This window comes from Parasediminibacterium paludis, from assembly GCF_042651445.1.
Classification (GTDB): domain Bacteria; phylum Bacteroidota; class Bacteroidia; order Chitinophagales; family Chitinophagaceae; genus Parasediminibacterium; species Parasediminibacterium paludis.
The window spans coordinates 461371-519041 of record NZ_JBHSDC010000029.1; the positions used below are offsets into that span (position 1 = coordinate 461371).

At 36.5% G+C, this 57671-nt stretch carries 53 protein-coding genes (1 of these 53 running past the window's edge); 33 read left to right on the plus strand and 20 right to left on the minus strand.

What is annotated here, in order from left to right:
* From ACFOW1_RS15855 to ACFOW1_RS15890, 8 genes are all read left to right on the plus strand, one after another.
* Positions 1-104, plus strand: partial view of a hypothetical protein gene (locus tag ACFOW1_RS15855; protein WP_379015629.1) — the 3' end only. Its footprint begins 1198 nt before the window's first position; only the last 104 of its 1302 coding nucleotides appear in the window; its start codon lies off the left edge, out of view; its stop codon occupies positions 102-104.
* 604 nt (positions 105-708) lie between these two features.
* The gene (locus ACFOW1_RS15860; RefSeq protein ID WP_379015631.1) at positions 709-1101 is read left to right on the plus strand and encodes a single-stranded DNA-binding protein; all 393 of its coding nucleotides are present in this window, start codon (positions 709-711) and stop codon (positions 1099-1101) included.
* 106 nt (positions 1102-1207) lie between these two features.
* Complete coding sequence (locus tag ACFOW1_RS15865; protein ID WP_379015632.1) at positions 1208-2275, plus strand: DUF932 domain-containing protein; 1068 nt, start codon at positions 1208-1210, stop codon at positions 2273-2275.
* 77 nt (positions 2276-2352) lie between these two features.
* On the plus strand, positions 2353-2841 hold the full coding sequence (locus ACFOW1_RS15870) for a DUF1281 family ferredoxin-like fold protein (protein WP_379015633.1): 489 nt from the start codon (positions 2353-2355) through the stop codon (positions 2839-2841).
* A 585-nt stretch (positions 2842-3426) separates the two neighbouring features.
* Positions 3427-4755, plus strand: coding sequence for a hypothetical protein (locus ACFOW1_RS15875; RefSeq protein WP_379015635.1), 1329 nt, complete (start codon positions 3427-3429; stop codon positions 4753-4755).
* Complete coding sequence (locus ACFOW1_RS15880; protein WP_379015636.1) at positions 4722-5387, plus strand: condensin complex protein MksE; 666 nt, start codon at positions 4722-4724, stop codon at positions 5385-5387. Before ACFOW1_RS15875 ends, ACFOW1_RS15880 begins: the two co-directional genes overlap by 34 nt.
* The gene (locus ACFOW1_RS15885; RefSeq protein ID WP_379015637.1) at positions 5371-8709 is read left to right on the plus strand and encodes a hypothetical protein; all 3339 of its coding nucleotides are present in this window, start codon (positions 5371-5373) and stop codon (positions 8707-8709) included. The genes ACFOW1_RS15880 and ACFOW1_RS15885 overlap by 17 nt, the downstream gene beginning before the upstream one ends.
* Complete coding sequence (locus ACFOW1_RS15890) at positions 8690-9538, plus strand: hypothetical protein (protein ID WP_379015638.1); 849 nt, start codon at positions 8690-8692, stop codon at positions 9536-9538. Before ACFOW1_RS15885 ends, ACFOW1_RS15890 begins: the two co-directional genes overlap by 20 nt.
* A gap of 47 nt (positions 9539-9585) precedes the next feature.
* Here the strand turns inward: ACFOW1_RS15890 and ACFOW1_RS15895 are convergent, their stop codons facing one another.
* The 8 genes from ACFOW1_RS15895 to ACFOW1_RS15930 form a co-directional block, all read right to left on the minus strand.
* Positions 9586-11340 (minus strand): UvrD-helicase domain-containing protein, encoded by a 1755-nt coding sequence (locus tag ACFOW1_RS15895; RefSeq protein ID WP_379015640.1) that lies wholly within the window; start codon positions 11338-11340, stop codon positions 9586-9588.
* Positions 11341-11344: 4 nt separating this feature from the next.
* Positions 11345-13474 (minus strand): ATP-dependent nuclease, encoded by a 2130-nt coding sequence (locus ACFOW1_RS15900; RefSeq protein ID WP_379015642.1) that lies wholly within the window; start codon positions 13472-13474, stop codon positions 11345-11347.
* Positions 13475-13882: 408 nt separating this feature from the next.
* Positions 13883-15223, minus strand: coding sequence for a tyrosine-type recombinase/integrase (locus tag ACFOW1_RS15905; protein WP_379015643.1), 1341 nt, complete (start codon positions 15221-15223; stop codon positions 13883-13885).
* 308 nt (positions 15224-15531) lie between these two features.
* Positions 15532-16407, minus strand: coding sequence for an ABC transporter six-transmembrane domain-containing protein (locus tag ACFOW1_RS15910; protein ID WP_379015645.1), 876 nt, complete (start codon positions 16405-16407; stop codon positions 15532-15534).
* 2 nt (positions 16408-16409) lie between these two features.
* The gene (locus ACFOW1_RS15915; RefSeq protein WP_379015646.1) at positions 16410-17855 is read right to left on the minus strand and encodes an SET domain-containing protein-lysine N-methyltransferase; all 1446 of its coding nucleotides are present in this window, start codon (positions 17853-17855) and stop codon (positions 16410-16412) included.
* 110 nt (positions 17856-17965) lie between these two features.
* Positions 17966-19072 (minus strand): ATP-grasp domain-containing protein, encoded by a 1107-nt coding sequence (locus ACFOW1_RS15920; protein ID WP_379015647.1) that lies wholly within the window; start codon positions 19070-19072, stop codon positions 17966-17968.
* Positions 19073-19087: 15 nt separating this feature from the next.
* Positions 19088-19579 (minus strand): SET domain-containing protein-lysine N-methyltransferase, encoded by a 492-nt coding sequence (locus ACFOW1_RS15925; protein WP_379015648.1) that lies wholly within the window; start codon positions 19577-19579, stop codon positions 19088-19090.
* A gap of 73 nt (positions 19580-19652) precedes the next feature.
* Positions 19653-20531, minus strand: a complete 879-nt coding sequence (locus ACFOW1_RS15930) for a MerR family transcriptional regulator (protein WP_379015649.1) — start codon at positions 20529-20531, stop codon at positions 19653-19655.
* Between the two features lie 489 nt (positions 20532-21020).
* Here ACFOW1_RS15930 and ACFOW1_RS15935 point away from each other — a divergent pair, with 489 nt between their 5' ends.
* Complete coding sequence (locus ACFOW1_RS15935; RefSeq protein ID WP_379015650.1) at positions 21021-21539, plus strand: nuclear transport factor 2 family protein; 519 nt, start codon at positions 21021-21023, stop codon at positions 21537-21539.
* A 53-nt stretch (positions 21540-21592) separates the two neighbouring features.
* Here the strand turns inward: ACFOW1_RS15935 and ACFOW1_RS15940 are convergent, their stop codons facing one another.
* A complete protein-coding gene (locus tag ACFOW1_RS15940) occupies positions 21593-22426 on the minus strand; it encodes a rhomboid family intramembrane serine protease (RefSeq protein ID WP_379015652.1) in 834 nt (277 codons plus the stop codon).
* Between the two features lie 103 nt (positions 22427-22529).
* On the opposite strand from ACFOW1_RS15940, the gene ACFOW1_RS15945 reads away from it, so the two are divergent.
* Together ACFOW1_RS15945 and ACFOW1_RS15950 are read left to right on the plus strand one after the other, a co-directional pair.
* Positions 22530-22982 carry a hypothetical protein gene (locus ACFOW1_RS15945; RefSeq protein ID WP_379015654.1) on the plus strand — a complete coding sequence of 151 codons (453 nt, stop codon included), beginning with the start codon at positions 22530-22532 and terminating at the stop codon, positions 22980-22982.
* A gap of 49 nt (positions 22983-23031) precedes the next feature.
* Positions 23032-23379 carry a cupin domain-containing protein gene (locus tag ACFOW1_RS15950; protein ID WP_379015655.1) on the plus strand — a complete coding sequence of 116 codons (348 nt, stop codon included), beginning with the start codon at positions 23032-23034 and terminating at the stop codon, positions 23377-23379.
* 89 nt (positions 23380-23468) lie between these two features.
* Here the strand turns inward: ACFOW1_RS15950 and ACFOW1_RS15955 are convergent, their stop codons facing one another.
* The 4 genes from ACFOW1_RS15955 to ACFOW1_RS15970 form a co-directional block, all read right to left on the minus strand.
* Positions 23469-25691, minus strand: a complete 2223-nt coding sequence (locus tag ACFOW1_RS15955) for a hypothetical protein (RefSeq protein WP_379015657.1) — start codon at positions 25689-25691, stop codon at positions 23469-23471.
* Positions 25692-25749: 58 nt separating this feature from the next.
* Positions 25750-26766 (minus strand): COX15/CtaA family protein, encoded by a 1017-nt coding sequence (locus ACFOW1_RS15960; RefSeq protein ID WP_379015659.1) that lies wholly within the window; start codon positions 26764-26766, stop codon positions 25750-25752.
* Positions 26767-26898: 132 nt separating this feature from the next.
* Positions 26899-27123: a DUF6814 family protein gene (locus tag ACFOW1_RS15965; RefSeq protein ID WP_379015660.1), complete on the minus strand. Its 225-nt coding sequence runs from the start codon at positions 27121-27123 to the stop codon at positions 26899-26901.
* A gap of 82 nt (positions 27124-27205) precedes the next feature.
* Positions 27206-28714, minus strand: a complete 1509-nt coding sequence (locus tag ACFOW1_RS15970; RefSeq protein ID WP_379015662.1) for an MFS transporter — start codon at positions 28712-28714, stop codon at positions 27206-27208.
* Between the two features lie 164 nt (positions 28715-28878).
* Here ACFOW1_RS15970 and acs point away from each other — a divergent pair, with 164 nt between their 5' ends.
* A complete protein-coding gene (gene acs / locus ACFOW1_RS15975) occupies positions 28879-30825 on the plus strand; it encodes an acetate--CoA ligase (protein WP_379015664.1) in 1947 nt (648 codons plus the stop codon).
* 63 nt (positions 30826-30888) lie between these two features.
* Here the strand turns inward: acs and ACFOW1_RS15980 are convergent, their stop codons facing one another.
* Positions 30889-31341, minus strand: a complete 453-nt coding sequence (locus ACFOW1_RS15980; RefSeq protein WP_379015665.1) for a nucleoside deaminase — start codon at positions 31339-31341, stop codon at positions 30889-30891.
* Positions 31342-31434: 93 nt separating this feature from the next.
* Here ACFOW1_RS15980 and ACFOW1_RS15985 point away from each other — a divergent pair, with 93 nt between their 5' ends.
* Both ACFOW1_RS15985 and ACFOW1_RS15990 read left to right on the plus strand, forming a co-directional pair.
* The gene (locus ACFOW1_RS15985) at positions 31435-32022 is read left to right on the plus strand and encodes a glutathione peroxidase (protein ID WP_379015666.1); all 588 of its coding nucleotides are present in this window, start codon (positions 31435-31437) and stop codon (positions 32020-32022) included.
* Positions 32023-32092: 70 nt separating this feature from the next.
* Positions 32093-32644, plus strand: a complete 552-nt coding sequence (locus tag ACFOW1_RS15990) for a hypothetical protein (RefSeq protein ID WP_379015667.1) — start codon at positions 32093-32095, stop codon at positions 32642-32644.
* Between the two features lie 5 nt (positions 32645-32649).
* Here ACFOW1_RS15990 and ACFOW1_RS15995 read toward each other — a convergent pair whose 3' ends face one another.
* From ACFOW1_RS15995 to hemH, 3 genes are all read right to left on the minus strand, one after another.
* Positions 32650-33798, minus strand: coding sequence for a methionine aminotransferase (locus tag ACFOW1_RS15995; RefSeq protein WP_379015668.1), 1149 nt, complete (start codon positions 33796-33798; stop codon positions 32650-32652).
* Between the two features lie 12 nt (positions 33799-33810).
* Entirely contained in the window at positions 33811-34362 is a 552-nt protein-coding gene (locus tag ACFOW1_RS16000; protein WP_379015669.1) for a CopD family protein, read from the minus strand.
* A gap of 100 nt (positions 34363-34462) precedes the next feature.
* Positions 34463-35506, minus strand: coding sequence for a ferrochelatase (gene hemH, locus ACFOW1_RS16005; RefSeq protein WP_379015670.1), 1044 nt, complete (start codon positions 35504-35506; stop codon positions 34463-34465).
* A gap of 284 nt (positions 35507-35790) precedes the next feature.
* Here hemH and hemA point away from each other — a divergent pair, with 284 nt between their 5' ends.
* The 10 genes from hemA to ACFOW1_RS16055 all read left to right on the plus strand — a co-directional run bounded on the left by hemA (position 35791) and on the right by ACFOW1_RS16055 (position 45878).
* Entirely contained in the window at positions 35791-37035 is a 1245-nt protein-coding gene (gene hemA, locus ACFOW1_RS16010) for a glutamyl-tRNA reductase (RefSeq protein WP_379015671.1), read from the plus strand.
* A gap of 7 nt (positions 37036-37042) precedes the next feature.
* A complete protein-coding gene (gene hemC / locus ACFOW1_RS16015) occupies positions 37043-38005 on the plus strand; it encodes a hydroxymethylbilane synthase (protein ID WP_379015673.1) in 963 nt (320 codons plus the stop codon).
* Positions 37995-38699 (plus strand): uroporphyrinogen-III synthase, encoded by a 705-nt coding sequence (locus tag ACFOW1_RS16020; RefSeq protein WP_379015675.1) that lies wholly within the window; start codon positions 37995-37997, stop codon positions 38697-38699. Before hemC ends, ACFOW1_RS16020 begins: the two co-directional genes overlap by 11 nt.
* A gap of 51 nt (positions 38700-38750) precedes the next feature.
* Complete coding sequence (hemE, locus tag ACFOW1_RS16025) at positions 38751-39776, plus strand: uroporphyrinogen decarboxylase (protein ID WP_379015676.1); 1026 nt, start codon at positions 38751-38753, stop codon at positions 39774-39776.
* 81 nt (positions 39777-39857) lie between these two features.
* On the plus strand, positions 39858-40862 hold the full coding sequence (hemF, locus tag ACFOW1_RS16030) for an oxygen-dependent coproporphyrinogen oxidase (RefSeq protein WP_449302625.1): 1005 nt from the start codon (positions 39858-39860) through the stop codon (positions 40860-40862).
* 217 nt (positions 40863-41079) lie between these two features.
* Positions 41080-42054, plus strand: coding sequence for a porphobilinogen synthase (hemB, locus tag ACFOW1_RS16035; RefSeq protein WP_379015678.1), 975 nt, complete (start codon positions 41080-41082; stop codon positions 42052-42054).
* A 177-nt stretch (positions 42055-42231) separates the two neighbouring features.
* Entirely contained in the window at positions 42232-43518 is a 1287-nt protein-coding gene (gene hemL / locus ACFOW1_RS16040; RefSeq protein WP_379015679.1) for a glutamate-1-semialdehyde 2,1-aminomutase, read from the plus strand.
* Between the two features lie 352 nt (positions 43519-43870).
* The gene (locus ACFOW1_RS16045; protein WP_379015681.1) at positions 43871-45085 is read left to right on the plus strand and encodes a glycoside hydrolase family 26 protein; all 1215 of its coding nucleotides are present in this window, start codon (positions 43871-43873) and stop codon (positions 45083-45085) included.
* Positions 45086-45156: 71 nt separating this feature from the next.
* Positions 45157-45618, plus strand: coding sequence for a GNAT family N-acetyltransferase (locus ACFOW1_RS16050; protein ID WP_379015682.1), 462 nt, complete (start codon positions 45157-45159; stop codon positions 45616-45618).
* Positions 45618-45878 (plus strand): hypothetical protein, encoded by a 261-nt coding sequence (locus ACFOW1_RS16055; protein WP_379015684.1) that lies wholly within the window; start codon positions 45618-45620, stop codon positions 45876-45878. Before ACFOW1_RS16050 ends, ACFOW1_RS16055 begins: the two co-directional genes overlap by 1 nt.
* 20 nt (positions 45879-45898) lie before the next feature.
* Here the strand turns inward: ACFOW1_RS16055 and ACFOW1_RS16060 are convergent, their stop codons facing one another.
* Positions 45899-46882, minus strand: coding sequence for a DUF1028 domain-containing protein (locus ACFOW1_RS16060; RefSeq protein ID WP_379015685.1), 984 nt, complete (start codon positions 46880-46882; stop codon positions 45899-45901).
* A 98-nt stretch (positions 46883-46980) separates the two neighbouring features.
* On the opposite strand from ACFOW1_RS16060, the gene ACFOW1_RS16065 reads away from it, so the two are divergent.
* The 9 genes from ACFOW1_RS16065 (at position 46981) to murI (ending at position 55811) form a co-directional block, all read left to right on the plus strand.
* Entirely contained in the window at positions 46981-47568 is a 588-nt protein-coding gene (locus ACFOW1_RS16065; protein WP_379015687.1) for a hypothetical protein, read from the plus strand.
* 5 nt (positions 47569-47573) lie between these two features.
* The gene (locus ACFOW1_RS16070; protein ID WP_379015688.1) at positions 47574-48269 is read left to right on the plus strand and encodes an aspartate/glutamate racemase family protein; all 696 of its coding nucleotides are present in this window, start codon (positions 47574-47576) and stop codon (positions 48267-48269) included.
* Between the two features lie 27 nt (positions 48270-48296).
* The gene (gene pdxH / locus ACFOW1_RS16075) at positions 48297-48941 is read left to right on the plus strand and encodes a pyridoxamine 5'-phosphate oxidase (protein WP_379015689.1); all 645 of its coding nucleotides are present in this window, start codon (positions 48297-48299) and stop codon (positions 48939-48941) included.
* Between the two features lie 47 nt (positions 48942-48988).
* A complete protein-coding gene (locus tag ACFOW1_RS16080; protein ID WP_379015690.1) occupies positions 48989-49849 on the plus strand; it encodes a DUF6089 family protein in 861 nt (286 codons plus the stop codon).
* Between the two features lie 114 nt (positions 49850-49963).
* On the plus strand, positions 49964-50728 hold the full coding sequence (locus tag ACFOW1_RS16085) for an isoprenyl transferase (protein WP_379015691.1): 765 nt from the start codon (positions 49964-49966) through the stop codon (positions 50726-50728).
* Positions 50729-50862: 134 nt separating this feature from the next.
* The gene (locus ACFOW1_RS16090; RefSeq protein WP_379015692.1) at positions 50863-53610 is read left to right on the plus strand and encodes a BamA/OMP85 family outer membrane protein; all 2748 of its coding nucleotides are present in this window, start codon (positions 50863-50865) and stop codon (positions 53608-53610) included.
* 36 nt (positions 53611-53646) lie between these two features.
* Positions 53647-54162 carry an OmpH family outer membrane protein gene (locus tag ACFOW1_RS16095; RefSeq protein ID WP_379015694.1) on the plus strand — a complete coding sequence of 172 codons (516 nt, stop codon included), beginning with the start codon at positions 53647-53649 and terminating at the stop codon, positions 54160-54162.
* A gap of 113 nt (positions 54163-54275) precedes the next feature.
* Positions 54276-54884 (plus strand): OmpH family outer membrane protein, encoded by a 609-nt coding sequence (locus tag ACFOW1_RS16100; RefSeq protein ID WP_379015696.1) that lies wholly within the window; start codon positions 54276-54278, stop codon positions 54882-54884.
* A gap of 99 nt (positions 54885-54983) precedes the next feature.
* Positions 54984-55811 carry a glutamate racemase gene (gene murI, locus ACFOW1_RS16105; protein ID WP_379015697.1) on the plus strand — a complete coding sequence of 276 codons (828 nt, stop codon included), beginning with the start codon at positions 54984-54986 and terminating at the stop codon, positions 55809-55811.
* Positions 55812-55869: 58 nt separating this feature from the next.
* Here the strand turns inward: murI and ACFOW1_RS16110 are convergent, their stop codons facing one another.
* Both ACFOW1_RS16110 and ACFOW1_RS16115 read right to left on the minus strand, forming a co-directional pair.
* Complete coding sequence (locus tag ACFOW1_RS16110) at positions 55870-56697, minus strand: GLPGLI family protein (protein WP_379015698.1); 828 nt, start codon at positions 56695-56697, stop codon at positions 55870-55872.
* Positions 56698-56802: 105 nt separating this feature from the next.
* A complete protein-coding gene (locus ACFOW1_RS16115) occupies positions 56803-57579 on the minus strand; it encodes a TatD family hydrolase (RefSeq protein ID WP_379015699.1) in 777 nt (258 codons plus the stop codon).
* Between the last annotated feature and the right edge of the window lie 92 nt (positions 57580-57671).

The window sequence follows — 57671 nt, forward strand, 5'->3', positions numbered from 1 at the left end:
GTGACAAAGCCCCTTGGTCGAGATGTAACCCTAATGAACAATTATGCAGTTATGCTCAATTTTTGAAAACATGGAAACTTATGGGTAAAGAACCTACTTTTTAATAACAATTATTAAAGTCTGTAAACTTTGAATCAAATGGTCGGCATCAGTGGTATACCAATTTAGATATAATTTTTACATATCGTTTTCTACTAGACAAATTGGGGGCTTACCCTTTGGGTCGGGCTATCCGTTGCAAGTCCTGCACAAAATCAATACACAAATCGTCACAGGGCTTTTTACTTTTATCCCTAAGCCATCACTGGAATAGCTTTTTTTTAACTTAGTAATATCTGTTTACTGGCGACCAGTAATACCAAATCTTGATGTCTTTAAGTGATTACTTGATAAATACAAAATAGACAACTTTTCATTTTACTCTTCTTCGCAAATTTCTTGACGGCATTTTGAAAAAGCAAGGTCTGCATCCCGAAGGCTTTCGGGACTGGCCACTGGTTTTGCAATAAAAAACCGCTTTGCTTGTTGCTTTTGCGGCATAAACCGTCCCGCAATACTGCGGGACTATTTATTCCACAGTCAACATTTTTTAGTTGCAAAAACCTTGCTTTTCCTAAATACCTTTTCAAGGCTGGGTTGCTACGAGGGTAATGAACGAGGTGCAAACCGAGGTTCATAAAACATTTAGTAACCATAAAAATTTAAGTCATGGAAATCATTGCAAGGGTAACAGCAGATGCAGAAGTAAAAACATTGCAAAGCGACAAACAGGTGGTCAATTTTAATGTCGCTATCAACGACAGTTACAAACCAAAAGGTAGTAGCGAGGCAACAAAAATTACCACTTATGTCCAGTGTGCATATTGGGTGAATGCCAACATTGCACAGTACCTAAAAAAGGGGACGCTCGTTGAGTTGCAGGGGCGTATCGGGGTGAACGCATGGAACAATGCACAGGGCGAACCGAAGGCAGCTATTACGTTCCATGTAAACAGTATCAAATTGCACGGCACACCGAAGTACACCAGCGACAGCACGGCAGTTGCAGTACCTATTGCAGCAAGTGAGCTTAAAGAACCACTGGACGATTTACCATTTTAGTGGTTCGGTTGCAACCCTATCCCCTTTTCAATTTTATCTATCATTTTTAATAACCAAACCGCAGAAGTACCACTTGCGGGATATAAAACAAGTTGGGTAAACGATTATGGCACATCAAATTAATTTCAACGAACAAACAGGCAAGCACAGTTTCTTTTCCGTACAGCAAAAAGCATGGCATGGATTGGGACAGGTTGTTGCGGATTACCCCACCAGTAAGGAAGCCTTACGTTTTGCAGGGTTAGATTACACGGTAGCAAAAAGAGCCTTGTTCACCTACGACAATGAGAACCAGGAAGCCAATGGCGATTTGGAAATCAAGATTGCAGAGGTTGCAGTACCTAATTATTTCGCAACAATCCGTACCGACACGGAACAGGTATTGGGCGTGGTGGGCAAGGATTATGAAGTGGTACAGAACATCGATGCGTTTACCTTCTTTGACAGTATCGTTGGTGGTGATGGCATCCAGTACGAAACAGCAGGGGCTTTGGGGAATGGTGAACGGATTTTCATCACAGCAAAACTGCCTTCTTATATCAAAGTTGGCAACGATGATTTGATAGAGCAGTACCTTTTTTTGACTACTTCACATGATGGTAGTGGCAGCATTACAGCAGCCTTTACACCCATCAGGATTGTTTGCAACAATACCTTGAATGCAGCCATGCACAACCGTTCCAACAGTATCAAGATTAGGCATACTGCCAATGCCAAGGAACGTTTGGAAACTGCCCACCGTTTGATGGGTATTACCAATAACCTAAGTGTTGAATTAGAAAGCATGTTCAACCAATGGGCAGGTATCCGCATCACCGATAGCGAAGTGATGAAGCTGGTACAAATGGCAATGGTGCCAAACAAGGAAGTATTGAAAAACTTGCAAGCTGGTAAGGATGATGAACTGTCCACCTGTTTCAAGAACATTTGCGATACCACTTTTGAATATGCCATGTCTAATCCTACGCAACAGCTTGAAACAACCAAGGGTACTTTGTTCGGGGCTTATAATGCGGTAACGGGCTATTTTCAGAATGTACGTTCCTATAAGAACGAAGAAGCAAAATTAAAGTCCTTGTTATTGGGTGGTACAGGGCAATTGCGTACACAAAAAGCCTTCGCCTTGTGTGCCGATTTTGCGAAGAATGGCAGTGATGGCTTGTTCCTGAATTAGAACTTTAAGGGTTGGGTTCGCCCAACCCTATTTTTACTTTTATCAATCATTATTTGACAATTTAAAACGTATCAATCATGGCAAACTGGTGTTATAATACCGTACAGTTCGAGGGTTGCAGCGGTGCAATCGAAAATATAAAATCCATATTTGAAATATTGATGGAACAACAGAAAAATAACGATGAGGGGCTAATGCCCGACTTTATAAAACTTACTGAAGGCTACATGTTTTCAGTTGATTGGTGTGAAGGGGATGGTTTTGCAATGGCATCATATGATACCAAATGGTCACCCAATTTTGAGGTGATGCAGGAAGTTGCTAAACATTTCAAGGTAAACTACACACATGCCTATAATGAATTGGGATGTGGTATCTATGGTGAAGCCTATTATAAAGATGGCGTATTAACCGACATCTTTCTGGAGCAAGATGATTTGGATTTGTACGATGTAAACCCAGAAGACGAGGATACATGGGTTTTCGAGGGACAAGTGTACCAAAGTGATTTTGACATATTGGAGATATTGTTGCAGAGAAGGAAGGACGGTTGTTTCTATCATTGATAGGTTAGAGTTTTATTAAGCGTTTAATTTGGGAAAAATTATACTCAAAGAACGAGCCGCCATCGGCTCGTTCTTTGAGGTTTTGAATGTGAGAAAGGCGTGAATGAATAGGCTTATCAAATGCACGTTATGGGGAACAAAAATGACAATCAATTTCAAAACTTTTCATACTTACCTTTCTTCTTTGAAACTAAGTGAAAACAGGCTCATGCGTGGAAGCATTAACGGTTAAACAATTGTATTTGTATGTTCGTTACAAAAAATCCAATTACTTCAAATGATAAAATTGAAAAAAGATATTGCTTCTATTTTAAAAAGTGGAAGTAGTGCATCAATTCAAGCAGTAAAGAATACTCTAAAGCTGGGCAGTATTAATTTCTTAGAATTCCAGTTGTATTTTTTGTCGCAATTTATTCGTAGAGCAAGGTGTAATATACTAATATGTTAAAATTTGTTATAATAAACTATTTAATTCTGTGTAGAGATTAAAGTGTTGTTTTACAATTTAAATATTTTTCTATAGTGGCTTTTGTTGACTTGCTCACTATTTACAAGTGACATTTACCTAAATTAGCATTAATATAATTGCAAAAAGAAATTCTCATATCACTTTCCAAAAATTATTCTGATATACTACCTCAGAATGAGGAATCATTATTACTACTTGTTTGTTTATTTAAAAAAATTGAAGATGGCTATTTAGACGAAGACTTCGAGCAAAAAGACCTTGATGATACTATTGAAGAAGTTGCAGAATTCCTTCAAAAAGGTACGGCTATTCAAAAGGAAACATTATTAAAAAAATTGAGTTCGCATTTTTGCCACACTCATGCTGTAGGAAATAAATATTTGATTCATTTGACGGTTTTTGCAAAAGAGATGTGCAGGTTATTAATTGACCAAGTTGAACCTGAACTTAAAAAATTTGAACTCTATTTTGCACTTCATAAGACATTGCCTTTAGATGAAGAAGACTTGTTGAATATTGATAATTTCAGCTATTGGTTTAAAAATAATTTTCTACCTGCACAGAAAACAATTTTAAGAAATACAGAATTGCTGCAAACTGCAATAGAAGGCAAAATTGTAGAATTAAGAAATCTTCTTAAACCAGAAGTTGAAAATCCAAACGAGTTAATTAATTCATTTACTAAAATTTTCAAAGAACTTGAAATACAGACGCTAGGACTTATAAACACTCTCGACTATAAGAACGAAACGCTTAATAAGATTAAAGCTTTGAAACAAGAGTTTTCTCAAGACGAAGAGACATTTACCGAGTTTGATAAAATGCAAAGAGAGATAGATTGGTTTTTTCAAAGTATTGATCGGAGAATCTATTCTATTAACGATAAAATTCAGCTTGCATCTAAACGATTAAAGAATCTATTTGATACATTAAAGCATAAACAACTTTTTAAAATAAAGATTGAAAAATTCCTGACTTTACTTCTTAAAACCAGTAGAAATGAAAAAGGAGAAATTCTACTTCATGATTCAATTGAGAAGAAACTTATTCCATTTATTCCAATGAAGTTTATAGCAATTCCGAAAATTGATTTTAAATATCTAAGCACCGCAGAGCCACAAAAACAAACCTATGACAAATCGCATGAACAAGAGGAGCGAAAAAAGGGGCTTGCTTTATTGAAAATTCAAGAATCAACCTCACAGTGGCTGGATAAAATTAATACAGAGATGGAATCTGGTAGTGAAATTAATTTTGAAGATTGGTTCGATAAAATACTTGAAAGTGAAAATAATCTTGAAGTTCCTATAAATGTTTGTTTTGGGTTGATTGAGCAACATAATAAAAAGGAGAATCAAGTTATAACTATTGATAAAGTTGGCATATTAAAAGTAAAAAACGAATTGTCCTTATGGAAAATGAAAATTCAAACTACATATTCTTAAACTCTGACAGAGCAAAAAAGCACTTCGCAGATGCTGATATTACGCTAAAGCAAGGTAAACATTTACAAGACTATGGGAATGACAGTCGCTTATTTTCATTTGTCGATGAATATTATGATAAAGGGCTGAAAGAATACTATCTGCAATTCTTTCAAATAAATTTAGTTAGGGATACAAACGATAATCAAAAATTTTATTACTTAGATTTTACAGATGATGGGAAAGGGAAACTTGGGCGGGAAAATAGAAGCAAAGAGTTAGAAGATGATAAAGTGATTTTTGCAATTCTTTTGCTTAATATTTTTAAAGATAAATTCTTTGAACATAAGGAAATAGAATGGAGTGAGCTTGAACAAATATTTAAAGAGAGCGAACATAAAGACCTTTGGCAAAAACTTCTTTTTGGAAAGGTTAAATTGAACTACACGCCTGTTGAAGAACAAAATGTAAAAGATAAAGTAAAAGGCATTTTGAGGGACTTTGAGAAATTAGGTTGGGTAGAAATAAAAAGTATTGATGAAGTAAAGTTTGAAATAATGCCAAGTATAGAACGAATAGCTAAATTGTATAGAGATGTTATCGGCAATATAGATTCACTCGAAGAGTATATAAACAATGGACAATTATCCTAAAATTTATTCTGTATCTACTGTTGGTGTAAGGCAGCATGAAAATGCTGATTATTTACTGCACCCTGTGAGAACTGACTTTACTGGTAATAATGGCTTAGGCAAGTCTATTATAGCTGATTTGTTACAGTTGATTTTTGTTCCATTAAGGGATGAATGGAAGCCAGGAACAGAAGGGCTTGATAAGGACAAGAGAAAAATTGAAAGTATTCCTTTAGAAAAGGACTGGATTCAACATGCGTACAGCTTCTTAAATATAGAGAAGTCAAAAGGAAAATATATTACAATTGGAGTTTTTATTCCGAATACTTCAAGGGTTCCTGTAAGACCCTTTATAATTCAGCAAGGGGATGATTTTGAAACAAAAGGTTCCCGATTAAAGTCATTTGAGCAAATCTTGGTTTCAAATGATTTCATAGCTGACACGGGGCATGTTCTTGACTTGAAAGGGTTAAAAAGAAACCTTTATGATAAGTATAAAATTCACCTGAAAGATTTTTTCAACAGGGATGAAGTGAACAATTACTTTGATTTGCTTTTCAAGAATCAGATTATACCAATTGATCTAACCAAGGAAATTAACTTAAAATCTTTTGCCAAAGTTCTACAATCATTTTCAAGGGCAAAGACCTTAGATATAAACAAATCTAAAAGTTTACAGGATTTTTTATTTGAAGATAATGAGGATATAAAAACCACTTTTGAAATCCAAAAAGAAACGCTGAATCAGCATATCCGAAACTTTCATAACGCCAATACAGAGATTACAACATTAAGGCAAAAACAAAGCAAACTTGAAAATTTAAAGCAAACATTTGCCACATACGAAGCAGCTAAACAAGATTATCTTTCAAAGAATGCCCATTTACTTCATAAAATATTTAATGAAAATCGAAAGGCTTATGAAGCAAATGAGCATAAAAAGAATAAGGCTTTTGAAGATTATACAAAGTCTAAAGCAGAGTATGAAAATCAATGTGTCGAATCCTATTCTAAAATAATTGAACAAAAAGGAATTTGTAACCAAATAAGAATTACACTGGAAGAGCAACAAGCTGATGCTGGAAAACACAATATTGAAAACCTAAGAAAAAATTCAAGACTTACAGCAAATCTTGTCGAACAATTAGAAACACTAAATTCTATTATTATTGAGTGCGTCTCAATTAATCAAGTTGAGTTAATCTTTGCAAAGGAAGAGAAGCTTAAACAGCAGAAAAGTAAGTTAGACAGACTTAAACAAATGCCCTCATTCAGCGAATTCAAAAACTCAAGATGGGCGGAAAATTATTCGTTAGCATATTCCCATTATAGTGATAGAAGTCAAATTATTGCCAGTTCATTAAAGACCCTAAAAAGAATTTTGGATTTATATGATGGCAATAACCCCGATTCTTTTTTTAATTGGGCTATTAAGCATAATAAAGAATTGTCACTAGAGCAAGAAACGGTTGTGATGAGTTTTAAAGAAATTTACATCAAAAAAGTTTCATCAAATGAAGGAAAGAAGTTTACGCTAAAACCAGAAATATTACTAGATTCTTTTGACAAAGAGGTAAATGGTATTTGGGTAAATCTTGGTGAACTTTCAGAGTATTTCCCTTTAGTTTCAAAGCAGATTTTTAACGATAAGGATAGGCTTAGGCAAGCTATTGAAAAAGATAAGGAAAACACTATCGAAGAAATTAGGTTGTTAGAAAGAGAGCAAGATGCAATTCAAGAGCTTAATCAAGGGTTAATTAATATTGGCTATAATCAAGAGTATTGCGAAATTTATCATAATGCAAAAGTGCTTGAAGAATGGGAATACGATAAACTATTTTCTGAGGATAATCTAAATTTTATAATTGAACATTTTGAATCCTTTGCAAAGGTAGATTCGATAAAGGAAGAATTAAAATCACTTGATGAAAAGATTTATAAAATCATTGGCGATGTTACACTTTTAGATGTAGAGCTGAAATACAATAATGAAGTGTTGACTGAAATATTTACCAAAGTCAACGACCTTAAAGCAGAGATTACTAAGCCAATTGAAGTTCAAGAATTCAATATTAAACACTTAGAGCTACAAGAACTTATTCGTAAAAGAGATGAAAATAAAAAAGAAATAGCAACAATTGAAAAAGTAAGAGGGTACACAAAAGGGGAAAGAAATAATCAGAAAAACACTTTTGATTTGTGTAGTCAAAATACACAATTACTAAGAACTGCAAAATCTAACTCAGAGCATTTATTCAATGAAGCGAAAAAAAATCTTGAAGAAAGAACTGAGTTGAAATTTGACAACTTACTTGCACTTGGGCATGTTACGGAAGAGCTTGTTGATAATCTTAGGAATGAGCATGAAAGAATACAAAGTCTTTACCAAACAGAATACATCGCAGTAGCTGGTAATTTTGAAGATTCGAAGCCAGATAATAAAAACCCTGAAATCTATAAAATTGATGGGGTTCCATATTTCAGTTTTCAGTCCTTAGTTAATTTGTTATGCGGAAAGATTGGCTTAGAAAATTTGACTACTAAACTTGCAGAATTAAACGATAACCTTAAGAGTTTGGGAGAACTTCAACTTAAAATATTAATTGAAGTTTTTAGTCTTGTAGAAAAGCAATATAGGGAGCATGAAGACACAATCAGGAGATTGAATTTCTTTTTTGAAAAAAATAAAATAAGCGATTCGTTTCGTTTCAATGTTGAGTTTAACTCAAGGAAGGATATTAATATAGACTGGATTGAAAAGATGAAGGATAAGGCAAGAGTTCAGAAATTAGGACCAGATTTATTTACACTAAATGAAGATATTCCTTCTGAAGAAAATACCCCTATTCAATTGATAAGCAAAATTGCCAATACATTTTATAACTCCATTAACGCCGATCCTTATCAACTTCTCAATCCTAAGTTTTATTTTACTTTAAAAGTTGAAATGAAAGATGAAGATGGAAAGTCAAATTCAGGGAGTGGAGGTCAAGCATACACAGCTTTAGCACTTCTCTGCATAGGTAGATTATCAATTGTGCAAAAGCAGCAAGACAAACACTTGGGCGTGAAATTCATTATCATAGAGGAGTTGTCAAATATTGACGATACCAATTTTAATATTTTCCCAGAAATAGCTAAGCGATTTGGTTATCAATTAATGACAATGACACCCAAACCTTTTGGTTCATATACTGATGAAGAATGGTATCTGCACATGTTGATAAAGGGTAAACAGGATAAATTCAGAAATTATACCCCGATGAGTTTTTTTAAAACTAAATCAAAGAATATAGAACTTGAAAAATACTTAATAAAACAAGATGAATTGGAAGGCTCATAAACAATTAAATCAACTTTTTAATGAGGGTGAGACTTCAAGTGAAATCCTTGAAATTTCTTTGGTGCAGCGATGGCAGGAGATGGATTTTCTGGAACGAATAAATAAAAAAAAGGTTTCTAAAACAAACCTCTATGATTCAGTTTATACAAAAGAACTTTTACAGCAATTCAATTCTTTTGAGAACTTATTAATAATAAACAACCTTACTGAAACGAACTTTAAAGAAGAAGAGCTTTCAGCTCTTCTTAGAATTCAAAATGACAAAGAGGAAATTTTAATTACTGGAAAAAGCCAGAAAGAAATTGCAACGCTCTACTTTCATAGTGCAAAGTATTTAACTAGAGGGACGATTCTGTATAATGCCATCCTTAAAGTTTTAGATGTTAGTGAATTGCCAGTTGACGAACACGACCAGCAATTTCTTTGGGTATTGCATTGTAAAACCAAAAGTCCAAAAGCAATTATATTTTGTGAAAATGATAACCAAATAAGAAAGCCAAGACTTAATGAAGTGGAACTTTGGTATGCAGGAGGAAGAAACACAGCCAAACTTAAATTCGTTGTTGAACCAACAATTCCATTTTACTATTTGTGTGACTGGGACAATCGAGGAATCGAAATTTACCAAGACATCAAGAAAAATATTTTTCCTAATATTCAAATTTTAATTCCGCAAGATCCTATAAAGCTTTACAATATTGAATCAAAATGGAAAACAAAAATTGATTACTCACTTTTTTCCAATGAAGCTAAACAACTTTTAGAAAAACTGATTCCTGAAAAGTGGATTGAAGAAGAGAGTATTAATCATAATATGTTGCTTAGATAAAAGAGTTATATCTAATAGCTTTCTAAAACTTAGGTAAGTTGAAATTTCTAATCATAAGTATATCTAACATTTGCCAAAAGGCTTGTTGTTCCTAATGCAGCTCCTCTTCTTGTTGTCCTTCCCTTTTCTGCTATTAAATACAGATTACGTTTTGCCCTTGAGCAGATAACATACAGTAATTTTTTTCCAGCCTTAATTAAATCATCCTCTTTCCAATGGGGTATATAATTTGTTAGTAATCCAAAAGCTATTACTGTTTGAAATTCTTCTCCTTTTATTCCATGACAGGTATTAACAACAACCCCTGAATTATGATTAAATAGTCGCTTAAAACTTTTGGTGTCTTTTGCATAATCGAAATCACTGTTTTCCATTTTTGCTCTTGTGCCATCAAAAAAATTAGTCCACTGTACCAGCAAGTGTTCATTGCTTTCAATAGATATACCAAGCAGTGTTGTCATTTGCAAAAATCTTTCTTCCAGATAGTTCAAGCCATTCTCATTAATTGAAGAAGTCGAATTAATTGCCTTTAAAAGTTTTTTTGCTTTCTTTTCAGTTTGCTCAAATACTGCTACTCCCAATGCTTCCAATTCATTGAGAAGTTCATGTGCCCATCTATTTCTTAAAAAATACATCTTTGGAGATGGTTCAGTTAAAAATAATTTAGATGCCTTTACCCATACATTTTCTTGTGCCTTAATTAATGGAGATAACCCTATTGCATCAAAGTTTATATTAGGTAATCGATTTTTTAATTTACGACCCATTGGTATTACAAGCCACCACTGCGGAGCAAGTACACATATCTCATGTTCAGGTATTCCCTGAGCAATACTATTCTCAATAATGGTTGCGATATTTTCAACTAAATTATCTTTATTCACAATCCTATCAAGGGATAAAAAACCTCTTTCAGTCGAATAGCTGCATTGGGATTCAATCTCTATAGTTTCTGTCTGAAAATTTCGGTAGTAATCAATAATTCTTTGAGTGCTTCTGTAATTACCAGAAAGTTCCAATTCGGTTAACTCGATACCTCCAAATTCATCAATAATCTCTTTTGCATTTTTTGCCATTCCTCCTAATGAACCATAAATGGCCTGGTCTCTGTCGCCTACGATAAAAAGCTTAGTGCTTCCATTGCTTACCTTAAATATGCTTGCAATAATTGCATATTGCAAATCTTGTGTGTCTTGGTACTCATCAACACAAATCAAGTGAAAGATATTATTCAATGTTTTCGCAATGATGGGGTACTTTGTCATAAGTTTATATGCAAAGAAAAGTATCTGGTCAAAATCAATGAGTTTCTCACTTTTCAAAATTTCGTGGTACTCCTGAATAAGTTTAATTTTTGTTCTGTCGAGTTCATTGATAGAACCATCTTTATTAAGCCTTGTGTTTATCTCATCAAAGAAACCTAACCCGTAGCTTTCTTTAAGCTCCTTTAAAATCTCCGAACTTTTATACTCATCTGCGATAGAAAAGCCTTTTTTCAATTCTTCTATCTCTGAGGAGTAGGGGCGTAATATCCATTCAAGGCTAAATGAGTGAATAGTTCCAGACCATACTTGACTGGGGTCTAAATCCATTTTAATAAGCCGTCTTTTTATTTCATCGGCAGCCCTGTTTGTAAAAGTTAATGCTACAATGATTTTTTTTGTATCCTCGATAAACTGAAGTTCGTGAGCAATCTTGTAAGTTAAAACTCTCGTCTTTCCGCTTCCTGGGCAAGCAGTAAGTAATACATTCCCTTCTTGTAATACGGCATCACGTTGTTTTGAATTTAGTCCTGCTAACATTTTTCTATTTTAAATGGTTAGCAAGTTTTGTTACAGCATCATTTTCCATTGCCTTGCAATAAGCAGTAACGCTTTCATCAGGATTTTTAAGTTTTAAAATTTCTGCTAACAGCTTTGAGTAGTCTGTTTTATCACTATCAATTTTTAGTTCCTGAAGCTTTCTAAGTCTATGCCGTACCATTGATAACAAAGTCTTATTGTTAATATGGGGACTTGCAAAAGCAATTGCTTCTATTATATAGTCAGGGATATAAGTTAGATGGTTTATATTTTCACTGACCATTAAGGCGAACCAGCCCTTTTTAAATTTATTAGCGAGCCTTAATATCTCTGTTCCACTAACAGCGACATCCTCATCTTGTAAAGCCGTTTCAATTTCTTTCCATTTACTTTCTGTTTTATATTCCTTCTTTATCGTTTCAACAATTTCATGACTATTTCCTGCCAATAAGAAGTCAACTTCAAAAGTATGTTTTGCATAATAAACGTCTATCCAATCGTTGTCTTTTATAAACTTATCTAACTTCTCCTTTCGTTCCTGTCCACTTTTTTGAGAGTTTCTGCAATCTTTTTCAATAGGGGTATCTTTTTTTTCATCTGAAGGAAGTGGCAGAATAGATTTGTCCCAATCGGTAAGTATTGAACAGTGTTTTTGAATCCGTAAATCATCAAATAATCTTGCAATGTTTTCAAAGCCAGTGCTACCTATATTTACTAAGCTGATACCAACTTCATCAAGACTGATTCCATACACAGCTTTTACAAGCTCAGGTAGTAATATTTGTTCTGCATCTCCTTCAACTAAAATAACACCTTTAGCAAAAAGTAAATTGCTTCTTACTGCATCAAGATACCTTTCAACTTTTGTAACTTCTTTTTTATCCAATCCATTGGAAGGGCTAAATACCAAGGCATTTTGATTGGATCTGCTCAATATGTTTACAGAACTTATTTGGCTTACAGAAGAAATATGGGTAGAGTGGGTAGAAATAATTACTTGGGTATTCCTTTTGTCCAATCTTTGAAAAATAGTTTTTTGAATATGGGTATGTATATGGGCTTCGGGTTCTTCAATAAGCAGAAAATTTGCAACCTTTTCTAAAACCTTTACTTTTTCGTATTCTAATAATTTAAGGGAAAGATAAATCAGGTTGGCCCCGCCTAAGCTAAGTTCCCATATCCTTCCTTGGTAACCTTCTTCGTCAGGGTCGCCTACCCATAATTTGAGTGATTGGAGTAGTTTTTCAATATCAGCCGGGAGTTCTGATTGGATGCTGATATTAGGAGCATAGGTTTCACCAACAGCTTCTTTTATACTTTCGGAAATTCCTGCGGACACATTTTTAACTTCGTCAAGACCTGAAATATCCTGGTTTAATACCTCAATTTTCTTTTCAATATCAGCTTTCTTCGCAACAGAAATACTTTTTTCTTTTCCCCGTAATAGGTTTAAAAGCGGATTGTCTCTATATGATTTTAAATCAGCTTCAACATCTCTTAATGCCTTTACAAAGGTGCAGGAAACCTCATTTGAAATGGAGAAATTAGAAAGCCTAACACCATATATATCACTGGATTCATCATCAGGGTTTGGGAAAATCATCTTGTCAAAATCACCTACATATTCCCTGTAATTATCATCATCTGAAAAGTCAACATTGTTTCTTCCTCTATAAGTTATTTCATAATCGTCTAAGGTTATTTTAGAAAGGATTTCATCCAGCCCTTCTTTCTTTTTCGTTGGAATTTCAGAAAATTCAAATAGCTTCTTTCTAACTGATTCACGAGGGCGGCAGCAAAGGAGAACAGTTCCTTTTGTAATATCCATTTCTTCAACATGCCCAACTTTGTGCATAGCTATAGCTTGTAATTCCTCATCTGAATCAAGCTCGTCAAACTGAAGTTGTATTATTATCCAATGTGCTTTCCATAGACCAATTGACCTGTTAAAATCAGTTTCACTAAAGTAGGTGCGGCGAGGTAGATTTTCGTCAATTAAAAGTCTCAAGGCATACAGTAGGTTACTTTTACCTGAACCGTTCTCTCCAATTAGTGTATTTACCCCTCTTTGAAACTGCAAAGAACAACTCTTAAAATTTCTGAAATTCCGTACAGATAGTTTTGATATATACATATTTGCGGTGCTTAGATACACAAAAATAACCTTTATGTTTTAAGCATTGCTCGTTACAAATACCTGATTTAACCCAGCAGGACTTGAATCTTCCGGATTTGTTCTAAATCGTTCAATATTTGGTTAGAACGTTGTCAATTCAAGCCGACTGCCTAAGTTCGAGGTATAAACATTTGTTAGATTACTTTAAGTCATCTAAGAATGTCAAAATAGGTATTAAATGTTCGGCTGTATCCCAAGCCCACTGACAAAACTTAAATTAAGCCGCTAAAAAGGTCAAATTCTTCAGCAAAAAGTTCGAGTTATGTACCAATGGATTCTCGGAAAAAAGAGAATCTAAAAATTATTTATCAAATAATGGTTATTCTCAGAAGATTGAATCAATACTATTTGCTATGAATTGAACTGTTATTTCATCTTAAATGTTTCCAAATGTGAAGCAAACTTTCGTTTTGTCGCATCATCAAAACTGGCCAGATAGTTCTCTGTGGTAGTCAGTGACTGATGACCAAGTGCTTCTTGTATATACCTTGTTGAAACCCCTGAATTCTTCATTATGGTGGAAAAGGTATGCCTAGCGACATAAGTGGTGATTTTCTTTGTAATGCCTAATTCCTTTTGCATATGCTTCAGCCAATCATTAATCATGTGAATGAACATCTTCCTATCCTCATGCTGCTTGTAAAGATTTGAATTAAGATCCAGTACGGGAAAAATAAGGCTATTGGGTGACTTGTTTTGATTGCCCCAATAATCCATTATTCGTTTCATGTCATCCGTAATGAAAACTGAAATCAATACTGGCTTCTCCCTGTTCGCCCTTTCCGTTTTGGCACGTTCAAAAACAATGAACCCTTCGTGTATATTCTTGAACTTTAAATAAAGCATATCCTTGAAATTAATCCCGTTGCCAAAATAGCTGAACAACCACATGTCCTTTGCCCTTTGTTCAGTTGGGTTGTTGGGGTCACAGGGATAGTTATACATCTTCAAAAGTTCCTCATGTGTCAATGCTTTTTTAATTCCTTTTCCTGTAGGCACAGTGTACTTGCGTTTCCCAAATGGGTATTGCTTTGAAGTAACTATATCCTGAAAGATGGCTTCATTGAAAACTGCCCTCATGTTGCGTGTATATATACCAATGGTTGTCTTGGATACCCCTCTCGCCAACAAGCAGTTTTCAAACTGCATTAAATACGAAACAGTAACCTGCTCCAAAAGAACATTGCCTTTAAACTTCTCAAAAGAACGGTAAGAAGTATAATAGTTTTCTGCTGAACCGATACGTCCTTCCAGTATCAGTTTCTTAACGATACACTGGAATATATTTCCAATAGTGCCTTCGTCAAAATGCTGCGAAAGAATCTTGTAACGCTTGATGGCATCAAGTGGCAACTCTTCATTGCGGTACATGTCTGGTAATTCCGCTGAATATTTTCTGGATTGTTTTTTTACAAGCAACGGATGATGCTGTATGAACTTCCGCTCGAAATCAGCAAATTCAAAAGGCCTGTTTTCTTTAATAGCTTCTTCTGCCTGCCATTTCAATTCGTTCAGTTGGTCACGTATTTTCCTAAGCCCCTCCCCAATATTTTTGGCTTCCAACTTTTTAAAGTCGTCCTCGCTCAAATCGAGGACAGTTAAGTAAAATTCTGTTTTGCTTTGCGTATATACACGCAGTTTAACAGGATAGGTCTTCGTTTTCTTCATTCTCCTTGTGTCAAGGAAAATGGATGTAGTTACTGACATAATCAAATTTTTATCATTTTCACAATACAGCCCTTCACAAAAATTTGCATAAAATTTGCACAAATCGAATGGTTAAACACCACCAAACTAGGTTTGACTAAATTAAGTAAATAATCTTGAAATCCTTTGCAGTAAAGGATTTCAGTAAAATGAGGTAAAGTGGAATTAAGTGCGGTAAAGCCATTTTGAACCGCTCATAATCAGGGGGTCCCAGGATCATGCCCTGGTGGGCCCACATTGACAATCAAGCAGTTATGACGTGAAACGTGTAGCTGCTTTTTTTATGAGCTAAGTTCAATATTACTTTACTAGTTCTCAATATCCTCTTCTTCATCAAACTCAATGCGTCTAGTAATATCTTTTAAAGCACTAAGGCGCTGAACCGCGTAAGGTATCGTATCTACACCGCCTACAAACTTTAAAATATAGTTGTAAATGGCAACAATATCGCCTGCTAAAAAACCATCTTTCCAATGCTTGCCTGTTGTAATAAGCAAAGAAGTAATAATAACTGCAAGTACCAATAGTTCCATTGTGCCAAAGTTCCAGGCTTCTTTATCTGATATTTTTACCTGCCATTTGCGTAGGTTATTGTAGTGTTGGGTTATTTTCTGGCTATTTCGGCTGCCTATTATTTCTACTTGTTTTTCTAACTCGTCGTTTTTTAGTTGGTTAAGGCGCTTCATGCGCTTACCATAAAAATAGCTAATAATCGTTACTGGAATTAACATACCCAGACACACAAGCACAACAGCACGGTCGTAAAACATGAGCATGATTAACGAGCCAAGTAGATTGTATACGGCTTCTACTACATAGTTTAAGTCAAATTCAAGAAAGTCGATGAACTCTCTGGCCAAGGTACTATGGGCACTTAATTTAGAGACTTCATCGCTATGATAATTGCGTGACAGTAAGCGGGTAACCAAGGTAGTATATATGCCTGAATAAGTGCGTGTATCGTACATGTGTCTAATAGTACCCGCAATCAGCCATAGCACATGCGCCGCGGCTAGGTAAAGCAAGCCTTGGTAGCTACCTTCAAGTAAACCATCTACTGCTTTACCTAGAAAAAAAGGTCGCATGAGTAAGCCCAACATCTCTATACTAAACAAACTGTAGGTAAGTAGTAGCTTATATTTATATTGTAGTATGATGGTTTTAAGGGCTTCAAATCTCGACATGGTTAACGCTTACTTTTTGCTCTTTCTGTAATGGTATTATTTGCTGTGCCAGTAATGAAGCCTCGGCAATTGCTAGCCCCACATTGGCACATAAAAGGCTGCATATCGGTGCTTAAAAAATTGCTATAGTCGAGTGTTAGTTCTTCGCCCTTGGCAATTGCTCTAGTAGCATATACATTTAAGCCTTCATATGCCGTATTTGCTTGGCAACTATGGTTTTGTGGTGCCCAATTTTCGGGCTGTTCATCCCACAAAATAAACACTTCATCACTTATGGGATAGGCATAGCGCCTAAAATCTTCTTGCGCCTTTTCGTTCCAATGCTGTTTTACATAATCTTTCGTAATGATGCGTTGTGCTAAACCTTCACCTTCAAATAGTATATCGCCTGCCGCTAATGACTGTGTAGCATATATGCCATAGCCCGCTATGGCGTTGCCTTTGATGGTGTATTTGCGTTGCTTGCGTTGATGCCTTGCTAAACCTTCATCAATAATATGCTGCAAAAATTGACGCTGTCCATAACCATCATGTTGTAGTATAAAATCTGCTGAACCTTCGTAGCCGTCTTTGTAAAATACTGAGCAAGTAAAATTGATTTCTAAAAAGTATAGTTTGCCAGTGGTAGCCTCCATTCTAAAATCTAGCCTAGCATAGCCTACACCATTAAAGCCTTTAAAGATAGCTTCGGCAGCACTACGTAGCTGCGTACCTAAAGTTATATCATCGCAAGGTATATTGGCATTTGGGTGTAGTTCAGAGGTTTTAAGTGCGTAGGTTTTGTACTGAAAATTAGCAGGGAAAATATATTCTATGGGTTGAAACGTAGTTACCGTTTTGCCATTAGCGTCTGCTGCTAGCATTACTGTAAATTCTCTGCCAGCTATATATTCTTCTACTAAGAGTTCATCGTATTCAGTGAGCACTTGTGCTACTTTTATCTGTAACGCCGCCATATCTGCCACCAAACTGTTGTCATCTATACCAAGGCTATCACCTGCTTTTGCTGGTTTAACAAATAGTGGAAACTGTAAGTGCTTGCAAGCAACTGTAATATCGTCTGCGCCCGTAATTAAAGCATAGCTAGGTGTAGCTACATCTGCACAATAAGCCACATATTTCATCAAAGCTTTTGGTGGGTCGTATAGTTTAGTAGTAGGACCTGTAAAAGGTAGGTTCAATAGTTCCAACGTATATATTACATCTATGGATGGTACTTCCCATTCAAGATAGCCTTCACAGAGGTTTACAAAAATATCATAACTCTTGTATTGTAAAGATTTTAGCTGTTTGTAGGTTGTTAGCTTATTTAAAAATACTGTATCTACTTGTGCTTCGGGTAGTAAAGGCTGTAAGTCTCTTGCAGGGTCATAATATTGGTAATCTACCGTCGTAGTTGAATAGTCTGGCAGTAGCACACAAACTTTTAACCCCTGTTTTTTTATCACTACTATAAATAATTTTAATGATTAAATGCTATTTTTACTATATTCCTAAAGACTATTATCTGCAACCTTTTAAGGCTCACTTCTTTTGTTTATCGTCTATTTACTTTCTTTTACGCACTCTTAGCTAGTGCATTATTAATTATCTGCACTACCAACTCGGTAAAGCTAGTATTTGCGAATCGCAAAATAGCCCCGATACTCGTAAAATTTTCATCTTCACTAATACCGCATTGGGCATTTACTTCCAGAACGTACAGCTTACTAGTGGCTTTGTCCATTCTAATATCTACCCTTGTATAACCAATGCCTTTTACTGATACAAAAGCCTCCCAAGCGGTTTGCATGATATGGTCATGTAAGGCTAAATTGGGTACGGCATACTCGTAAAAGTTAGCATTGTTGGGCATTGGCGTTTCATCTTCATATATTTCCCATAGTCTGTCGAATGATAAAAACTGTTCGTGTGGTGGTAAGCTTTCGTGAAATACACGCTCTACTGGTGGGTATACAATAGCTTTTTCTGGTTGGTGGTGATTGCCTACTATTAGTACCGTAAATTCTGGTCCATCTATAAAAGCCTCAGCAATCAAGCCATCGGTTGCCAACTGCCACCCACGGTAGCCTGCAAACATTGCTGCTATCTGTTCTTGCAAGGCAGACATTGAGTGAACTACATTTTTTACTCCCACGCCCATGCTGCCGCCCGATACAGATGGTTTTATAATAGCAGGTGTGCCTAATTGGTTAAATAATTCGCTCACATCATCTGTAGGCTGTTTAATTGCCAGCCATTTAGGTGTAGGAATTGCGGCAGCATCGAAAGCCTGCTTCATATCTATTTTAGAAGTTGTGATATGATAAAAGAAAACGTCGGCGCCTGTATAACAAAGCCCATACTGCGCCAATAACTTTACCACACTAATACCTGGTGTGCCATTTATTTCATCCCCATCACAAAGGTTAAGTACCACTTGCTGAATGCTACTGTTAGCTTGCGTTTGTGTTATTTGGGAAATCACTTCAGCGTAGCTAGACATGGTTACTGGCTGCCATTGCCAACTGACTCCGAGTTGTGCAAATACAGTGGTATACTCAGCAATACTTTGGGTAAAGTCGTAATAGTAATCTAGGTTGGCATCATTCGTAACCACATAAGGTGCTAGCACCCACACATGCAAGTTACTAGAAGGTATAATGAGTGTTGTGTTCTTTGGCATTGCGTCTAAGAGTCGCTATTTGTTAGCAGCAAGCTGTTGCATAATAAAATGGGTAAAGCGATGCTGTGCAATGGCGCTGTTGCTAAGATAGGCAGCGCCTTGAATTAATTGTAAACAATTATTAGCGCCGCAGTTACAAACGAAGGGTTGATCCATTTGCCACTCAGTAGAAGGGTAGAAAAAACGGAGTTCATCGCCTATAGCAATGGGCTTTAAGCAGATAAGTTGCATGAGTGTAGTATCAAAAAATACATTGGGGCTGCAGCTATGATTAATATATTGCAAAAACTCAGGCATCAGTGTTATATGCTGCTGCATGCCTATTTGTATGGTAAGATAATTTGGTCTTGTAAGGGTTTCTTTGGCATTAAAAAAGCTAATTACCTCGCCCTCAGCTATGGGCTGTGCTGCATGTAAGGCATGTTGTTGTGTAGTGGTATTCAGTACTACCATAGCAAAGCCATGATGGCTAATAATGATAGATGTTGGGCTGACAATAGTGGTCATGCAGTATAGGAATACTGCAATATTCAAAGGTTTAATCGCTAAACGGGCATATCGCCTTAAAAAGAGATTAACTTTATAAAGTAGCTAGGTATTCCATTACTTCGCCAAGCGATTTCTTGAACGAAATATTGCTAGGTACCTTCTTTTTATATTGCTGCGTAAGCAGGCCCGATACAATTAATTTACCATCAAAGAAGCGGTGGTGCGCATTAATTAAAAACTTCTCGAAGTTAAAGTTCTGTGCTACGGCAGTAAGGTGTGTGTATAGATAAGTAGGCTTTTTAAGATTGGCTACAAACTCTACATCTTTTAATGGAACGTTGGCGCCAAGGTAAATTACTTTTACACCTCTTGTTTTTAATAGATAATACATAAAAAGTAAGCCAAGTTCGTGGTGTTCACCTTCTGGCAAGAACAATAACATCGATTTATTGCTGGTAATATGTGTACCGACACCTTCAATACCTACAATCAATTTTTGGCGAATAACATTTGTTACCAAATGTTCTTGTGCAGGATTAATGTGGTTGGTTAACCACAAAATGCCAATGCGTTCAAGAAAAGGAAAAATAATTTGTGTGATGGTTTTTTCGATACCACGTGCGGAAATATGAATGTCTAATAAAGCCTCAAAGTCTTCTATTTTCATATCCACCATGTGGTGAATCAATTCGTTAATAGCACGTTCTTGTTGCGCTTGGCTTTGTGATAGCGATACGATTTTATCCTTCATTTCAGGATAACTCATACGATCAATATGCGATATCTTAAAGCCATATTTGTTTAATAGGGCGATGTTGAGGACGGTTTTTAGCTCATCGTTAGTGTAATAGCGAATATTGGTATCGGTACGCTGCGGTTTTAAAAAACTATAGCGTTGTTCCCATATACGAATGGTATGAGCTTTTATGCCCGACAATAACTCTAAATCTTTAATGGTAAAAGCGTTCATGCAAATAGAACAACAGTTTTGGGAAAAGGTTTAAACTTGTATCGCTAAAGATTAAACAATTTTAGATTGGATAGTATAATGTTAAAATACAAGTCCGTGGGACAATAACAACTAAAAATGAAATACAAAATAGGTTACACTTTATTTTTAACAGACAGATTTTTATAGTATTAAAAAATGATATTTAATAGCTAAAAGCCCTACACTTTTTCATACACTCCTCATACACTATCCATACTTCGGGTATAGCTCGGGTATACTTCGGCATTAGGGCTGATTTTTACGGACAAAATTTATTGGTTGATAAAAATTTGATTTCTCGGAACGTTTTATTTTTCATTGTTTGGCAAGCTTTTTTTGATTTAGAACGCTTTTAGGATAGTTTGTACATACTGAAATGTATTCTTCCTTCGTGTAAACCTTCACGATCATTCCAACTAACTAATTACGGCATTTTCACCTAACTTTAACCATAAAATTATACCATACATGAAAGTAATACTCACCATCAGTTTATTATTTACCATTATTATTGTGAGCAGTTTTAAGCCGATTGCCGCTTCCAATGATGCTGCTAAAGACAAACAACTAATTTCCGCGATGCTAGATAGTTTTAATGTGGCAGCAGGTCGTGCAAACTATGATACTTATTTTAATTTTTATACAAGTGATGCCATTTTTATAGGTACAGATGCCACAGAGCGCTGGAATAAACAAGCTTTTATGGTTTGGGCTAAGCCCTATTTTGACCGTGGTAAAGCTTGGAACTTCAAGGCATTGGAGCGTCATATTTACCTAGATGCAACTGGTAATCTCGGGTGGTTTGACGAGTTATTGCAAACACAAATGAAAATATGTCGTGGCTCAGGTGTTGTAGTAAAAAGAGGTAATACTTGGAAGGTACAGCAATACGTGCTATCTATGACGATACCAAATGATAAAGTAGATAGCATTGTGCGCATAAAAGCACCAATAGAGGATGCGCTGATACTGCAATTGACTAAATAATAGCTTTGTATAATTGTTTCGAAGCCAAGTTTGTTGCTGCAATTAAACTTTGTTTACCGTTTTGAGTAGGTGTTTAATATATCCTTTTCTCGCTTACTGAGGCTGTTAATGCCATGCCTATTGATCTTGTCAAGTATGGCATCTATGGTATCTGCTTCTAGTTTTTTCTCAGCGTTATACTTTTGATCAATGGTGTAATAGGGTAGGTTATTTTTTACAAAAAGATTGTCTACCAATAGTATGTGCGGCTTTGTAATAATGAGATAAATAAAAATGATGGCAGGAACAGTAATCAGCAAAATGGCTATGTAATTGTAACGTAATACTTCTGGTTGACAGACAATAGCAGCAAGCATACCCACTAGCGCACCACCAAGATGTGCTTCGTGGCCAATATTGTCTTTTTGCGACTTGATACCATAAATAGACACTGCAACAAATACAATACCGTATAGCCAACCTGGTATATAAATGAAAAACATACCAATACCAATGCTAGGTTGTAAAGCAATAGCAGCGAAAATAATACCACTAACCGCACCTGAGGCACCCACAGCACTGTAATCCCCATGATGCCTATGTACAAGAAGCGACAATAAATTACCACCTATCAAACTAATAAAATATATTAATAAAAAAATCCCATTACCAAGCACGAGTTCTATATTATCGCTAAATACGTACAAGCTGAACATATTAAACACCAAGTGCTGCCAATTAACATGTAAGAAGCCCGAACTAACAAGGCGCTTATAATCTTTACGTTTTAAAACGGCATCTACCTCAAACTTATAGCCATCGAAAAAAATTTGGTTGGTAAACCCTTTGTAAGAGACAATAACATTGATTATCACAAGTATAAAACCTAAAATACCACTATTAGACATACAAATAAAATTTAGTGTATTAGTGTTAAACAAATATAATGTGTGTAGTGATAATTTTATAACAGTGCGATGATTTATCTTGTACCCCATTAAATTGGTTGTTATGAAAAAAATAGGGGCATTAATCGTCGTTTTGGGTATAGGTATTATTGGATATGCACAAAATAATACGGAAGAGGAAGCCATTAAAGTTTTGCTTAAGAAAGAATCTGCAACTTGGCGCGCCAAAGATGTGGCAGGCCATGCAGATTGCTGGCAAATACGCCCTTATAGTAGAATATTAGTATCTACTGGTAATGGCCAAGTAATAGATGTGCCACCTATGGCCATGATACATCCCAAACCCGAAAACATGGGTGATGGCGGTACATCGGTTAATTCTAACTATACGTTTAGCATCCAAGCAAATAGTGCATGGGTAAGCCACGAAGAACTATCTATTTCTGCCGCAGGCAAACAGACAAAAACCTACGAAATACGCTTACTTGAAAAAATAAATGGACAATGGAAATTGGTTGGGCAATCGATAATGGTGCAACAACCAATTGTTCAATAGAGATGTTATTGTAACGTTCTTTAATTTTATTCATCACAAATATCTAGCAATGCCTTTCTTACAATTAACCGATGTACCTGTAACAGATATAATTGAAGGTTATCATGCGCAGTTTATCCATACTGATAGTATGACTTTTAGTTTTATAGATGTAGATGCCAATAAAGCTTTGCCCCTACATAGTCACCCACACGAGCAAGTGAGTCAAGTAATTTCTGGTAAGTTTGAATTAACTGTAGATGGTGTTTCAAAAGTGCTAGAACCAGGTGATGTAGCTGTTATTCCTTCAAACGTGGTACATGGTGGTGTGGCCATTACCGATTGTAAATTACTTGATGTATTTACACCTGTAAGAGAAGATTATTTACAAAAAAGTTTAGCTGCTACGAAGAAGTAGGGATAGTAATCTAGAGATATAAATTAGAAGATAAAGGTTAAAATCAGTTTTTAATTATTTATATCTGCATCGTACATGTCGCTGTCCAACTACTTCACCATCTGCTGTAACTGTAACATAGCAGCAGTATTAATACTATCATTTAGTGATGCTGCTATGTCATTTTTCTCAGCTGTTGTAAGGTGAAAACTTAAGCTAGCCCTTGCCGCTTCTTTGGTAGGGATGTATTGAAAAGCAACACGTTTGAAGTTGTTGCCATAGCTACGGCGTAAATATTCAATTGCATCATGCTGGTAATAGTCTTGCATTTTAAACCAATTATTTTGTAACAATAAAAATGGCTTTGTAAAAAAGCTGACTATGCTATTGCCATCAAAAGGTTTGTCCCAGTCGTCAACTGCTCTATCACGAATTTGTATCAATACCACGCCGCTTGTATTAGTTTGTAGCCAATCTTTAAAAGTTTCTATAAACCGCAGGGTAGTTTCTTGCCCAAAATTATCTCGTAAGCCAGCATCCATCACATCAATAATTGGATTGGTAGGTAGCCACACATTCGGTAACACATAAGGAAATGTTGCATTCATTCGCAAAGCACTCAACACTCTAATATTAGTACTGCCTTGTTTCGCAAAAAAACTATTAAAATCTATCGCATCAGGTTGATAGGTGGCTAGGCGATTACTATCTGTAACTGGTTGCATTAAAAAGCGCATTGGCTGGGTACCAATAATCATTTTTCTACCGTCTCTGGATATGACTGAGCTATACAACATGGTTGGAATATTTGCGGCTGCTTCATCTTTGATATACTCTTTCATTGGCTTATCTAATAGGCCGTTGGTATTCGTGTTTAATTGTTGTTCAAATGCATACCCTCTATCTTTTGTGTATTGGATATTGTTGTTGGTAAATTTTTGTGCTGGACCTAAAATATCTCTTGCTACAAACGAGGAGAACAAAGGATTTAAGAGGTCTTTAGCAATATCATTAACGTAAGTCTTCTCGTATAGATTGATGGGTTTACCTTGTATTTTTTGCAAATACAATTCACGATAATAAGCAGCCCCAAGCATCCCCCCAGAAGCGCCATTAATTAACATGGTTTGGCGCATTAATGTTCCGCCCATAATACTATCAATTCGTTGCAAAGTATGCATGGTAAATGTGGCACTTCGCGTACCTCCTCCACTTACATTAACAATGTACATGATGGGCTTCTTAGAACTTTGTTGTTCCTTCCAATGGTTAAGGCGTTGTATAAATAATTGCTTGTCTGCCAGTTGATTAGCTTCACTTGCAAGTGCGTTAACCGTGGCAGCATTGTAAAGCGGTCTGTCATCTTTGGTTTGGTAAGCAAGCCCATATACTTTATTTCTTGGGTCAAAATATTCTTGTTCATATAGGTAATTGAACACCAAAAATGCTACCAACAAAACAGGAATGCTCCAGTTTTTTAAAAGGATAGAAAAGGCGCCGCCCACCGACACCAATATGGCAAATAGTAAGGTAATACTTGCTGCTGCAGGTATAATAAATATTGGATGGTCTAAGAAGAAACCAATGCCTACTAAGAACATGAAAGCGATGAAAATAGCATACACAGAAGCCAAATGGTGTCGTTTAAAAATGCTATTCAAATAGTCGTCTGAATAATGTCTTACATCCCTCGGCTGGCGCAAATGAAACATCGCACTTAAAAACCAATCTACGCGTATCTCATCATGTTTGGCTGGTAATTTCTTTTTACTTACTACACGGTTATAATGCTTATTGGCACTCGTAATAACAGCCACCATGCTTCGATAAATGGTTTTATCGGCTGTAAAAAAATACAAAAAAGCGACGGCTATAGCTGCCATTAAACCAACTATAAAACCTATTACTAATAGTGTAATATTGGTAGTAGAATTGAATTCTTCTTGTTGCTCATACCTAACGGCCTTAAACAAGTAGTATAATAAAAAAATTATCGGTATGATGGCATTATTGATACAATATTTTAAAAATGGTTGTGCAGTGGTGGCTAAAAATCGTACTACTTTACTGTGTAAAATAAATGTGGTGATATTCCAGCTCATGATGAAGACGCCAATGGCGACGCCTACAATAGCTGAACTGAAAAAGCTAACATTACCCAAATATTCAGGTGCGAGAAATAAAGAGACAGCGCCAAAACTGCTCATGAAATTGCCACTAATAGTAGCAAATAAGATATACCAAAATACCAGAAAAATTTGGTAGCGTTTAAAGTGTAGTAAGCATAATTGTATGGGCAAACTATACCAACACCCAATAAGGTATTTCTTCATGGGCAAGCGAATTTTTTGCAAAACAAGATAGCATAAAAATAGCAAGATTGCCTACTATTTATTTTACTTTAAGTTGCAAGAAATTGTTAAACACTACGGCTACTAGAATAGATGATACGAGTAAGTGCACAGGTTGTGCTGCTGGCGGAAAATTGACATATACCAATACAATACCTACGCCAATTTCTAAGAGTATCACGCCAATGGTATTTTTAAAACGTACAGCAGTTTTAAAAACACTTCTTGATTGTAAATAAGCATAAATAGCAAGCGCTGCAATCACCAAGGAGAAACTTCTGTGAATATAGAAATACAGGTTCAATTGTTCTACCCAACCACTTCTGTTTAAGTAGTTTAAATGTTCGGATATAGTATCTATTTGAGTACGCACATTTGTACCTAATAAGATTTGAGCAAAGACCAATAAAAGCAGTAAAATATTGAGGTTAACAATTTTTCTTGATGTAAATACCAAGCGTTTACCTTTTACCAAGAACATGATGTATAAACTTAAAAATACCATAGCTAATGCACCAAATAGGTGTAGTGATATTTTCAGTGCCGCCAAGTTGCTATCCACCACCGTTTTACCAAGCCAAGCTTGAAAACCTGTTAGTAGTATTAAGCCAAAACTTAAGAAAACTACACTTTTCTTTTGGCGCCAATACCACAAACTCCAAACAAATTGAATGGCGATAAAGATGCCTAATAAAGCGCCTAATAAGCGATTGAGATACTCAATCCATGTATTTAAGACATTGAATATGGCATAATTATGTTTTTCGTATTGCTTCCAGTTGGTAGGGTTAAATGTGGCGCCACTTATAAATTTTTCTTTTGCGTATTTTAGGCTATCGTTGTAAATAATAAACTGTCCTTTTTTATAAGCATGGTTGGGTTGAAATAGTACTTCTTTAATATCTGTTGGTGGTATGGCTTTGCCAAAACAATTAGGCCAATCTGGGCAGCCCATACCGCTTTGCGTCGTACGTACAACACTGCCTGCGATAATTACTAAAAAAACATTTACCAATACAAACCATAGATATATTCTAAAACTTCGTGAAGTAATCATCGGTATACAATTAAGGCAGTAAAGTTAGGTTGAATAAGGATGATTTATAAATGGTTGTCAAAACAAACAGCTTCTTATGCTTCATAGTAAAGAACAAAAAGCTGGCTAAATTCAAAGCGTTATTACTAGTAACTAGTCTTCTATTTTTTCATATTCACCTTGTAAAGCATACCAGCCAAATATTATCAAGCCAATGGCGATGGGAATACATATAGCAATAAAAACACCCCATTGAATTTTAGTATCCATAACGGGTTTCTTTTCCATCTCGCGCCAAGCAGTGCTAAATAAATAATATAGACTTAGCGGCCCAAGTATCATCCATATGATGCCGAGATATTTTTTTATGACGTTCATGTTATTTGTGATTGAAATGATTTTAATGATTATATGATTGGTTAAGAATATCAATGATGCTTTTGCATTGAGCAATATCATTTTAATCAGTGGCGATTTTTTTATTTGTAATATAAACTGAACCAATTACTAAGCATACGGTTGCTATGATTATTGGGTACCATAAACCTGCCAACTTATCATTGGTATAAATGGTCGTTAATAACGTAGCGATAAAAGGCGTTAAACCGCCAAATACACCATTACCAATGTGGTATGGCAAGCTCATAGAGGTATAACGAATTCTTGTAGGAAACATTTCCACTAAAAAGGCTGCAATTGGTCCGTATACCATGGTAACATAGGCTATCATCATAAACACAATAAACACCATTTTCCAATAACTGCTTGTGCCAAGCGTTTTTACGGTAGTAAGCGGTACAGGCGATTTTAAATTTAGCGTAGCTATTTCGCTAGAATCTCTCACCGCTTTAGTAATAGTTGTGCCATCATCGTAATAGTGCGTTGTTTTAATGACTCTTACAAAGTCTTTACTATCTTTTACAGCGTAAGAAATAGATTCAATCTTTTTGCTATCAACTATTTCTATTTTGTTTTTTTCGTTACTAATTTCTAGCAAGCACGAAAACAAAAACCTGTAACTAACGATAGCTAATAACATGCCCGTTAGCATAATCCATTTGCGGCCAATTTTATCGCTCAAGCCACCAAACAATACAAAGCCTGGTGTTGCAAATACAATGGCCCAAATTAATATGGTTCTGCTTTGTTCAAACTCTACTTTACAAACATTTTCAATAAAACTTTGTGCGTAAAACTGCCCCGTGTACCATACTACGCCTTGGCCCATTGTGGCACCAAACAAAGCAAGCAATACCATCTTCAAATGTTGTTTTTTCCCAAAGCTTTCTTTTAAAGGATTGGCAGAGGTTTTGCCTTCGGCTTTCATTTTGCTAAACAATGGGCTTTCGCTCATTTTTAAGCGTACATAAATAGATACGCCTACTAATACTATCGAGACCCAAAAAGGTACACGCCAGCCCCAATCGTTAAAGGTATCTACGCCTAAAGATTTACGGGTTAATAATATCACACCTAAGGAAACGAACAAACCCAAGGTTGCGGTGGTTTGTATCCAACTGGTAAAATAACCGCGCTTGTTTGCTGGCGAATGTTCGGCCACATAGGTAGCTGCGCCCCCATATTCACCGCCAAGTGCAAGGCCTTGAATTAATCGTAATAATAACACCAAAATAGGTGCTAGATAACCAATTTTTGAAAAGGAGGGTACTAGGCCAATTGCAAATGTGGCACCACCCATCAATATTAATGTTAATAGAAAAGTGTATTTTCTACCTACAATATCTCCAAGTCTACCAAATACCAATGCACCAAAAGGTCTTACTATAAAGCCTGCGGCAAATGTGGCTAATGTACTAAGTAGAGCCGCTGTAGGATTAGAAGAAGGGAAAAATTGTGCAGCAATAAGCGGTGCAAGACTACCGAAAATGTAAAAGTCGTACCACTCAATAAGGGTACCCATCGACGAGGCCATAATAACTTTTCTAATGGCGCTGCTATTTAATTCCATAAGGCGTTAGTTGTATCGTTTTGAGGATGGAAAATACTACTTTATCTATTATAAACCATGCTGCTCGGTCTTACGATGAGAATTAGTTGCTGATAAATTCCTTTTCAATTATTCCCACCATCATTTTATCTTCATCACCTCAAAACAAAAGTATTTAGCTAGCTATGTCATATCCTTACCAGATTAATTCGTTTGAACAGTATCAAGCAGCATACAAAAAAAGTGTAGAAAATCCCGAAAGCTTTTGGGGTGAAATTGCCAAAAATTTTATTTGGCGCAAGCAATGGGATAAAGTACTTAATTGGAATTTTAAAGAACCAACTATTGAATGGTTTAAAGGCGGCAAACTTAATATTACAGAAAACTGTATTGATAGACATTTGGATGAACTTGGCGAGAAGCCAGCTATTATTTGGGAGCCAAATAATCCTGAAGAAAGAACACGCATTGTAACTTATAACCGTTTGCACAAAAGGGTTTGCCAATTTGCACAAGTATTAATTAATAATGGTGTAAAAAAAGGTGATCGTGTGTGTATTTACATGGGTATGGTGCCAGAATTGGCTTATGCAGTATTGGGTTGTGCTAGAATTGGTGCTATTCATTCGGTTATTTTTGGCGGGTTTTCGGCTCAGAGTATTGCGGATAGATTGTATGATGCTGGTGCAGAATTTATTGTTACCTGCGATGGTGCTTATCGTGGTGAAAAAGTAATACCGCTTAAAAGCGTCATCGATGATGCTCTAATTGGTAATAGAACGGTAAAAAAAGTAATTGTTTACACACGTACCAGAACGCCAGTATCTATGTTAAAAGGTAGAGATATATGGTGGGAAGACGAAATGGAATACGCAGAACATCAAGTAGAAAAAGATGGTGTTGTTAGCTTTCCTGCTGAAGAAATGGATGCAGAAGATCCACTATTTATTTTGTACACTAGTGGTAGTACTGGTAAACCTAAAGGTGTGGTACATAGTTGCGCAGGCTATATGGTGTATACCAATTATACATTTGTAAATGTATTTAATTATCAGCCCGGCCAAGTACATTTTTGTACAGCAGATATTGGTTGGATTACGGGTCACTCTTACATTGTGTACGGTCCTTTGAGCGCAGGCGGAACAAGTTTAATGTTTGAAGGTGTGCCTACTTATCCTAATGCTGGTAGATTTTGGGATATTGTAGACAAATACAAAGTGAATATTTTGTATACAGCACCTACTGCAATTAGAAGCTTAATGGGCTTTGGTTTAGAGCCTTTGCAGGGGAAAGATTTATCGTCTTTAAAAGTATTAGGTACTGTAGGCGAACCCATTAATGAGGAAGCCTGGCATTGGTATGATGAACATATTGGTAAGAAAAAATGTCCGATAGTAGATACTTGGTGGCAAACAGAAACGGGTGGTGTTTTAATAAGCAATATCGCTGGTATTACGCCGTCTAAACCAGGCTGGGCCACACTACCACTGCCTGGTGTGCAAATGGTATTGGTAGATGAAAAAGGCGAGGTAGTAGAAGATGGTGATGAAGCAACGGTAAGTGGTAATTTATGTATTAAAGCGCCTTGGCCTTCTATTTTACGTACGACTTATGGCGACCATGAGCGCTGTCGTGTCAACTATTTTGCTACTTATGAAGATTTGTATTTTACAGGTGATGGTGCGCTAAGAAATAAAGACGGCTTTTACAGAATTACTGGCCGTGTAGATGATGTGCTAAATGTAAGCGGTCACCGTATAGGAACCGCAGAAGTTGAGAACGCTTTGAACATGCATGCAGGTGTTGTAGAAAGTGCTGTCGTTGGCTATCCACACGATATCAAAGGGCAAGGTATTTATGCTTATGTGGTACTTGATAAAGTACATGGTGCGCACAACAACGATGAGACGCTTACTAGAAAAGACATTTTGCAAACTGTAACAAGGGTAATTGGTGCGATTGCCAAACCAGATAAAATTCAGTTTGTAAGTGGTCTGCCCAAAACGAGAAGTGGTAAAATCATGCGCCGCATCTTAAGAAAAATTGCAGAAGGCGAAGTAGACAATCTAGGCGATACTTCTACATTATTAGACCCAAGTGTGGTGGATGAAATAAAAACCAATAAGCTGTAATTAGTAATATTAAAATAAAATGCCCTGTTATTGAAATAGCTAAGGGGCATTTTATTTTAATTTTTAGCGCTTATTTTTAAAAAAATCCTTCATCAGTTTGGCACATTCAACAGCTAAAATACCAGTTACAATCTCAGTTTTAGGATGTAATGGGCTGCTACTTGTAAATTTCCGATAGCCATTCTTATCATCTGTGGTGCCATATACAATTTTACCAATCTTGCCCCAATACATGGCGCCACAACACATAAGGCAAGGTTCTACTGTAACATATAAGGTTGCTTCTGGTAAATATTTACTACCAAAAGCATTATAAGCAGTTGTAAGCGCCAAAATTTCTGCATGGGCAGTACTGTCATTTAGCATTTCTACTTGGTTATGGCCTTTGGCAATAATTTTATTATTTACGACAACTATTGCGCCTACGGGCACTTCATCTTTATAAAAAGCTGCTTCAGCTTCCCTTATAGCTTGGCGCATAAAATACTCATGTGAAAATTTAACTTCATCAAACATGTGTGCAAAATAATCATTTGTTGAAAGCTGTATAAAAAAGATGAACTTGGCAACTTATTAAGCCCACCATTTGTTTTATAAAAAAATTGATCCATGACCGTTAAACAACGTATTTTAAAAACCATTTATCCATTAATCATGTTGAAGGGTAAATGGTTGCCGTCTAAAATTGATATACAGAAAAATGTTGTACTTGCGCCAAGTACCACATCTATATACGATTTGGAACTGGTGTTAAATGATGGCAATACCATCACTTTAAATAAATACAAAGGCCAAAAATTGGTAATTGTAAACACGGCTAGCGATTGTGGCTATACGGGTCAGTACGATGAATTGGAAAGTGTTTATACTGAATACAAGGGTAAGGTGATGGTGATTGCTTTTCCCGCCAATAACTTTCAAAACCAAGAAAGTGCTGATGATAATACCATTGCGCAGTTTTGTAGAATGAATTACGGTATTAGTTTTCCGATAGCGAAGAAAACAAGTGTTATTAAAAATACGCACCAGCATCCTATTTTTCAATGGCTTTCTAGTAAAGAAAAAAACGGATGGTGTCGCCAAGCACCTATCTGGAATTTTTGTAAATATGTCATTAATGAGGAGGGGATTTTAACCCATTTCTTCTCTCAGAACATTTCGCCAACAAGTAAAGTTTTTTTGGCATCCCTAGTTTAAGGGAGGGCCATAAATTGTAGTACTGGTAAAATGTCGTTAGTTTTACGTATCCTAATGAACTCTTATTACCATGCTTACGAAAAACGACATTGAACAGTATTTTACTGCTGAGAAAAACGACGCACGGGTCTTTATTTTTATTGGCATAATGTCTATTATCATTGCAGTGTTAGGTTTCTTAATTTATAGAACCGAAGCCTGGAAAGGCGCAGCTTTACCATTAATCCTCATTGGCTTGATTCAGTTTTTTGTTGGCAATGCTACTCTTAAGCGCAGCGATGAAGATAGAATACGTATGGTATACGCTTACGATATGAATCCCGGAGAAATAAAATCATTCGAACTACCTAGAATGAATGTGGTCAATAAAAATTTTACTACCTACCGCTTACTTCAGTTTGCCTTAGTGGTAACAGGCTTGATGTTAGTACTTTATAATAGTTTTTTTTCCTTGCCCGAATACAAACAAGTAGGGGAATATTCATTTTCGCATGGTTTGGGTATTGCGCTTTCTATTCAAGCAATTATCTTGTTGAGTACCGACTTTTTTGCCGAAAAACGAGCAGCTAAATACACTACACAAATTAAAAGTTATGTTCAAGCGTTGAATGTAGCTAGATAATTGGTTTATGCTTTGAAACTCACCAAGCCTTCTATTGCTTTGTCAAGGGTATTTTTCTGCTTTGCAAAACAAAAGCGTAGTACTTGATTGTCAGTACTATCTTTATAAAAAGCCGATACGGGTACTGTTGCAACGCCATGATGTTTGGTTAAATAAATAGCCAAATCTTTATCAGCCAAATTACTCAAGCCTTCAAAACTATAACATTCAAAATAGCTTCCATGAGATGGGATAAGCTTAAAAGCAGTATTAGCCATCAAGCTTCTGAAATAATCTCTTTTTTCTTGCAGCATGGTACCTAGCGATAAGTACGCTTCTTTATGGGTAATGTGCGCTGCCAAGGCTACCTGCTTTGGCGTATCGCAAGTAAAGCAGTTAAACTGGTGTATTTTTCTAAACTCAGCCATTAAGCTTGGCGAAGCAATGCAATAGCCCAATTTCCAGCCAGTGCAGTGGTATGTTTTGCCAAAAGAAAAACATACAAAACTACGTTCTAGTAAATCTGCGTGGCGCAAAATACTTTGATGTGTGATACCATCATATATCAAATGCTCATATACTTCATCGCTTAAAATAAGAATGTTTGTATTGGTTACGATGCTTCTTAGTTCTACAATATCTTGTTCACTCAGCACACTACCTGTTGGGTTGTGTGGACTGTTAATCATAATTACTCTTGTTTTGCTTGTCAGCTTTGCTCTAACTTCATCCCAAGGAATAGAATAATCTGGATATTGTAATGCAATGCGCACCGCTACCCCCCCGTTTACTTCAATATTAGGTATATAACTATCGTATGCTGGCTCAAAAACGATCACTTCGTCCCCTGGCTGCAACACAGTTGTTAATGCGGTGTAAATGGCATAAGTACCACCCGGTGTAACCGTTATTTGTGTATCTGGATGAATATTGATTTGATATAATTGCGCCACTTTCTCTGACAACCTTTCTCTTAATAAAGGTAAACCATTCATATGAGCATATTGGTTAAAACCATCACGCATGGCTTTTGCAACAAGATCTGTCAATTCTTCACTCATCATAAAATCAGGAAAACCTTGCCCTAAGTTCACAGCGTTGTGTTCTACCGCTAGCTGACTCATCACTGTAAAAATAGTAGTGCCCACATTGGGTAGCTTCGATTGAATATACATTAGATATATAAATTAAGATGATTTGCTTCTCAGATTTTTATAAATTTTTATAGCACTCATTAATAGGGCAATAAAACAAGCCAAGCCTACCATCCCCCACACCAAACTCATAGATTGTTTTACCACTACCAGCATGATTATTGCGATTAAAAGAATGGTGGCAACCTCATTCCATACCCGCATTTGCTGAGACGTATATTTAAATACGCCTTTTACTTGTTGCCTAAATAAAACGTGCAATGTGTAAAAGTACACGTACAGAAAAACTACGAAAATGAGCTTTAGTAATAACCATCTACTGCCAGCATCCAATAAGCCATATTGCCAATGACCCATAAATAGAACAGCGGGTCCAAATATGAGCGTTAATATAGCCGAAGGCCAAGTAATGCCATACCACAAGCGTTGCATCATAATGGTAAATTGGTCGCGCAAAGCTTGTTTTGCTGCTTCGGGTTTTTCACCCGCTTCAATATTGTAAATGAACAATCGGGGCATGTAAAACATACCAGCAAACCATGTTACAATAAATATTATGTGGAGGGCTTTGAGATAGAGATACATAACCATTGATTGATAATAATGATATGATTTTCTGTGATATCGTCTGCAATTATATGCTTTATTTTAACTTCCCTTCTTATCGCATTATCAAATCATCAAATTATCCCATTACGGCTTCACTCTCACTTTCTTTCACCCATTTTGTTACCGCATTTATCCATAGCGGATGCGTATTTAAGCAAGGTATCATTTCATAACTTTCACCGCCAGCTTCCATAAAATCTTCCTTCCCACGAATGGCGATCTCTTCCAAAGTTTCTAAACAGTCGCTCACAAATGCCGGACATATCACCAATAATTTTTTAATACCTTCACTTGGCATGTCTTTCAATCTAAAGTCTGTATAGGGTTTTAGCCAAGGGTCTCTACCCAATCTCGATTGAAACGCATAGCTGTATTTCTCTTTTGGCAAGCCCAAAGCTTGTGCCGTTAATTCGGTGGTAACCAAACATTGGTGTCTATAACAAGTGTCGTGCGCTACAGAATCTACACTACAGCAATTTTCTTGCATTAAGCAATGTTGTTTGGTAGGGTCTGTTTTTTTGAGATGTCTTTCTGGTATACCATGAAAACTAAATAAGATATGGTCAAATTCTTGAGATAAATATGGCTTTATGTTTTCAGCAAATGCATGAATATAATCTGGATTATTGTAATAAGGCTTTATGGTTTGTAGGGTAAATGGATATTGGTATTTCGCATGCACTTCTTTCATGTAATCAACCGCCGTTTCATAACTACTCATCGCATAATGCGGATAAAGCGGTACCAATACTACTTCTTCAATACTTGGATGTTCTTGCATCAATTTATCATAAGCGTATTTTGGCGAAGGATTACCATAACGCATGGCTATTTCAACGGGTTCTTCGAAGTTCTCTTGTACTTTGGCTTGTAATTGTTTTGTAATTTGTATGAGTGGCGAGCCTTCTTTCCACCAAATGGTTTTGTAGGCATGTGCACTTTTTGGGGCACGTAATGGTACAATAATGCCGCGCACGAGTAATAAACGCACCAAATAAGGGATGTCTATTACTTTTTCGTCCATCAAAAATTCTGCTAAATATTTGCGTACATCACTCGTTTTGGTACTATCTGGTGAACCAAGATTCATCAAAATAATACCACGTTTTATATTGCTCATGTAAAATGTTTTAAAAGTTTTAATAGCGCAACAACACCATTTTCGTAAACTTATCTATGTCAAAATGGTATTTGTAGCTTTATCTTATCTGTAGATATTGTTGTATGTTTTTGACTGTCACCTTAAATAAGGCACGCAAAAATAACCCCCATTCTCCCAAATTGTTCAGCAATATGATATTAATCAGGTTTCACCAATTTATGACATTAGCATGACAGAGAAAAGCCTCCTAAAACAAACTCAGCAATACCTTTGCACGTAACTAAGAGGAATAAAACAAGCAGATGAACCCAAAACAATCCATTGACATTTCCAATTTTTACATTGCAGGTATCAATTACCGCAAGTCTGATGCGTCAATTCGTGGACATTTTGCTATTTCAAACGAGCGTAACGCCATTTTACTGCAATCAGCATCACAATATCAAATAGACGAATTTTTTATACTATCAACTTGCAATCGTACTGAAATTTATGGCGTAGCACCAAGTGCTGAAAATTTAATTGAGTTATTATGCACTGAAACTGTTGGTGATAAAGCTACTTTTCAGCAAATGGCTTATATTAAACGTGGTTACGATGCGATCAACCATTTATTTTCTGTAGCTGCAGGTTTAGATTCTCAAATTCTTGGCGATTACGAAATTGTTGGTCAGTTAAAATTGGCGGTAAAGCTTGCAAGAGATTATAACTGCATCGGGGCTTTTTTAGACAGATTGGTAAATATTGTATTGCAAGCCTCTAAAAGCATTAAAAATAATACACAGTTAAGTGGTGGCACGGTGTCAGTTTCTTTTGCTGCCATACAGTTTTTAAAAGAACATGTAAGCGATATCGCAACTAAAAAGATCGTACTATTAGGTACAGGTAAAATTGGTAGAAATACTTGTAAAAATGTGGTTGATTATCTCGCAACCACCAATGTTACTTTAATTAACCGTACGGAAGATAAAGCGATAGAATTGGCTGAAACTTTAGGTTTGGGTACAGCGCCTTATAGTCATATTGAACAAGAAGTGGCCGCTGCTGATATTGTGATTGTTGCTACCAATTCTCAAGAACCTATCATTACAAAAGCACAGTTGAAACATTGCAATACCAAAGTATTGATAGATTTATCTATACCAAATAATATAGAACCACGCTGCAAAGAGTTGTCGCATATTACGCTAGTAAATGTGGATGACTTATCAAAAATTAACGATGCGACTTTGCAAAAGCGTGTTGCAGAAATTCCAAAGGCAAAAGCGATTATCCAAACCCATATCCATGAGTTTACAGATTGGTATCAAATGCGTAAAAACGTACCAGTCATCACTGCTGTAAAAACAAAGTTGCAACACATGCAAGCTTGTAATTTGTTCATGAGTTATTCATCACAATTTACAACGACAGCAACTGCACTTCATACCGAAGAGCGCATAAAAAAAGTCATCAACAATATGGCGCAAAATATGCGCAAGCAAAATAAGGGCGGTTGTAATTATATAGAAGCTATCAACGATTTCATGGCTCATAGCGCCAATTAATTTCATTATGCAGACACCCATTCGCATAGGCACAAGAGAAAGCCAGCTAGCCGTATGGCAAGCAACCACTGTTCAGCAATTATTACAAAAAAACGGCATTGCTGCCGAACTCGTGTATATTAAAAGTGACGGTGATATTGACCTTAAAACGCCTTTGTACGAGATGGGTGTGCAAGGTATTTTTACTCGCAGCTTAGACATCGCTTTATTGAATGGTGCTATCGATATTGCCGTACACTCAATGAAAGATGTACCCACACAATTGCCTCAAGGCATGGTGCAATGCGCTGTTTTAGAACGAGCAAGTTTTAAAGATATTTTAGTAGTCAATGGTGAATTGTCAAATGTCAGTAGTCAGTTGTCATTAGCAAGCGATAGTAACCCTGAATTTCAAATTTCAAATTCCAAATTAGTAATCGCTACCAGCAGTATTCGTAGAAAAGCACAGTGGCTGCATCGCTATCCAAACCATATTATTGAGAACTTGCGGGGCAATGTTAATACGCGACTAAAAAAAGTTGCAGAAAGCAACTGGGACGGGGCCATCTTTGCAGGAGCAGGGTTAGAGCGTATCAATTTGCGACCTGCTAGTAGTATTGATTTAGATTGGATGTTGCCTGCTCCTGCGCAAGGTGCTATTATGGTGGTTTGTAGAGAAGGCGATACCAAATGTTTTGAGGCTTGTCAGCATTTCCACCATACTGACACTGCTTTGTGTACACAAATAGAACGCGACTTTTTAAGAGCTTTGATGGGTGGCTGTTCTACTCCAATCAGTGCATTGGCACAAATACAAAATAATCAAGTACATTTTAAAGGTAATATTGTAGCCGTTGATGGTACTGCAAAAGTAGAGATAGAAAACACAGTTCTTATTTCTGAAGCAACAGACCTAGGGTGTATCGCAGCAAAAGCTATTTTAGAACAAGGTGGTAAAGCCATTGTAGACTCGATTAACCATGCTAACTAAACCTGTAAACGTTTTATTTACCCGACCATTAGATGCCATACTTGCGCAAAAAGCATCGTTAAGAAAAGTATTGGTAGATACGGCTAAATTTATTGAAACCAAAACCACTAATGACCAAGTAATCATTGAGAGTGTAAGAGCAACGAGTGATAAGGCGGCAACTGTTATTTTTACAAGTACTAATGCGGTAGAGGCGGTGGTATCCTTCATTGCTATTAAACCAAACTGGGATATTTATTGTATTGGTGGCGCTACTAAAGATGCAGTAATTGAGGTATTTGGCGAAGCAGCCATTAAATCTTTGGCAAAAAGTGCCGCCAATTTGGCTGAGAAAATCATTACTGCAGGTAATGTAGAAAAAGTGGTGTTTTTCTGTGGTGATCAACGCTTAACTACTTTGCCAGAAACCCTTATTGCAAACGGTATTGAAGTAGAAGAATTGGTAGTATATAATACAGAGTTAACACCGCAAGTAGTTGAGAAAAATTATCATGGGATAGCATTTTTTAGCCCAAGTGCTGTGCATAGTTTTTTCTCAGAAAACACAGTCGCTACTAGTGTCATTCTATTTGCAATTGGTAAAACAACAGCAGCCACTATTGCTAGCTATTGTAGTAACAAAATAGTTACTTGCGAATGGCCAGGTAGCGAGCAAATGTTAGATACCGTTATTCATTACTTTGAAAAGAATTAAATTATAGACTTTCCAAGTTTCAAAAACTTTGAGAGCTAACAAAATAAACAAATGCTACAAAACGATTTATTATTACGCACATTACGTGGCGAAGCAACAGAAAGAGTACCAGTTTGGATGATGCGTCAAGCGGGTAGGTTTTTGCCTGAATACAGAGCATTGAGAGAAAAATATAGCTTCTTTGAAAGATGCCAAACACCCGCATTAGCAGCTGAAATTACTATTCAGCCAGTAGATATTGTAGGTGTAGATGCAGCCATCTTATTCTCAGATATTTTAGTAGTACCACAAGCCATGGGCTTAGAGGTGCAAATGGTAGAAAGCAAAGGACCAATTTTGCCTGAGCCAATTGTAACAACAGCCGATTTAGCCCGCATTCAAGTGCCTAATGTAGATGAAACTTTGGGCTATGTTTTTGATGCGGTAAAGTTAATTAAGGAAGAATTGAATGGTCGTGTGCCATTAATTGGGTTTGCAGGAGCACCTTGGACGTTATTGTGCTACATGGTAGAGGGTAAAGGCTCTAAAACATTTGATAAGGCGAAACAATTTTGTTATACACAACCTGAATTAGCACATACGGTTTTGCAAATGATTACCGATACAACCATAGCTTACTTAAAAGGGCAAGCGAAGGCTGGTGCAGATGTGGTACAAATTTTTGATAGTTGGGGTGGGTTGCTAAGCCCTGCAGATTTTGAAAATTTGTCGTTGAAATATATCCGACAAATTGTTGCCGCTTTAAAAGATGACGTGTTAACGATTGTGTTTGCGAAAGGGGCATTTAATAGTTTAGATGCGATGGCAGCAACTGGTGCAGCAGGTTTGGGTATTGATTGGTGTATTAAACCACATTTGGCTCGGCAGTTGGCTGGTGATAATGTTACACTTCAAGGTAATTTCGACCCAGCTAAATTATTGGCACCTATACCTGTCATTATTGAAGAAACAAAAGCTATGTTAAAAGCTTTTGGGAAAGGTAGATATATAGCGAATCTCGGTCATGGGATTTTACCAAACGTACCAGTAGACCATGCAAAAGCATTTATCAATACGATAAAAGAATGGGAAGGATAATAGTGAGTAGTGAATGGTGAAAAGTGAATATCGTTTTTGCGAAGCTAAAAAAGCACTATTGAATGCTTTACAACCTATAATATGAATTTAAACAATATTATTAGTACTACAAAATCATCCCCTTTGGGGATTAAGCAACATTGGATTGACTACATTCATACCCTTCAAAACCATATCTGCATGGCTTTAGAGCTTGAAGATGGTAAAGCTGTGTTCGTAGAAGATGCTTGGGAAAGACCTGAAGGTGGTGGTGGCAAAACGCGGGTGATTGCTAATGGCAATGTGTTTGAAAAAGGTGGTGTAAATACATCGGTGGTAGAAGGTTTGGTAACAGATGCCATGCGTAAACAATTGAATATTCAGGGTCATAAATGGTTTGCTTGTGGCTTGAGTTTGGTAATACATCCTTATAATCCTTTTGTGCCTACGGTGCATTGCAATTATCGCATGTTTGAGTTGTATGACGAGCAAGATAATGTAATAGATAGATGGTTTGGTGGCGGTACAGATTTGACGCCTTATTACTTGTTTGAAGAAGATGCCAAGCATTTTCACTTGATATATAAAACGGTGTGTGATGGGTTTGACAAAAGCTTTTACCTAACTTTTAAAAAAGTGTGTGATGACTATTTTGTAAACACGCACCGTGGTACCGAGAGACGAGGCATTGGCGGTATTTTTTATGACCATCAAAAGCCATCAGAAGCGAGGGATGTAAACTTTTGGATGAACTTTGGAAAAGCTTGTGGGAATGCATTTACAGATGCTTATATACCCATTGTAGAGCGTAGAAAGCATATGACTTTTACACCTGAAAACAAGCATTGGCAAGAAATAAGAAGAGGCCGATATGTAGAGTTTAATTTGGTGCATGACAGAGGTACATTGTTTGGCTTAAAGACTAATGGGCGTATTGAAAGTATATTGATGAGTTTGCCCCCAACAGTGCGTTTTGAATACAACTATCAGCCTGTTGCAGGTAGTGAAGAAGATAAATTATTACAAGCTTGTTTACACCCAAAAGAGTGGGTGAGTGAGCAAGAAATAGATGCGGAAACTTGGGCGAGAAAGGTGAATAGTTGTTAGGAAATTTTGGTGACCAGCAGCAGTAAATCTATTGGTCTTCGTTGCGTCGCACACTGCAACGTTTGGCTCTTTTCTCGACAGGAAAAACTTTGGCTAAAGCCAATCACATATAAGTCATTAACCCAAGGCTTAAGCCTGGGGTTAAAACAAGAATCTAAAAAGGCTTTAGCCGAAGACTAGCCTTTGCAGGTTCTGTAAAAATCAAAATCACATTACTATGATTTTACAACGCAGAAACAGAATATTACGTGCCAATGGTGCTATAAGAAGTTTGGTAGCCGAAACCATTTTAACACCTAATGATTTTATTGTGCCTTTATTTATTGTAGAAGGCGAAAATGTAACAGAAGAAATTGCTTCTATGCCGGGTTATTATCGTTACTCATTAGATAATACAGTGAAAGAAGTGAAACACTTGTGGTCATTAGGTTTGAAGTGTGTGTTGCTCTTTGTAAAGTGCAAAGACGAGCTGAAAAATCAATACGGTTCTGAAGCGTTAAATAGCGATGGCTTAATGCAGCGTAGTATTAAAGCTATTAAAGATGCTGTGCCAGAAATGTTGATAATGACCGATGTAGCATTAGATCCATTTAGCTCTGATGGACACGATGGTGTGGTTGAAAATGGTGAAATTATAAACGATGTTACGGTTGATATTTTAGCAAAAATGAGTGTGAGTCATGCACAAGCAGGTGCTGATTTTGTAGCACCGAGTGATATGATGGATGGTCGTATTGCAGCAATACGCTTGGCTTTGGAAGAAAATAATTTTACCAAAACAGGCATAATGGCTTATAGTGCTAAATACGCTTCTTGTTTTTATGGACCGTTTAGAGATGCGTTAGATTCTGCACCAGGTTTCGGTGATAAGAAAACGTATCAAATGGATTATTGCAACCGCACAGAAGCTGTGAAAGAAGCGATAATGGATGTGGAAGAAGGTGCAGATATTATTATGGTCAAGCCAGCACTAAGTTATTTAGATATTATTCGTGAAGTGAAGAATGCGGTTGACTTACCAGTAAGTGCTTATAATATTAGTGGTGAGTATGCAATGATAAAGGCGGGGGCTAAAATGGGCTGGATTGATGAAAACAAAGCCATCTTGGAAACACTCACTTCTATTAAAAGAGCAGGTGCAGATATGATTGCGACTTACTTTGCTAAGGATGTAGTGAAACTGATAAGCTAGTTTTTAACCACAAGGGCAGAACGACACAATGAAACAATTACGTTGTGAATCGATATGTCGAAGTATCGTTGTGTTCTAACCTTTCGCTTCGGTAAAGGTTGAACAAGCTACCTAGCCGTTGAAGTGTGCGACGCAACGAAGACCAATAGAATTACAAAAGCTGATAAACAAAATATTATGTACGCATCGAGTAAAACATTGTTTGAGAGGGCACAATTGAGTATCCCTGGTGGCGTAAACTCGCCAGTAAGAGCTTTTAAAAGTGTGGGCGGTACGCCGTTGTTTATAAAGCACGCCAAAGGTGCTTACTTGTATGATGTAGATGATAATAAATACATCGATTATATCGCATCGTGGGGGCCAATGATTTTGGGTCATGCTTACGAGCCTGTGGTAAAAGCCATTCAAGAGCAAGCGGTGCATTCAACATCGTATGGTGCGCCAACTGAGCTAGAAGTAAAGATGGCTGAGCTAATAAAAAGTATGGCACCAAACGTAGATTTGATAAGGATGGTGAGCAGTGGTACAGAAGCTTGTATGAGTGCACTGCGTGTAGCTCGTGGCTATACTGGTAAAAATAAAGTCATCAAGTTTGAAGGTTGCTATCACGGTCACGCAGATAGTTTTTTAGTAAAAGCAGGTAGTGGTTTGGCAACATTAAATATTCAAACAGTACCCGGTATAACTGCAGGTGTAGCCAACGATACGTTGACTTGCGCTTATAACGATTTGGAAGCTGTAAAAGCTTTGGTAGCAGCGAATAAAAACGAAGTAGCTGCCATAATTGTGGAGCCTGTGGCGGGCAATATGGGCTGTATTTTGCCAAAAGAAGGCTTTTTAGAAGGCCTAAGAGCCATATGCGATGCACACAATATTGTTTTGATTTTCGATGAGGTGATGACCGGCTTTAGACTTGCAAGAGGTGGTGTGCAAGAGAAACTAAAAGTAGATGCAGATTTGGTAACCTATGGTAAAGTAATAGGTGCCGGCTTACCTGTTGGTGCTTTTGGCGGTAAGCGACATATTATGGAAGTGGTAGCACCATTGGGTGGTGTGTATCAAGCGGGCACTTTAAGCGGTAACCCAATAGCTATGATAGCAGGCTATACCATGTTAACTACTTTAAACAACCATCCTGAACTATTGGACGAGTTGGATGCTAAAACTTTGTACTTAAAAGAAGGGCTAGATGGCGTATTAAAAGCTTCTGGTACGCCTTATGTAATTAACCATCTTGGTTCTATGATTAGTGTGCATTTTAGCAACAAGCCTGTAACAGATTTTGCTACCGCTGCTGCCGCTAATAATGAGTTATTCAAGCAACTCTTCCATGCGATGTTACGTAGAGGGGTGTATTTGCCACCTAGCGCATTTGAAAGTTGGTTTTTAAATAATGCCCTCAGCTACGCTGACTTAGATGCAACGATTGTAGCATTTGAAGAAAGCTTGAAAGAGATTTTATAACGCCTATCGTTATTACTAAATAATTTATGGAATAGAAGCCTCTGATACCAAGTGTGTTAGAGGCTTTTTTATGTGCAAAAATTATGTAATCGCACGCTTACGTTATTTATAAGCCTCTATATTATAATATCATGGCTATAAAATTCTATCTAGTACATGGTTTATTGCGACAATGTTTAACGGTGCTTTTATTACTGTTTAACAGTCTTATAATATTGCTTATTGGTTAATATAATTGGTGAAATAATTTGGGGTAACTTTGGATTATTAGACCATTGTTATTGCAGTTTTGCAAAGAAGCTTCTATATTCATTATCCAAATTTTAATAGGCCTGTGAGAATTCGATTGTTTATGTTGCCACTGCTTTGCACATTGCTTGTACAAATACTAAAAGCACAAACACAGCAGGCTTTCGTTGCAAGTGGAAAAAATATTACTACTGCTGACCCAAAAGCAACACGTGCTACTAAAAATTTACTTAAGAACTTATACCTATTAAAAGAAAGGTATACGATTTTTGGCCATCAAGATTGCCTAGCTTATGGTAATGGCTGGCGCTACAATGTAAACAATCCTAGTGGTTATGTGGCAGATGTATATAATACTTGCAGCGATATCCCTGGCGTTTTTGGTTGGGATTTAGGGCAAATAGAACAACGACTAAATAACGCTTCTATTGACTATGTTATTAATCAAGTAAAGTTGAGAGACTTACGGCAATGGGTAAAATGGGTATATGATAATAATGGCATCAATACTTTTAGTTGGCATGCCGATAATCCTGTATTTGGTGGTAATGCGTGGCAAGAAGGTGATAAAACAACAGTATGTAAAATTTTGCAAAAAGGTAGTAGCTGGAATATAAAATTTAATGGGTGGTTAAATCTTTTGGCAGATTTTTTCTTGAGTCTAAAAGGAGATGATGGTACATTAATTCCTGTCATTTTTCGGCCATTTCATGAAAGTACTTTAACCAATTGCTTTTGGTGGAATGAATATGGCAATGGCTGCAGCCATAGTAGTTATATTGCTTTGTGGCAATATACAATAGATTATTTACTCAATACTAAAGGCGTTCATAATTTGCTATACGCTCAATCATTAAACCACGCTATTTATAAAAACATTTGCACAGGTAGTTATGATATTGAAGAAGATTATCCTGGTAATGATTATGTAGACATTTTAGGATTAGACGCGTATCAACCTAATTTGACAAGTGCAAATACAAGCATCACAAAAATATTTATGCAAGATGTAAATGATGAATGTGACTATATCACTGAATTCGCTAGCCTTAACCATAAAGTGGCCGCTATAACAGAAACAGGTGCTGAGAATATACCTAATACACGTTGGTGGACCCAGGTATTTTCACCGTTATATGCTAATAAAAAATTAGCTTATGTTATGTTGTGGCGCAATCCTGATAAACTTACAGATTTCACAAGTTTTTATTGTATTTACCCAAAGCATCCCTCAAAGCCAGATTTTTTATCATTTTATAATGGCACAAATAGTTTTGTTTTTTTACGAAAATTACATGCGATAAACTTGTATCGATAGATATTCTAAATATTTATTTAGGTTTTTCATTGCTATTAAGAATCTATCTTAGTACTGAAAAATGTATAGCTATGCATAAGTTGGTAAGAACAAATGCTGATAATCCCGATTTTATAACACTCGTGCAGCAGCTTGATAAAGACCTAGCTATACGTGATGGTGATGAGCATGCTTTTTATGCACAGTACAATGGTATTACTGCTATTAATCATACCGTAATAGCTTATAACAATGGTGTTGCTGTGGCTTGTGGTGCTATAAAAGCATTTGACAATGATAGTATGGAAGTAAAACGCATGTACACGGTGCCACATGAAAGAAGTAAGGGTTTTGCGGGGCAAGTATTAGCTGCTTTAGAAGCTTGGGCAATCGAGTTAGGCTTTACAAGTTGTGTATTGGAGACTGGTAAAATGCAGCCAGAAGCAATAGCACTTTATACTAAATGTGGTTATTATGTGATACCAAATTATGGGCAATATATTGGAATAGACAATAGTGTTTGCTTTAAGAAAGAATTCAAAATGATTTTGTAATGCTAGAGTTCATTAATCAATTATTAGAAGTAATTGCATGCATTGAAATAGCTATTTCGCCATTACTGATAGGTCTATTTTTCGGTGGCTGTTTGTATTATGTTATACCTAATAAGGTTGGCACGGTACTAGCAATAGTTATTGTATTGATAGGGTTGGTTATAGGTATCTTTTGGGCAGTAAAAACAACAAAAAAGGTTGGTGCAAGCACAATGATGAATAGGCTTACACACCAACCTGAATTTGATAAAGATGAATAGAGATACTAACTAGTGTGGATTTATAAACTAGTTAACTTTTTTAAATCCGCATCGCTTACTGTAAGCAAGCTTACTGCTGGCAAACGCTTGGTGAGTTCTAACCAATTTTTATTTTTCAAGTAAATAGCTTTAAGCATGGGCGTTGCTTTTGTCACTTGTTTGTTATTAGCAAGCGTGATAGCCGTCCAGTATTGCATTTCTAGATTGGCAGGAAACATTTTCATCGCGGCATTATACTCTGCCATGGCTTTGGCCATATCGTTTTGCTCAACAGCAAGGTCGCCATTGTTCATATGCTCATAAGCCAAATGTGTGTTATATAATCTTCTAAGTTCTACAAGTGGTTTTGGGTTATCATCTACACGTAAGTCTACCGTTCTATTATTCCATGTTTCCATTGTTTTTCCTGGCACTACTATCATAGCGGCACTTTGCATACCACGAATGTCACCACCGGCTTTTTGAGCAGCTTCAAGCGCTAATAAAACCCTTTCCGCTAATGGCTTACCTGCTGATTTTTCAAAAGCACTAGCCATATTTTCGCATACAGTACTACCTAACATCATATTGCTTTGCACACTAAAATTAGTACCTAAAATATGCTTCGCATACTGAATGCATTTAGCGCCTGTATGTGCAGCGACATTCCCCTTGTTGTCTACAATAGCTACTTGGCGTACATCTCTACCAGCATCTGCTTTGGTAAGGCTATCAAGCGCTTGTTGCGCAGTAAAACCTTGCTTTAAAAGTGCCAAGGCTTTTGGGCCATAACTTTTATCAGTAAAACTTTGTGTAGCTATGGCGCCTACACCTGCCTCCGCCCACGGCACAGATGTACCTACGCTAAACCAGTGGCTTTGTACAGCTACTGCTAATTCACCAGTAGTACCATCTTTAGCAACAATTGAAAACGTATGCACCAAGGGCTGTTGTTTGTTAAATACTTGTTGCGCTTTGCCGAATGATATAGCACAAACACAATAGCTTAAGAATAAGTAACGCATAAATAGTTAGATTTTTTACAAATTAATGAAACAAAATACAAACAGCTTTGTTTGCGCCCTATAAACCCATTAACTTTCGACCCTTAAATGATACAAATATGTTGCAAAAAAATAGCTGTTTGCTGATTTGCGTACTAATAGTTACAGTTGCTACTGGACAGTATAGACGAATAGACACTACTATGAAATATACCACAGCAGGTTATAGAGTGTATACCAACAATAAATCGGCAGATAAAAACACAGTCACTATTTCGCTAGTGGGTTTTAGTAGCAAAGCACAACGGGATGCATCATTTGAAATTAAAGGTGTGGTAAAAGGTGCTGCAGTAGATGATTTTAATAATGATGGTTTTCCAGATTTGGTGATATATTTATATACTGGGAAAGATGCCGCGAAAGGGACTGTTATTGGTATTGCCTCTGAGAACAACGAAAGTATACGACCAATTATTTTCCCAGATATTTTAGATGACGCTAAATTACGCACAGGCTATAAAGGGCAAGATAAATTTCAACTCATTGAAGGCACTTTGCTTCGTAGTTTTCCCGTATATGATGCAAACGATACTAGCAACGAGCTTAAGCCTTTGAATATATTAAGAAATATACAATATCGTGTAGTGGTGGGCGAAAATGGTGTGTTGAAATTTAAAGCCGTTAGATCTTACGAAACCAAGTTATAAGTTCTATGCAAAAGACAATTGGTATTATTGGTGGCCTTACTTGGCACAGTACATTAGTATATTATCGTTTACTCAATCAAATAACCAATGAGCGTTTAGGAGGGGCTTTTTCAGCTAAAATACTCCTCTATTCTGTAAACTTTGAAGAAATTAAGCAATTAACTTATGCCGATAATTGGGATGGTATTGCTGGTATCATGATTGATGTGGCGCAAAAATTAGAACAAGCTGGTGCAGATTGTATTTTGCTAGGGGCTAATACAATGCACCATATTGCAGATCGTGTAAGTAGTGCTATTGGTGTGCCACTTATTCATATTGCTGAAGTTACGGCTAATGCCATCCTAACTAAAGGATTGCAGAAAGTGGCTTTATTAGGTACTAAATACACCATGCAACTACCTTTTTACACACGTCAATTAAAAGCGCAAGGCATAGAAACCATCCTTCCAAATGAAGCAGATATAGAATTTATTAATACTACCATTTATGATGAAATGGGTAAAGGCCTTTTTTTGGCAGCAACTAAAACAGCGTATTTGAAAATTATTGACGATTTAGTTGCAAAAGGTGCGCAAGGTGTGATACTTGGCTGTACAGAAATCCCAATTTTAATACAACAAACAGATTGCGATATCCCTCTTTTTGATACCGGATTACTACACGCTATTGCCGCAGTTGATTTTGCGTTAACCAAGTAGCTAACTTTGCGTTTTAAAAGATAAATAATGAGTGTGGTAATAGCAGATATAAGAAGAGATTATAAGTTACAATCGCTTAGCGAAGAAGACGTTGCAGCAAATCCCATAGATCAATTCACAAAATGGTGGGATGAGGCTGTTGCTAGTAATATTGATGAAGTGAATGCCATGACGTTGGCTACAGTAAATGCCGCTAGTAAGCCCTCGGCACGTATTGTGTTACTCAAAGGTTATAATGTGGATGGGTTTACTTTTTTTACCAATTATAATAGTCAAAAAGGGCAAGAAATTGCAGCGAATCCTTTTGTTTCTTTGGTATTTTTTTGGAAAGAACTTGAAAGGCAAATTTGTATAGAAGGTACCATAGAAAAACTTAGTGACGTTGAGAGCGATGCTTATTTTTATAGTCGGCCTATCGGCAGTAGAATTGGTGCTTGGAGTTCTCCGCAAAGCAGCGTTATCAATGATAGAAGTGTTTTAGAAGAGAATGCTAAAAAGTATGCAACTGAATTTGGAGAAGAGGTGCCAAGGCCGCCACATTGGGGCGGTTATCTTGTAAAACCTTTACAAATTGAATTTTGGCAGGGAAGAAGTAGTAGACTACATGATAGAATTGTTTACAAAAGAGAAAAAATAACAGATAATTGGCAGATTGTAAGACTTGCACCGTAAATTTTAGATTTTGTATCATTACATTTGTTTATACACTTTATTGATTTATGCTTAAAAAAATAATAGGAATCATCGTTTTTGTAAGTGCTATTCAGGCTACCAATGCGCAAATGTATGATGCGTACATTCATAAAGGTGAGATAGGTGCATCGATAGGGCTAGGTCATTATTTTGGTGATTTAAATACCAATGGTGCTATTAACAGACCGAAGTTTTCGGCGGGCTTGTATTATTTAAAGCAGTTTAATGGCTATGTGGGTTTGAAAATTGATGGTGCTTACACATTTCTTGGTTACAGTGACGCCTATAGCCCCAATATTGTGCAAAGAACCCGCAACCTTAGCTTTAATACCGATGTTTACGAATTAAGTGTTAGTGGCTATTTCAATTTCTTCAAATTTTTACCCGGCTTCCCAGAATATAGTTATACCCCATATGTAAGCTTAGGCGTGGGTGTTTTTTCTTACGATCCTTATGCCTATTTAGGTGGGCAAAAATATTATCTACGGCCCCTAGGTACCGAAGGGCAGGGCAGTGCTGCCTACCCTGATCGCAAACCATATAGCGGTACAGCCATGAGTATTCCAGTGAGTTTAGGTTTTAAACATGCTATTAATGAACGAATAAACTGGTACGCAGAAGTTGCTTATCACTTTACCAATACAGATTATTTAGATGATGTAAGCACCACTTATGCTGGCGCAGCGGCTTTTCCTCCCGACCCAATTACTGGATTGCCTTCCATTGCTTATCAATTACAAGATAGAAGTGCTGAAGTTACTGGCGGTACAGCTGTTGGCAACAAAGGCAGACAACGTGGGAATAGTACCCAAAAAGATGCTTTTGCAACTTTTAGAGTGGGCTTATCGTTCAACCTGCAATCTTATAAATGCCCTACGGCAAAATAAAAGACTATCTTTTTTAAATGGGTAGAAAAGGACTTCAGTTGCCCTAAGTTTAAAAATCCCTGCAAACCCAATCGAATCCTTACTTTTGCCGCTAATAAAATTGCAGGTAAAACCATGCATGTATCAGTAGATCAAATTGACAAAAACCGATTACCCTCGCATATTGCTATTATCATGGATGGTAATGGCAGATGGGCAGAAGAAAAAGGGCAAGAGCGCCTATATGGCCATTTTCATGGTGTAGAAAGTGTACGCAATATTGTAGAAGGCTGTGCGGAACTTGGTGTAGGTTATCTTACATTATATGCATTTAGCACTGAAAATTGGGATAGGCCTCAACAAGAGGTGGATGGTTTAATGTATTTATTGGTTGATACTATTCGGAAAGAAGTACCCATTCTTAACAAAAATAATATTCGGTTACATGTTATTGGCGATATGGGTATGCTACCAGATTTTGCCCGCATCGAACTTAAGGAAGCCTTGGATATGACAAGCCATAATACTGGCTTAAACCTAGTCATGGCATTGAGTTATAGCAGCCGTTGGGAACTTGTAAATGCTGTAAAAAATATCGGTCTAGATGTACAAGCTGGTAAAATTGATGCTAACAGTATCACCCAAGATACGCTACAACAATATCTTACTACTAGCAATCTGCCAGACCCTGAATTAATGATACGCACAAGCGGCGAATATAGAATTAGTAATTTTTTACTATATCAATTGGCATATGCCGAATTGTATTTTACCAATACACGCTGGCCCGATTTTAGAAAAGAAAATTTATACGAAGCTATTATAGATTTTCAAAATAGAGAGCGTCGTTTTGGAAAAACAAGTAAACAACTGCAAGAGGTTGTAACACCAATGCACTAAATACTTGTTATTATTGGCTTATTTAACAAAGACTTTTAAATAATCCCATTAATTTGCCAACTTTAAAAACTTTAACCAACTGCTGTAAGCCTTTTTTGCTGCAGCTAGAACGAATCATACAAATCATCAATCGGATGCAGAAAGTGTACAAATTATTATTACTTGCTTTTGGTATGTTATTAGCCAGTTTTTCGGTACAAGCGCAAGAAAAACCAGATACAAGCATTAGTTCAATAGATGCTGATTTGGTTAATCTATTCAACCCGAAAAATCCAGTGAAACTCTATAAGATTTCATCTATTAAAGTAACTGGTAACCGCTTTTTTGATGAGAATTTATTAATTTCTATTTCTACCTTAAATGTTGGTGACGAGATTAAAATTCCTGGTTCTGATAATTTTTCTAAAGCTATTAACAAACTTTGGGGGCAGAATTATTTTAGCAACGTAGAAATATACGTTACCAAGGTTACTGGTACTAATATAGATGTTGAGATTGCTGTAACGGAAAGACCACGCTTGGCTAATTTTACATTTAGTGGTAGCGTAAAAAAGGGTGAAAGCGAAGATTTAACTGGTAAAATGGGTTTGGTAAAAGGTAGAGTAGTTACCGAAGCCATGAAACGTTCTGCAACTGAGGCTATTAAGAAATTCTATTTTGACAAAGGTTTCCAAAACACTGCCGTTAAAATTGAGCAGCGCAAAGATCCTAATATAGAGAACTCTGTAATAGTAAACTTCAATGTAAATAAGGGTTATAAAGTTCGTATCAGTAATATTAATTTTGTGGGTAATACCCTTGATGAAGCCAAGTTAAAAAAACAATTAAAGGATACCAAAGAACAATCTCGCTTAACATTACACCCTGCGGTAGATAGTGGCGGTTATCCTAATAAAGTACCTACCTATACTTATAAGCAGTATATCAAAGAGAATGGGTATTTGTTCCCGAGCAAAACCAAGCGCCTACTAGATCCTTATGTGCGCTTAAAATTCTTTACCTCTGCCAAATTCAACGAAAAGAAATTTGAAGAAGACAAAGAAAAAGTATTAGAATATTACAATTCATTAGGTTATAGAGATGCCATTATTGTGGGAAGTGTGGTATATCCTAACTCTAAAAAAGATTTGAATATTGATATTAAAGTAAATGAAGGTCGTAAATACTATTTCGGTAATATTACATGGCGTGGTAATACCAAATACCCTGATTCAGTCTTAACAGCGATTCTTGGTATTAAAAAAGGTGATACGTACAATCTTGAGAGCTTAAATAAAAAATTAGGTAAAGGTGGCGGCCCTGAGGGTGGCGATATTAGTAGTATTTACCAAGATGATGGTTATTTGTTTTTCCGCACAGACCCTGTAGAAACGGCTGTGTATAACGATACCATTGATTACGAAATAAGAATGGTAGAAGGGCCTCAAGCTACGATCAAAAACATTCGTATTTCAGGTAACGAAAAAACCAAAGAATACGTTATTCGTCGTGAAATTAGAACTATACCGGGGGAGAAATTTAGCCGTACGGATTTAGTGCGCTCTCAACGTGAGATTGCACAATTGAATTATTTCAACCAAGAAAAAATTGGTATTAATCCAATACCAAACCAAGAAGATGGTACTGTAGATATTAATTATACGGTAGAAGAAAAATCGAGTGACCAATTAGAGCTAAGCGCAGGTTTTGGTGGTAATATTGGTTTAACGGGTACTTTGGGTGTAACTTTTAATAACTTTTCGATTAAAAATATTTTTACTAAAAAAGCTTGGGATCCCTTACCAATGGGTGACGGTCAAAAATTGAGTTTCCGTGTTCAGAGTAATGGTAGGGCGTTTCGTTCGTACAACTTCTCGTTTACCGAACCTTGGTTAGGTGGTAAAAAGCGTAATTCGCTTACCTTTTCCTTATACGATACAAAGTATGCCAATGCTTATAATCCAGCAACGGGTACTTATACAAGTACGGCAGCCAATAATTCTTATATAGAAACAACAGGTGCTGGTGTTAGCATAGGTAAGCAGTTGCAATGGCCAGATGACTATTTCTCATTATCTATGGGTATCAACTTTGCACGTTATAAATTGAAGAACTACTATATTGACCAAGTCAATCTACCAGGTTTCAATAATGGATTTTCACACAATTTCAGTTTTAAATTTGCTTTACAACGTTCGTCCGTTGATGCGCCCTTATTTCCTAGAGGTGGCTCTAGCTACTTACTAAGTTTAGCTATAACGCCGCCTTATTCATTGATAGAGCCATCTATCATCCATGATGCAAACCCTTATAAATTTGTAGAATATCACAAATGGCGTTTTAATTCAGAATGGTATGTGCCATTAACAAAACCAACTGGTGCTGAAAGAAATAAAATGCTAGTATTGAAAGTTGCTGCTAAGTTTGGTTTCTTGGGTAAGTTTAATCCTGATTTAAATATTTCGCCATTTGAACGTTTTCAATTGGGTGATGCAGGTTTAAGTAACCAGTTTGCATTGTTGGGCTATGATATTATTTCACAGCGTGGTTATCCTGTATATGAAACGTCAGACCCTAAAGTAAACCCTGACCAAAGCGGTGCTCGTCAATATTTCACCATGTTTAATAAATATGTATTAGAGTTGCGTTATCCATTAAGTCTTAACCCAAGTAGTACTATTTATGCTTTAGGCTTTTTTGAAGCAGCGAATGGTTATTACAGCATGAAAGAATACAATCCTTTCCGTTTGCGTCGTTCAGTAGGTGTGGGTATGCGTTTCTTCTTACCAATGTTTGGCTTGTTAGGATTTGATTACGGCATAGGTTTAGACAGAATCACAGATGGTGTTAAATTAAAAGATGCTTCTCGTTTTACATTTATGTTGGGTGTAGAACCAGAATAATGACTATTATCGTGTACCGATTAATCAACAACCATTATGAAGAAATTATTATTATTTAGCTGTTTGGCAGGTCTGCTAGCTTTCTCAAGCCAAGCCCAGCGGTATGCCATCATTGATACGAAGTATATTCTAAGTAAAATGTCGGATTATACATCTGCTGACAAAAAGCTACAAGCGGTAAGCGAGCAATGGCAAAAAGAAATAGACGCCAAGCAAGCAGATCTTGATGTTATGTATAAGAATTACGACGCTGAACAGTTTATGCTTACAGATGAATTGAAAAAGAAACGTGAAACTGAATTGTTTAATAAAGAAAAGGAAGTAAGAGATTTGCAGAAAAAACGTTTTGGCTACGAAGGCGATTTGTTTAAAGAACGTCAAAAAATTGTAAAACCCATACAGGATAAGGTTTACAACGCGGTACAAAAAATTGCAGTGGCTCGTGGGTACGATTTTATACTTGATAAAAGTGAGGGAATTACTGTTATATTTGCCGACCCTAAATTAGATAAGAGCGATGATGTACTTAGAGAATTAGGGATAAAATTATAAACCAAAGCTAGTTTTAATCACCAACCAATTATACATTAACAACAATGACATTTGCCGTAATATCAACCCTACTGCAAATTGCATAAGACAATTAAAAACAAAAAATACAACTGATGAAAAAAGTTTTCGTATTGTGTGTGGCTTTTGCACTAAGCCTTACGTTTATTAGCAATGCCAGCGCACAGCAAGGTAAAATAGGCATTTTCGACGAGCAAACTGTGTTGAGCCTATTCCCTGGTATTCAACAAAAATTAGACACTTTAATGGGTAAATTTGTAAATGATACCCTTAAACCTGACTACGACTACACGTATTCTCAATTTTTAGTTAAGGACAGTACTTTCAAAAAAGATTCTGGAAAATTAACTCCACAAGTACGTAAAGTAATGTTGGACGACATTAACAATTTGAAATCTAAAATTGTTAACTGGCAGCAATACCAAAACCAAGCAATGGAGCAAAAACAACAAGAAATTTTAGCACCTTATACACAAAAAGTATATGACGCTTTAGTTAAAATTATCCAAGAGCAGAAATACACTTATGTAATGAAATCTGATGCTTTTGTAATTCCACCGCCAATTGCTGACAACTTATCTTTAAAAGTAGCCATTGCCTTAAAATTACCTTTACCAAAAGAAGCACAAGACGCATTGCGCAACGCAGGTATCTCTACCTCTACAGAAGCTGCGCCAACAAAACCAGCTGCAAAAAAGAACTAACTAATTCTTTAATACTAATTCATACCACGAACCACTTTGCGAAAGCTGAGTGGTTCGTTGTTTTTGGGTAAATGTGTTACCAACACCTAATTTTACAATATGCAAGAACAAGGACCTATTGGTGTATTTGATAGTGGTTATGGCGGGCTAACTGTGCTTAAAGAAATCGTTAAAGTATTGCCTTCATATAGTTATTTATACCTAGGTGATAATGCAAGAGCACCCTATGGTACTAGGAGTTTTGAGACAGTGTACCAATACACGCTTGAATGTGTTAATTGGTTTTTTAAACAAGGTTGTAGTTTGGTGATATTGGCTTGTAATACTGCGTCTGCCAAAGCCTTACGAACCATTCAGCAAAACGATTTACCTAATATAGACCCAACCAAACGTGTGCTAGGTGTTATAAGGCCAACCACTGAAGTGATTGGTAATTTTACAACTAGCAATTGTGTAGGTGTATTGGGCACAAATGGAACGGTGCAATCACAATCTTATCCAATAGAAATAGCTAAGTTTTTTCCAGAATTACAGATATTTCAAGAGGCTTGCCCTATGTGGGTACCTTTAGTGGAAAATAATGAGTTTGATAAACCTGGCGCTGACTATTTCGTACAATATCATTTAACACATTTATTAAAACAAAATACAAGCATTGATACGGTATTACTCGCTTGTACGCATTACCCTTTATTATTAGAAAAAATTAAGGCCTTTTTGCCTGCTGAGATAACTGTTTTATCGCAAGGGGAAATAGTAGCTAATAGCTTAGAAGATTATTTACAACGCCATACAGCATTAGCAGCTCGCTGTAAAAAAGAGGGAATTATTCAATTTTATACCACAGATTCTACCGAGGATTTTGACAGCAAAGCCACTATATTTTTTGGAAAACCAGTCCAATCTATTCATACAGAATTACACTAAAGAAAAAGCCTGTCTCGAGTAACTGAAACAGGCTTTTAAATGATATATTTTAGGGTGTTTACAAACCACCACCTCTATTGCCGCCCGCACCGCCAAAGCCGCCTTGGTTTTGGAACAATTCTCTTTGTAATTGACCATATTCTTGTCTAGTTACTTTTTTACCTTTTTTAGGTTCTTTCAATTCCTTTGCATCAACTGTAGGTTTTAGGGTTAATGCTTTGTACACTGTTGTGCCGTTATCTACGTTTAATTCTAGAATAACACCAGGTAATTGTCCGTATGCATCAGGACCTGCTGGCGCTAAAATGGTTTGTGCAAACCAAGCAACAATTTCAATCTCTCTAGGTGCAGGTGGTGCTTGCCTAGTGGTAGTATCGCCCGCTGGTCTGTTACGATTAAAGTTAAAAGCCCTACCTTGAAAGTTTGGTTGTGTAATTTTCAGGGTGGCTTTACGGCAAACAACACCTAGAATTTCTTTGGTTTCGGCACTTATCTTCCAAGACTGTTTTCTAATGGTATCGGTAATTAAAAAGTTTTTACCACCAAGTTCTGATGCTTGTGTGGTAAACCCTGTAGTAAAGTTTTTAAACAAATCACCATCGCCACCACCAAAGTTAAAACGTCGGAAACCGCCACCGCCTTCGCCATTAGCAAAAGGTTCTGGGGCGTTTTCATCGGGTATAAGTTTGTAGATAGATATACTATCGGTGAAATAGAGTGTGTATTTGCTCACTTGAAATTCTGGTATAGAAGCCCGTCTCGTTTCGTCTGTAATACGTTTCCAGTTGTTGATTGTGCGCTGATAGGTTATTGTCCCTTCTTTTTGCTGCGCATTTGCGGCTATTGCAATTGTTATTACAAGGATAAACAGTTGTATTCTCTTCATAATTGACCTTTAAGGTTATTTGTGTGCAAATCTATGCTGGATGGTATTTAAGGCTTAACAATTCAGGTTAATGGGCATATTTATCGGTAAAGTAAATAGCCGGCCTTATGATATATTCACTTTAAACAAACGTTCTGCATTGGCTGTGGTTATTGCAGCCATTGTTTCTATGGGTATTTGCTTGCTGTTAGCTAATTTTTCTACTATATATGTCAGATAATTACTCTCGTTGCGTTTACCTCTAAACGGCACTGGTGTTAAATACGGTGCATCGGTTTCTAATACCAAAAACGCATTGGGTATGTTTTGTAAAGCCTGAGCTAAGCCAGCATTTTTATAAGTAATAACCCCACCCACACCAAGCATAAAGTTCATATCAGTTATTTGCTTTGCACTTTCGTAGCTGCCGCTAAAGCAATGAAAAACACCTGTAAGCCCTTTAGCTGCAAAAGGTTTTACCATATTAATCGTTTCTTGCATGGCATTACGCGTATGGATAGCAATAGGTAAATTGGCATCTAAAGCCCATTGCATTTGAAGTTCAAATGCTTCGTATTGTTGGGTAGAAAATGTTTTATCCCAATAAAAGTCTAGCCCAATTTCGCCCACAGCCACAAAAGAGCGGCTTTGCAGTTGCTGCTCTACAATGGCTAGTTCTGCTTGATAATTGTCTTTTACATAGCAGGGATGTAAGCCCATCATTGCAAAACATTCGTTGGGATATTTTTTTTCAAGGGCTAACATAGGTTGCAAACTAGTACTATCTATGGCTGGTAAATAAAATTTTGCAACACCACTGGCTTTCGCTCGGCTAATTACCTCATCTATATCATGTTCAAATTCCTCTGAATACAAGTGGCAGTGCGTATCTATCATTATCATGCTGCAAATGTGAAATATTTTTTAGCCCCAACACAATAAAAAATAAATGAAGTAGAGAAAATAAACTTGAGTAAGCAGCCGTTTAAATAATC

Excerpts from the sequence above, each read along its gene's own strand:
- ACFOW1_RS15860 (WP_379015631.1), top strand. The coding sequence starts at position 709 with ATGGAAATCATTGCAAGGGTAACAGCAGATGCAGAAGTAAAAACATTG.
- ACFOW1_RS15865 (WP_379015632.1), top strand. The coding sequence starts at position 1,208 with ATGGCACATCAAATTAATTTCAACGAACAAACAGGCAAGCACAGTTTC.
- ACFOW1_RS15870 (WP_379015633.1), top strand. The coding sequence starts at position 2,353 with ATGGCAAACTGGTGTTATAATACCGTACAGTTCGAGGGTTGCAGCGGT.
- ACFOW1_RS15880 (WP_379015636.1), top strand. The coding sequence starts at position 4,722 with ATGGAAAATGAAAATTCAAACTACATATTCTTAAACTCTGACAGAGCA.
- ACFOW1_RS15885 (WP_379015637.1), top strand. The coding sequence starts at position 5,371 with ATGGACAATTATCCTAAAATTTATTCTGTATCTACTGTTGGTGTAAGG.
- ACFOW1_RS15890 (WP_379015638.1), top strand. The coding sequence starts at position 8,690 with ATGAATTGGAAGGCTCATAAACAATTAAATCAACTTTTTAATGAGGGT.
- ACFOW1_RS15895 (WP_379015640.1), bottom strand. The coding sequence starts at position 11,340 with ATGTTAGCAGGACTAAATTCAAAACAACGTGATGCCGTATTACAAGAA.
- ACFOW1_RS15900 (WP_379015642.1), bottom strand. The coding sequence starts at position 13,474 with ATGTATATATCAAAACTATCTGTACGGAATTTCAGAAATTTTAAGAGT.
- ACFOW1_RS15905 (WP_379015643.1), bottom strand. The coding sequence starts at position 15,223 with ATGTCAGTAACTACATCCATTTTCCTTGACACAAGGAGAATGAAGAAA.
- ACFOW1_RS15910 (WP_379015645.1), bottom strand. The coding sequence starts at position 16,407 with ATGTCGAGATTTGAAGCCCTTAAAACCATCATACTACAATATAAATAT.
- ACFOW1_RS15920 (WP_379015647.1), bottom strand. The coding sequence starts at position 19,072 with ATGCCAAAGAACACAACACTCATTATACCTTCTAGTAACTTGCATGTG.
- ACFOW1_RS15925 (WP_379015648.1), bottom strand. The coding sequence starts at position 19,579 with ATGACCACTATTGTCAGCCCAACATCTATCATTATTAGCCATCATGGC.
- ACFOW1_RS15930 (WP_379015649.1), bottom strand. The coding sequence starts at position 20,531 with ATGAACGCTTTTACCATTAAAGATTTAGAGTTATTGTCGGGCATAAAA.
- ACFOW1_RS15935 (WP_379015650.1), top strand. The coding sequence starts at position 21,021 with ATGAAAGTAATACTCACCATCAGTTTATTATTTACCATTATTATTGTG.
- ACFOW1_RS15940 (WP_379015652.1), bottom strand. The coding sequence starts at position 22,426 with ATGTCTAATAGTGGTATTTTAGGTTTTATACTTGTGATAATCAATGTT.
- ACFOW1_RS15945 (WP_379015654.1), top strand. The coding sequence starts at position 22,530 with ATGAAAAAAATAGGGGCATTAATCGTCGTTTTGGGTATAGGTATTATT.
- ACFOW1_RS15950 (WP_379015655.1), top strand. The coding sequence starts at position 23,032 with ATGCCTTTCTTACAATTAACCGATGTACCTGTAACAGATATAATTGAA.
- ACFOW1_RS15955 (WP_379015657.1), bottom strand. The coding sequence starts at position 25,691 with ATGAAGAAATACCTTATTGGGTGTTGGTATAGTTTGCCCATACAATTA.
- ACFOW1_RS15960 (WP_379015659.1), bottom strand. The coding sequence starts at position 26,766 with ATGATTACTTCACGAAGTTTTAGAATATATCTATGGTTTGTATTGGTA.
- ACFOW1_RS15965 (WP_379015660.1), bottom strand. The coding sequence starts at position 27,123 with ATGAACGTCATAAAAAAATATCTCGGCATCATATGGATGATACTTGGG.
- ACFOW1_RS15970 (WP_379015662.1), bottom strand. The coding sequence starts at position 28,714 with ATGGAATTAAATAGCAGCGCCATTAGAAAAGTTATTATGGCCTCGTCG.
- acs (WP_379015664.1), top strand. The coding sequence starts at position 28,879 with ATGTCATATCCTTACCAGATTAATTCGTTTGAACAGTATCAAGCAGCA.
- ACFOW1_RS15980 (WP_379015665.1), bottom strand. The coding sequence starts at position 31,341 with ATGTTTGATGAAGTTAAATTTTCACATGAGTATTTTATGCGCCAAGCT.
- ACFOW1_RS15985 (WP_379015666.1), top strand. The coding sequence starts at position 31,435 with ATGACCGTTAAACAACGTATTTTAAAAACCATTTATCCATTAATCATG.
- ACFOW1_RS15990 (WP_379015667.1), top strand. The coding sequence starts at position 32,093 with ATGCTTACGAAAAACGACATTGAACAGTATTTTACTGCTGAGAAAAAC.
- ACFOW1_RS15995 (WP_379015668.1), bottom strand. The coding sequence starts at position 33,798 with ATGTATATTCAATCGAAGCTACCCAATGTGGGCACTACTATTTTTACA.
- ACFOW1_RS16000 (WP_379015669.1), bottom strand. The coding sequence starts at position 34,362 with ATGTATCTCTATCTCAAAGCCCTCCACATAATATTTATTGTAACATGG.
- hemH (WP_379015670.1), bottom strand. The coding sequence starts at position 35,506 with ATGAGCAATATAAAACGTGGTATTATTTTGATGAATCTTGGTTCACCA.
- hemA (WP_379015671.1), top strand. The coding sequence starts at position 35,791 with ATGAACCCAAAACAATCCATTGACATTTCCAATTTTTACATTGCAGGT.
- hemC (WP_379015673.1), top strand. The coding sequence starts at position 37,043 with ATGCAGACACCCATTCGCATAGGCACAAGAGAAAGCCAGCTAGCCGTA.
- ACFOW1_RS16020 (WP_379015675.1), top strand. The coding sequence starts at position 37,995 with ATGCTAACTAAACCTGTAAACGTTTTATTTACCCGACCATTAGATGCC.
- hemE (WP_379015676.1), top strand. The coding sequence starts at position 38,751 with ATGCTACAAAACGATTTATTATTACGCACATTACGTGGCGAAGCAACA.
- hemF (WP_449302625.1), top strand. The coding sequence starts at position 39,858 with ATGAATTTAAACAATATTATTAGTACTACAAAATCATCCCCTTTGGGG.
- hemB (WP_379015678.1), top strand. The coding sequence starts at position 41,080 with ATGATTTTACAACGCAGAAACAGAATATTACGTGCCAATGGTGCTATA.
- hemL (WP_379015679.1), top strand. The coding sequence starts at position 42,232 with ATGTACGCATCGAGTAAAACATTGTTTGAGAGGGCACAATTGAGTATC.
- ACFOW1_RS16045 (WP_379015681.1), top strand. The coding sequence starts at position 43,871 with ATGTTGCCACTGCTTTGCACATTGCTTGTACAAATACTAAAAGCACAA.
- ACFOW1_RS16050 (WP_379015682.1), top strand. The coding sequence starts at position 45,157 with ATGCATAAGTTGGTAAGAACAAATGCTGATAATCCCGATTTTATAACA.
- ACFOW1_RS16055 (WP_379015684.1), top strand. The coding sequence starts at position 45,618 with ATGCTAGAGTTCATTAATCAATTATTAGAAGTAATTGCATGCATTGAA.
- ACFOW1_RS16060 (WP_379015685.1), bottom strand. The coding sequence starts at position 46,882 with ATGCGTTACTTATTCTTAAGCTATTGTGTTTGTGCTATATCATTCGGC.
- ACFOW1_RS16065 (WP_379015687.1), top strand. The coding sequence starts at position 46,981 with ATGTTGCAAAAAAATAGCTGTTTGCTGATTTGCGTACTAATAGTTACA.
- ACFOW1_RS16070 (WP_379015688.1), top strand. The coding sequence starts at position 47,574 with ATGCAAAAGACAATTGGTATTATTGGTGGCCTTACTTGGCACAGTACA.
- pdxH (WP_379015689.1), top strand. The coding sequence starts at position 48,297 with ATGAGTGTGGTAATAGCAGATATAAGAAGAGATTATAAGTTACAATCG.
- ACFOW1_RS16080 (WP_379015690.1), top strand. The coding sequence starts at position 48,989 with ATGCTTAAAAAAATAATAGGAATCATCGTTTTTGTAAGTGCTATTCAG.
- ACFOW1_RS16085 (WP_379015691.1), top strand. The coding sequence starts at position 49,964 with ATGCATGTATCAGTAGATCAAATTGACAAAAACCGATTACCCTCGCAT.
- ACFOW1_RS16090 (WP_379015692.1), top strand. The coding sequence starts at position 50,863 with ATGCAGAAAGTGTACAAATTATTATTACTTGCTTTTGGTATGTTATTA.
- ACFOW1_RS16095 (WP_379015694.1), top strand. The coding sequence starts at position 53,647 with ATGAAGAAATTATTATTATTTAGCTGTTTGGCAGGTCTGCTAGCTTTC.
- ACFOW1_RS16100 (WP_379015696.1), top strand. The coding sequence starts at position 54,276 with ATGAAAAAAGTTTTCGTATTGTGTGTGGCTTTTGCACTAAGCCTTACG.
- murI (WP_379015697.1), top strand. The coding sequence starts at position 54,984 with ATGCAAGAACAAGGACCTATTGGTGTATTTGATAGTGGTTATGGCGGG.
- ACFOW1_RS16110 (WP_379015698.1), bottom strand. The coding sequence starts at position 56,697 with ATGAAGAGAATACAACTGTTTATCCTTGTAATAACAATTGCAATAGCC.
- ACFOW1_RS16115 (WP_379015699.1), bottom strand. The coding sequence starts at position 57,579 with ATGATAATGATAGATACGCACTGCCACTTGTATTCAGAGGAATTTGAA.